The 56559-nt window shown below is 70.0% G+C and carries 55 protein-coding genes (1 of these 55 only partly in view); 26 read left to right on the top strand and 29 right to left on the bottom strand.

Features of this window, described 5'->3' with window-relative positions:
* The 4 genes from AS96_RS03850 to AS96_RS03835 all read left to right on the top strand — a co-directional run.
* A protein-coding gene (locus AS96_RS03850; RefSeq protein WP_036285846.1) for a TPM domain-containing protein crosses the window boundary here: on the top strand, nt 1-852 show its 3' end. 1179 nt of this gene lie to the left of the window's left edge; only the last 852 of its 2031 coding nucleotides appear in the window; the start codon falls outside the window, past its left edge; its stop codon occupies nt 850-852.
* Nucleotides 853-930: 78 nt separating this feature from the next.
* Entirely contained in the window at nt 931-1668 is a 738-nt protein-coding gene (locus tag AS96_RS03845) for a PspA/IM30 family protein (RefSeq protein ID WP_036285844.1), read from the top strand.
* Nucleotides 1669-1759: 91 nt separating this feature from the next.
* Complete coding sequence (locus AS96_RS03840; protein ID WP_036285842.1) at nt 1760-2572, top strand: arginase family protein; 813 nt, start codon at nt 1760-1762, stop codon at nt 2570-2572.
* Entirely contained in the window at nt 2569-3042 is a 474-nt protein-coding gene (locus tag AS96_RS03835; protein ID WP_036285839.1) for a hypothetical protein, read from the top strand. The genes AS96_RS03840 and AS96_RS03835 overlap by 4 nt, the downstream gene beginning before the upstream one ends.
* Here the strand turns inward: AS96_RS03835 and AS96_RS03830 are convergent.
* The 3 genes from AS96_RS03830 to AS96_RS03820 are packed head-to-tail and all read right to left on the bottom strand — an operon-like array spanning nt 3029 to nt 4760.
* Nucleotides 3029-3520, bottom strand: coding sequence for an SIP domain-containing protein (locus AS96_RS03830; RefSeq protein ID WP_036285837.1), 492 nt, complete (start codon nt 3518-3520; stop codon nt 3029-3031). The two genes, AS96_RS03835 and AS96_RS03830, sit on opposite strands and share 14 nt — an antisense overlap.
* A gap of 38 nt (nt 3521-3558) precedes the next feature.
* Nucleotides 3559-4269, bottom strand: a complete 711-nt coding sequence (locus AS96_RS03825; RefSeq protein WP_036285835.1) for a tyrosine-protein phosphatase — start codon at nt 4267-4269, stop codon at nt 3559-3561.
* The gene (locus AS96_RS03820; protein WP_036285833.1) at nt 4266-4760 is read right to left on the bottom strand and encodes a carboxymuconolactone decarboxylase family protein; all 495 of its coding nucleotides are present in this window, start codon (nt 4758-4760) and stop codon (nt 4266-4268) included. Before AS96_RS03820 ends, AS96_RS03825 begins: the two co-directional genes overlap by 4 nt.
* 63 nt (nt 4761-4823) lie before the next feature.
* Here AS96_RS03820 and AS96_RS03815 point away from each other — a divergent pair, with 63 nt between their 5' ends.
* The 8 genes from AS96_RS03815 to AS96_RS03780 all read left to right on the top strand — a co-directional run bounded on the left by AS96_RS03815 (nt 4824) and on the right by AS96_RS03780 (nt 12337).
* Nucleotides 4824-5765, top strand: a complete 942-nt coding sequence (locus AS96_RS03815) for an alpha/beta fold hydrolase (protein ID WP_036285831.1) — start codon at nt 4824-4826, stop codon at nt 5763-5765.
* 153 nt (nt 5766-5918) lie between these two features.
* Nucleotides 5919-7430 carry an ABC transporter substrate-binding protein gene (locus AS96_RS03810; RefSeq protein WP_036285829.1) on the top strand — a complete coding sequence of 504 codons (1512 nt, stop codon included), beginning with the start codon at nt 5919-5921 and terminating at the stop codon, nt 7428-7430.
* Nucleotides 7427-8377 (top strand): ABC transporter permease, encoded by a 951-nt coding sequence (locus AS96_RS03805; protein ID WP_036285827.1) that lies wholly within the window; start codon nt 7427-7429, stop codon nt 8375-8377. Before AS96_RS03810 ends, AS96_RS03805 begins: the two co-directional genes overlap by 4 nt.
* Nucleotides 8374-9252 carry an ABC transporter permease gene (locus tag AS96_RS03800; protein WP_036285825.1) on the top strand — a complete coding sequence of 293 codons (879 nt, stop codon included), beginning with the start codon at nt 8374-8376 and terminating at the stop codon, nt 9250-9252. The genes AS96_RS03805 and AS96_RS03800 overlap by 4 nt, the downstream gene beginning before the upstream one ends.
* Entirely contained in the window at nt 9249-10037 is a 789-nt protein-coding gene (locus AS96_RS03795; protein WP_036285823.1) for an ATP-binding cassette domain-containing protein, read from the top strand. Before AS96_RS03800 ends, AS96_RS03795 begins: the two co-directional genes overlap by 4 nt.
* Nucleotides 10034-10843, top strand: a complete 810-nt coding sequence (locus tag AS96_RS03790) for an ABC transporter ATP-binding protein (RefSeq protein WP_036285821.1) — start codon at nt 10034-10036, stop codon at nt 10841-10843. Before AS96_RS03795 ends, AS96_RS03790 begins: the two co-directional genes overlap by 4 nt.
* 62 nt (nt 10844-10905) lie before the next feature.
* A complete protein-coding gene (locus AS96_RS03785) occupies nt 10906-12006 on the top strand; it encodes a M4 family metallopeptidase (RefSeq protein WP_036285819.1) in 1101 nt (366 codons plus the stop codon).
* Nucleotides 12007-12034: 28 nt separating this feature from the next.
* Nucleotides 12035-12337 carry a protealysin inhibitor emfourin gene (locus AS96_RS03780; protein ID WP_231477090.1) on the top strand — a complete coding sequence of 101 codons (303 nt, stop codon included), beginning with the start codon at nt 12035-12037 and terminating at the stop codon, nt 12335-12337.
* On the opposite strand, the gene AS96_RS03775 is transcribed toward AS96_RS03780, so the two are convergent.
* The 3 genes from AS96_RS03775 to AS96_RS03765 are packed head-to-tail and all read right to left on the bottom strand — an operon-like array spanning nt 12326 to nt 14150.
* On the bottom strand, nt 12326-12955 hold the full coding sequence (locus AS96_RS03775; RefSeq protein ID WP_036285815.1) for a GNAT family N-acetyltransferase: 630 nt from the start codon (nt 12953-12955) through the stop codon (nt 12326-12328). The genes AS96_RS03780 and AS96_RS03775 overlap by 12 nt on opposite strands.
* Before the next feature lie 5 nt (nt 12956-12960).
* Nucleotides 12961-13650: a uracil-DNA glycosylase gene (locus AS96_RS03770; protein ID WP_036285813.1), complete on the bottom strand. Its 690-nt coding sequence runs from the start codon at nt 13648-13650 to the stop codon at nt 12961-12963.
* A complete protein-coding gene (locus AS96_RS03765) occupies nt 13650-14150 on the bottom strand; it encodes a phosphoribosyltransferase (protein ID WP_036285811.1) in 501 nt (166 codons plus the stop codon). The genes AS96_RS03770 and AS96_RS03765 overlap by 1 nt, the downstream gene beginning before the upstream one ends.
* A 60-nt stretch (nt 14151-14210) precedes the next feature.
* Here AS96_RS03765 and AS96_RS03760 point away from each other — a divergent pair, with 60 nt between their 5' ends.
* Nucleotides 14211-15713 carry an MFS transporter gene (locus AS96_RS03760; protein WP_197017256.1) on the top strand — a complete coding sequence of 501 codons (1503 nt, stop codon included), beginning with the start codon at nt 14211-14213 and terminating at the stop codon, nt 15711-15713.
* 23 nt (nt 15714-15736) lie between these two features.
* Here AS96_RS03760 and AS96_RS03755 read toward each other — a convergent pair whose 3' ends face one another.
* Nucleotides 15737-16540, bottom strand: a complete 804-nt coding sequence (locus tag AS96_RS03755; protein WP_051498736.1) for an SDR family oxidoreductase — start codon at nt 16538-16540, stop codon at nt 15737-15739.
* A 162-nt stretch (nt 16541-16702) separates the two neighbouring features.
* On the opposite strand from AS96_RS03755, the gene AS96_RS03750 reads away from it, so the two are divergent.
* Together AS96_RS03750 and metX are read left to right on the top strand one after the other, a co-directional pair.
* Nucleotides 16703-18025 carry a bifunctional o-acetylhomoserine/o-acetylserine sulfhydrylase gene (locus tag AS96_RS03750; protein ID WP_036285912.1) on the top strand — a complete coding sequence of 441 codons (1323 nt, stop codon included), beginning with the start codon at nt 16703-16705 and terminating at the stop codon, nt 18023-18025.
* Between the two features lie 173 nt (nt 18026-18198).
* A complete protein-coding gene (gene metX, locus AS96_RS03745) occupies nt 18199-19401 on the top strand; it encodes a homoserine O-acetyltransferase MetX (protein ID WP_036285807.1) in 1203 nt (400 codons plus the stop codon).
* Between the two features lie 8 nt (nt 19402-19409).
* On the opposite strand, the gene AS96_RS03740 is transcribed toward metX, so the two are convergent.
* The 4 genes from AS96_RS03740 to AS96_RS03725 form a co-directional block, all read right to left on the bottom strand.
* Nucleotides 19410-20603: an MFS transporter gene (locus AS96_RS03740; RefSeq protein WP_036285805.1), complete on the bottom strand. Its 1194-nt coding sequence runs from the start codon at nt 20601-20603 to the stop codon at nt 19410-19412.
* 73 nt (nt 20604-20676) lie between these two features.
* Nucleotides 20677-21009 (bottom strand): thiamine-binding protein, encoded by a 333-nt coding sequence (locus AS96_RS03735; RefSeq protein ID WP_036285803.1) that lies wholly within the window; start codon nt 21007-21009, stop codon nt 20677-20679.
* Between the two features lie 45 nt (nt 21010-21054).
* A complete protein-coding gene (locus AS96_RS03730) occupies nt 21055-22299 on the bottom strand; it encodes a glycosyltransferase 87 family protein (RefSeq protein ID WP_231477089.1) in 1245 nt (414 codons plus the stop codon).
* Between the two features lie 23 nt (nt 22300-22322).
* Nucleotides 22323-23153, bottom strand: coding sequence for an ADP-dependent NAD(P)H-hydrate dehydratase (locus tag AS96_RS03725; protein ID WP_036285801.1), 831 nt, complete (start codon nt 23151-23153; stop codon nt 22323-22325).
* Between the two features lie 96 nt (nt 23154-23249).
* Here AS96_RS03725 and AS96_RS03720 point away from each other — a divergent pair, with 96 nt between their 5' ends.
* Nucleotides 23250-24326, top strand: a complete 1077-nt coding sequence (locus tag AS96_RS03720; protein ID WP_036285799.1) for an NADH:flavin oxidoreductase/NADH oxidase — start codon at nt 23250-23252, stop codon at nt 24324-24326.
* A gap of 103 nt (nt 24327-24429) precedes the next feature.
* Here the strand turns inward: AS96_RS03720 and AS96_RS03715 are convergent, their stop codons facing one another.
* Both AS96_RS03715 and AS96_RS03710 read right to left on the bottom strand, forming a co-directional pair.
* Nucleotides 24430-25485, bottom strand: coding sequence for a hemolysin family protein (locus AS96_RS03715; protein WP_036285797.1), 1056 nt, complete (start codon nt 25483-25485; stop codon nt 24430-24432).
* Nucleotides 25482-26825 carry a hemolysin family protein gene (locus AS96_RS03710; protein WP_036285795.1) on the bottom strand — a complete coding sequence of 448 codons (1344 nt, stop codon included), beginning with the start codon at nt 26823-26825 and terminating at the stop codon, nt 25482-25484. Before AS96_RS03710 ends, AS96_RS03715 begins: the two co-directional genes overlap by 4 nt.
* Nucleotides 26826-27134: 309 nt before the next feature.
* Between AS96_RS03710 and AS96_RS15610 the strand changes: the two genes are divergently transcribed.
* Nucleotides 27135-28109 carry a hypothetical protein gene (locus AS96_RS15610; protein WP_231477088.1) on the top strand — a complete coding sequence of 325 codons (975 nt, stop codon included), beginning with the start codon at nt 27135-27137 and terminating at the stop codon, nt 28107-28109.
* A gap of 95 nt (nt 28110-28204) precedes the next feature.
* Here AS96_RS15610 and AS96_RS03700 read toward each other — a convergent pair whose 3' ends face one another.
* Nucleotides 28205-29662 (bottom strand): GuaB1 family IMP dehydrogenase-related protein, encoded by a 1458-nt coding sequence (locus tag AS96_RS03700; protein WP_036285793.1) that lies wholly within the window; start codon nt 29660-29662, stop codon nt 28205-28207.
* A gap of 122 nt (nt 29663-29784) precedes the next feature.
* Between AS96_RS03700 and AS96_RS03695 the strand changes: the two genes are divergently transcribed.
* Nucleotides 29785-33495 carry a multifunctional oxoglutarate decarboxylase/oxoglutarate dehydrogenase thiamine pyrophosphate-binding subunit/dihydrolipoyllysine-residue succinyltransferase subunit gene (locus AS96_RS03695; protein WP_036285906.1) on the top strand — a complete coding sequence of 1237 codons (3711 nt, stop codon included), beginning with the start codon at nt 29785-29787 and terminating at the stop codon, nt 33493-33495.
* A gap of 12 nt (nt 33496-33507) precedes the next feature.
* Here the strand turns inward: AS96_RS03695 and AS96_RS03690 are convergent, their stop codons facing one another.
* Nucleotides 33508-34017 (bottom strand): DUF3060 domain-containing protein, encoded by a 510-nt coding sequence (locus AS96_RS03690; protein WP_005048333.1) that lies wholly within the window; start codon nt 34015-34017, stop codon nt 33508-33510.
* Nucleotides 34018-34145: 128 nt separating this feature from the next.
* Between AS96_RS03690 and AS96_RS03685 the strand changes: the two genes are divergently transcribed.
* Nucleotides 34146-35099, top strand: coding sequence for a diacylglycerol kinase (locus AS96_RS03685; RefSeq protein WP_005048331.1), 954 nt, complete (start codon nt 34146-34148; stop codon nt 35097-35099).
* A gap of 14 nt (nt 35100-35113) precedes the next feature.
* Here AS96_RS03685 and AS96_RS03680 read toward each other — a convergent pair whose 3' ends face one another.
* Nucleotides 35114-35359 carry a zf-HC2 domain-containing protein gene (locus AS96_RS03680; RefSeq protein WP_005048329.1) on the bottom strand — a complete coding sequence of 82 codons (246 nt, stop codon included), beginning with the start codon at nt 35357-35359 and terminating at the stop codon, nt 35114-35116.
* Nucleotides 35356-36087: a sigma-70 family RNA polymerase sigma factor gene (locus tag AS96_RS03675; protein ID WP_036285791.1), complete on the bottom strand. Its 732-nt coding sequence runs from the start codon at nt 36085-36087 to the stop codon at nt 35356-35358. The genes AS96_RS03680 and AS96_RS03675 overlap by 4 nt, the downstream gene beginning before the upstream one ends.
* A 95-nt stretch (nt 36088-36182) precedes the next feature.
* Between AS96_RS03675 and aroA the strand changes: the two genes are divergently transcribed.
* From aroA to bcp, 3 genes are read left to right on the top strand one after another with little or no spacing between them, the layout of a single operon-like run.
* Complete coding sequence (gene aroA / locus AS96_RS03670; RefSeq protein WP_036285789.1) at nt 36183-37517, top strand: 3-phosphoshikimate 1-carboxyvinyltransferase; 1335 nt, start codon at nt 36183-36185, stop codon at nt 37515-37517.
* Between the two features lie 22 nt (nt 37518-37539).
* Entirely contained in the window at nt 37540-38577 is a 1038-nt protein-coding gene (gene rsgA / locus AS96_RS03665) for a ribosome small subunit-dependent GTPase A (RefSeq protein ID WP_005048324.1), read from the top strand.
* A gap of 15 nt (nt 38578-38592) precedes the next feature.
* Nucleotides 38593-39060, top strand: coding sequence for a thioredoxin-dependent thiol peroxidase (gene bcp / locus AS96_RS03660; RefSeq protein ID WP_005048321.1), 468 nt, complete (start codon nt 38593-38595; stop codon nt 39058-39060).
* Nucleotides 39061-39092: 32 nt separating this feature from the next.
* Here bcp and AS96_RS03655 read toward each other — a convergent pair whose 3' ends face one another.
* On the bottom strand, nt 39093-39485 hold the full coding sequence (locus tag AS96_RS03655; protein ID WP_036285787.1) for a hypothetical protein: 393 nt from the start codon (nt 39483-39485) through the stop codon (nt 39093-39095).
* Between the two features lie 213 nt (nt 39486-39698).
* On the opposite strand from AS96_RS03655, the gene AS96_RS03650 reads away from it, so the two are divergent.
* The gene (locus AS96_RS03650) at nt 39699-39947 is read left to right on the top strand and encodes a WhiB family transcriptional regulator (RefSeq protein WP_005048317.1); all 249 of its coding nucleotides are present in this window, start codon (nt 39699-39701) and stop codon (nt 39945-39947) included.
* Nucleotides 39948-40008: 61 nt separating this feature from the next.
* Here AS96_RS03650 and AS96_RS03645 read toward each other — a convergent pair whose 3' ends face one another.
* From AS96_RS03645 to AS96_RS03635, 3 genes are read right to left on the bottom strand one after another with little or no spacing between them, the layout of a single operon-like run.
* A complete protein-coding gene (locus AS96_RS03645) occupies nt 40009-41502 on the bottom strand; it encodes a sensor histidine kinase (protein ID WP_036285785.1) in 1494 nt (497 codons plus the stop codon).
* Nucleotides 41503-41550: 48 nt separating this feature from the next.
* Entirely contained in the window at nt 41551-42840 is a 1290-nt protein-coding gene (locus AS96_RS03640; protein WP_051498734.1) for an AAA family ATPase, read from the bottom strand.
* Nucleotides 42837-43466 (bottom strand): hypothetical protein, encoded by a 630-nt coding sequence (locus tag AS96_RS03635; RefSeq protein WP_036285783.1) that lies wholly within the window; start codon nt 43464-43466, stop codon nt 42837-42839. The genes AS96_RS03640 and AS96_RS03635 overlap by 4 nt, the downstream gene beginning before the upstream one ends.
* Before the next feature lie 98 nt (nt 43467-43564).
* On the opposite strand from AS96_RS03635, the gene AS96_RS03630 reads away from it, so the two are divergent.
* Nucleotides 43565-43846: a helix-turn-helix domain-containing protein gene (locus tag AS96_RS03630; protein ID WP_036285781.1), complete on the top strand. Its 282-nt coding sequence runs from the start codon at nt 43565-43567 to the stop codon at nt 43844-43846.
* 23 nt (nt 43847-43869) lie between these two features.
* On the opposite strand, the gene AS96_RS03625 is transcribed toward AS96_RS03630, so the two are convergent.
* Entirely contained in the window at nt 43870-44472 is a 603-nt protein-coding gene (locus AS96_RS03625) for a hypothetical protein (protein ID WP_036285779.1), read from the bottom strand.
* Nucleotides 44473-44623: 151 nt separating this feature from the next.
* Between AS96_RS03625 and AS96_RS03620 the strand changes: the two genes are divergently transcribed.
* The gene (locus AS96_RS03620) at nt 44624-45082 is read left to right on the top strand and encodes an Rv3235 family protein (protein ID WP_016463358.1); all 459 of its coding nucleotides are present in this window, start codon (nt 44624-44626) and stop codon (nt 45080-45082) included.
* 38 nt (nt 45083-45120) lie between these two features.
* On the opposite strand, the gene AS96_RS03615 is transcribed toward AS96_RS03620, so the two are convergent.
* Together AS96_RS03615 and secA are read right to left on the bottom strand one after the other, a co-directional pair.
* Complete coding sequence (locus tag AS96_RS03615; RefSeq protein WP_005048303.1) at nt 45121-46344, bottom strand: pyridoxal phosphate-dependent aminotransferase; 1224 nt, start codon at nt 46342-46344, stop codon at nt 45121-45123.
* Nucleotides 46345-46404: 60 nt separating this feature from the next.
* Nucleotides 46405-49197 carry a preprotein translocase subunit SecA gene (secA, locus tag AS96_RS03610; RefSeq protein ID WP_036285777.1) on the bottom strand — a complete coding sequence of 931 codons (2793 nt, stop codon included), beginning with the start codon at nt 49195-49197 and terminating at the stop codon, nt 46405-46407.
* Between the two features lie 143 nt (nt 49198-49340).
* Here secA and AS96_RS03605 point away from each other — a divergent pair, with 143 nt between their 5' ends.
* Nucleotides 49341-50672 (top strand): hypothetical protein, encoded by a 1332-nt coding sequence (locus AS96_RS03605; RefSeq protein WP_036285775.1) that lies wholly within the window; start codon nt 49341-49343, stop codon nt 50670-50672.
* Between the two features lie 134 nt (nt 50673-50806).
* Here AS96_RS03605 and hpf read toward each other — a convergent pair whose 3' ends face one another.
* From hpf to mtrA, 5 genes are all read right to left on the bottom strand, one after another.
* On the bottom strand, nt 50807-51469 hold the full coding sequence (gene hpf, locus AS96_RS03600) for a ribosome hibernation-promoting factor, HPF/YfiA family (protein WP_005048298.1): 663 nt from the start codon (nt 51467-51469) through the stop codon (nt 50807-50809).
* A gap of 150 nt (nt 51470-51619) precedes the next feature.
* Entirely contained in the window at nt 51620-52288 is a 669-nt protein-coding gene (locus AS96_RS03595; RefSeq protein WP_036285773.1) for a ComF family protein, read from the bottom strand.
* Between the two features lie 96 nt (nt 52289-52384).
* Nucleotides 52385-54079 carry an LpqB family beta-propeller domain-containing protein gene (locus tag AS96_RS03590; protein ID WP_036285771.1) on the bottom strand — a complete coding sequence of 565 codons (1695 nt, stop codon included), beginning with the start codon at nt 54077-54079 and terminating at the stop codon, nt 52385-52387.
* The gene (gene mtrB, locus AS96_RS03585; RefSeq protein WP_016463363.1) at nt 54076-55746 is read right to left on the bottom strand and encodes an MtrAB system histidine kinase MtrB; all 1671 of its coding nucleotides are present in this window, start codon (nt 55744-55746) and stop codon (nt 54076-54078) included. The genes AS96_RS03590 and mtrB overlap by 4 nt, the downstream gene beginning before the upstream one ends.
* A gap of 10 nt (nt 55747-55756) precedes the next feature.
* On the bottom strand, nt 55757-56437 hold the full coding sequence (mtrA, locus tag AS96_RS03580) for an MtrAB system response regulator MtrA (RefSeq protein WP_005048291.1): 681 nt from the start codon (nt 56435-56437) through the stop codon (nt 55757-55759).
* Between the last annotated feature and the right edge of the window lie 122 nt (nt 56438-56559).

Raw genomic sequence — 56559 nt, 5'->3', positions numbered from 1 at the left:
ATCGCCGCCGGCAACACGTCGGCCGCGGCGGTCAGCATCCGCGCCGCGGAGGACGCCGTGACACAGGCCGAGGTGCTGCAGAACGCCATCGCCCGCACGCGCGCCGACCTCGCACAGGCGGAGACGGATGCGGCGGCCCTCATCGCCGACCTTGAGACCGACATCGCCGCGGCGACGGCCCTGCCGGATCGGGACGGCCGCCTGGCTCCCATGATCGCGGCCACGCGCGCCCAGGTGGAGGCGGCACGGCCGCTGGTCTCCGGCCCCGCCAAGCGTCCCCTCTTCGCCCGCGAGGGCCTGGACCGCGCCAATGCACAGATCGACGCAGTCCTGGCCGGCGTCCGCGACGAGCAGGAGCGCGCGGCGCGCGCGTCGGCGCAGCTCGGCGGACTCATCGCACAGGCGCAGGGCGAGATCTCCGCGGCGGAGGACTTCATCTCCTCGCGCCGAGGTGCGGTCGGCGCTGAGGCCCGCACCCGCCTCGCCGAAGCCGGCGCATCGCTCGTGCAGGCCCGCCAGCTGCAGCCGAACGATCCCGCACAGGCTCTTGCCGCCGCGCAGCGCGCGCACGAGCTGGCGACGCAGGCGATGCAGGCGGCGCAGAGCGACGTCGGCGTCTTCCAGGGCGGCATGTTCGGCGGCTCCGGCGGATCGCAGCGCACGGGCACGGGCGGCGACATGATGGGAGCCATCCTGGGCGGCATCGTCATCAACTCGCTGCTGAACGGCGGCGGGGGCGGCCACTCGCGCTCCGGTGGAGGTTTCGGCGGCCACGGCGGGGGCGGCAGCATCTCCCCCGGTGGTTTCGGCGGCGCCGGCAGCCGCTCGCGACGCGGCGGAGGTCGCTTCTGAGCTCGGCATCCGCTCGCCCCCTCCGACCGCACGATCCCCTCGCACGCTGGGAACTCTCCCGTTAGGAAAGGAAAAACGATGGCAAAGCAGTCCATCTTCGGTCGCATCTCGACGCTCGTGAAGGCGAACGTCAACGCGATGCTCGACGCCGCCGAAGACCCGCAGAAGATGCTCGACCAGTTGGTGCGCGACTACACCAACTCCATTGCCGACGCCGAGTCGGCGATCGCCGAGACCATCGGCAACCTCCGTCTGCTCGAGCGCGACCACGAGGAAGACGTGCGCGCCGCGGCCGAATGGGGCAACAAGGCCCTCGCCGCAAGCCGCAAGGCCGATGAGCTGCGCGCGAGCGGCAACACGGCGGATGCCGACAAGTTCGACAACCTCGCCAAGATCGCCCTGCAGCGCCAGATCAGCGAGGAGAACGAGGCCAAGGCCGTGGCTCCCACGATCGCGTCTCAGACGGAGGTCGTCGACAAGCTCAAGGACGGCCTCAACGGCATGAAGCAGAAGCTCGAGCAGCTGAAGGCCAAGCGCAGCGAGCTGCTGGCGCGCGCGAAGACGGCCGAGGCGCAGAACAAGGTGCACGACGCGGTCACGTCGATCGACGTGCTCGATCCCACGAGCGAGCTCGGTCGCTTCGAAGACAAGGTGCGCCGCCAGGAGGCTCTCGCCGCCGGCAAGGCGGAGCTCGCGGCATCCAGTCTGGACGCCCAGTTCAACGAGCTCGAGGATGTCGGCGAGCTCACCGAGGTCGAGGCGCGCCTGGCCGCCCTGAAGAGCGGCGGCACCGGCACGGCAGCGCTCGAGCAGTAGACAGGACGGTCGGCGTCCCGGGGTCCGCCACACGGTGGACGCCGGGACGCGGACGTCGCGGTGCGCGTGGCGCGCAGGGAGGGACGGCAAGATGACCCGCTTCGTGGTGGTTCCGCAGTGGCAGGGCTCCCCCGCCGCGCGCGCGATGCTGCTCGTGGACGGCGCCGAGGCGATCGCCGGCGACCTGCCCCGCGCGGCGACCGCGCGCGTCGAGGTGCCGGCAGAAGCCGGTGAAGCGCTGGAGACCGGCATCCGGCGTTTCAGCGCGCTGCATCGCGTCGCCGACGCCCTCACCGCGGAACTCGCGGTCAGCGACGAGGCGGCACTCATCGTCGGCGGCGACTGCGGCGTCGCCGTCCCCGCGATCGCCCATTATGCCGCCCGACACCCGGAGCTCGCGGTGGTCTGGTTCGACGCGCACGGCGACCTCAACACGCCCGCGACCTCGCCGTCGGGCGCGTTCGGCGGCATGGCCCTGCGCGCCGTGCACGAGAGCGGGCCGGTGCCCGGAAGCGGCGCCGTGACGGCCGATCGCCTCGTGCTGGTGGGCGCCCGCGATCTCGACCCGGGCGAGGCTGCGCACCTCGCCGAGAGCGATGTCCGCAGCGTCGCGGCCGACGCGATCGGCGACGGCGCGGCGATCGCCGCCGCCGTGGCAGCCACGGGAGCGGAGGCCGTCTACATCCACGTCGACCTCGACGTGCTCGACCCCGCCGAGCTCACCGGTGTGACCCGGCCGACGCCGTTCGGCCTGACGCTGCGGGAGCTGACCGCGACGATCGCCGCCGTGCGCCGCACCCTCCCCCTGGTGGGTGCGTCGATCGCCGGATTCGCTCCGGCGTCTCCGGCCGCGGCCGTCGACGACCTCGGCACGATCCTGCGGGTCGTCGGGGCGCTCGCGTGATCGCGTCGCCGCCGCCCGGCTGGCAGCAGCGTGCGGCCCGCGCCGTGGCGCGCGGACGCCGTCTGGATGCACTGATCCCCGGCATCCTGCTCGACTCCCCCGTCAGCCTCGTGGGTTTCTGGTGGGGAACGGCCGTCGGCTGGATCTGGGGGTCGCTGTGGTCGACGGGTCGCATCGAGCGTCGCGGGGGCCTCTGGGTGTTCACGGGGATGCCGTCGTGGACGTTCGGCCGCGGAGGTGTCTGCGTCGGCGGCTGCTTCCTGACCGACTCACCCCGCATCAGCGAGGCCGTGCTGCGGCATGAAGCGGTGCACGCGCGCCAGTGGCGCCGTTACGGCTTTCTCATGCCGCTGCTGTACGCCCTGGCGGGACGCAACCCGCTGACGAACAGGTTCGAGATTCTCGCCGGGCTCGAAGAGGGCAACTACGTGCCCCACGGAGCGTCGGCGGGCGCGGTCAGCGAAAGCTGAGCAGCCCGAAGCGCGCCGGTGTATGCACTGCCGCCGGTGAGATGCCGAGGCGCTCGGTGAGGTGGTCGAAGATGTCGGCGGTGCCGAGGAATCCGCCGAGAAGGTGGATGCGCGTGCCGTCCTGACATGCCGGCTCGTCGCCGTCGGCGCAGAGCATCTCGTCCGCCCACGCGGTCACCGCTCGACTCACGGCCTGGCCGGGGGCACAGGGACGACCGGTTCCGGGCTGGCCGCTGCGGCGTGAGCGATCGAGCCAGGTGACGACCATCCGCGCCGGGACCGCGATCGGAGTGATCCACGAGGCGTCGGGAACCTCGATGAAGACACGACCCGTCGAGCAGATCGGCAGCGTCGCGATGAGCGCCTCCAGCTCGGCCAGCGCGTGCTCGTCCGCCGTGATGAGCTGCTGCACCCGCGCGTGACGAGACGCCTTGCAGGCGGACTCGTCGTGCACAGCACGCAGCGCGGAGGAGGTCATGATCCCCCCATCATACGCCCGTTAAGGCGAGCCTTACCTCAGCGTTCGATGAGGATCTCCGCGAGCGCGTCCACCTCGTCGACGCGCAGACCGTGCGCGACGAGGTAGTCCGCCGCCGAGCCGAAGCGCTCGCGCACATCCTCCAACAGCGCCTGCATCACCGGTGCCGGCGAGCGCGTGGCGAGGTCTTCGAGATGGCGGGCGTCCGGGTGCACGCTGCGCAGATAGGCCAGCACGCGAGCGTTGCGCCGGGCCGGAAGCATGGCTTCGGTGCGCGCGTAATCGGCCACGATCGCGTCATGCTCGACGCCGACGGCGTCCAGCAGCAGCGCGACGGCGACGCCCGTGCGGTCCTTTCCGACGGTGCAGTGCACGAGCGCGGGTGCACCCGCGATCACGGCGCGGGCGACCGCGACCATGCGGTCGGCCGACTCGTCGACGAGACCGCGGTAGACGTCGGCGAGTGAGCGATCCTCGACGAAGAAGGAAGCGACGGAGCCGAGGAAGAGGGGGATCCGGATCGTCTCGAGGTCCAGACCGCAGACGCGGCTGGGTTCGACGGCGACCTCATCGTCGGCGCGGAGGTCGACGATGCGACGGATGCCGAGACCGACGAGCGCGTCGCGCCCGGCATCGTCCAGCCCGGCGAGATTGCCGGAACGGAACAGCACTCCGGCTCGCGTCACGGTCCCGCTCGCCGGGAGGCCGCCGACGTCGCGGAAGTTCAGGGCGCCGGAGACGATGCTCACGCCGGATCGTCTCCCGCGTCGCTCTGGACCGCGCGCGGGGGGACGGGGTACTTGCCGGCGATCGTGATGCGGTTGAAGGCGTTGATCGACACGAGCAGCCAGCTGATCGCGACATACTCCTGCTCGGAGAGGATGCCGCCGACGCGATCGTAGACCTCGTCGGGTACGCCGCCCTCGTGGATGAACACGTAGCACTCCGCCAGTTCGAGTGCCGCCCGCTCGCGGGCCGAGAACACGCCCGACTCCCGCCAGGTGGCCAGCTGAGCGATCTCGTCGACCCCGAGCCCCGCGGCAGCGGCACGGTCGACGTGCACGCGCACGCAGTAGGCGCAGCCGTTGAGCTGCGAGGCGTGGATGAGCACAAGCTCACGCAACCGCGCATCGATGCCCGCCTCGGCGGCGATCGTGCCGACCGTCTGGGAGAACGCCTCGAGGGCGTCATACGCGGGACGGGCCGACCGGGACAGGTGGACGCGACGCTCGGTGCTCATGCGATCAGCCTAGGACGGGTAGACGACGACCGCTGCGAGCGCGGATCGCGGCACAATGTCCGAATGGATGAGTTCTCCTTCCTGGCCGATCAGTCCGCCGAGCTCGGCATCGATGCCGTGCCGCCCGTCCGCCGCCTCACCCACCGCCTCGACGACGGTCGTGTCGTCAGCGCGTTGCAGTACGGGGATCCCGTCACGGCCGCCTTCACTCCCCCGCAGGTGACGCTCCTGCACGGCGCCGGCCTCAACGCGCACACGTGGGACACGACGGTGCTCGCCCTCGGCATCCCCGCCCTCGCCGTCGACCTGCCGGGTCACGGCGACTCGTCATGGCGGGCGGATGCCGCGTACACCGGAGGCGTCCTCGCGGCCGACATCGCGCCCGCTGTCGCCGCGTGGACCGCGGCCACGCCGCAGGTGCTCGTCGGCCAATCGCTCGGGGGCCTGACAGCAGCCGCGCTTGCCGCTGCGCACCCGGAGCTGGTGCGCGAGCTGATCGTCGTCGACATCACCCCCGGCATCGACCCGGACGGCGATGCCGCACAGATCGCCGCTTTCTTCGCCGGCCCCACCGACTGGGCCGGCCGCGACGAGCTCGTCGAACGGGCGCTCTCGTTCGGCCTCGGCGGATCCCGTGGGGCTGCGACGCGCGGCGTCACCCTCAACTCGCGCGTGCGCGCGGACGGCCGCGTCGAGTGGAAGCACCACTTCGCGCACCTCGCCAACGCGATGGCCGGCGACGCGGATGCCGCGGCGAGCGCGCAGGCACAACGACACGCGATCCGCGGTGCCCTCACTACCGAGGGATGGGACCATCTCGCCGCCACCACCGCTCCGATCACGCTCGTGCGCGGATGTCGCGGGTTCGTGACGCCCGCGGATGCCGACGACTTCCAGCACCGCCTGCCGACGGCATCCGTCGTCGAGGTCGACTCGGGTCACAACGTGCAGGAGGAGCAGCCGGTGGGACTGGCCCGCCTCATCGCACAAGTCGCGCGCGGCTGAGTCGACCGGTCGCATGACGCTCGGTGTCACCCCAGCGAAGACCGATGACCGCACCGACCGCCGCAAAGCCTAGGCTGTAACGCGCACCCGAGTCCGCGGGCCGCTGCGCACAGCACCCGCGCACGCCCGCGCTGCCGAAAGGACACCTCTCACATGCTTCGCCGCACCACCGTCGCCGCCGCCGCGCTTCTCGCCGCCGGGGCCCTGCTACTGAGCGCCTGCTCCGGCGGATCCGCACCCGACGCCTCCCCCACCGCGGTCACGCCCGACCCCGACGCCGTCGTGAACGTACGTCTCGTCTCCGAGCCGAGCAACCTCGACATCCGTGAGACCGCCGGCGCCGCCCTGGACCAGATCCTGATCGACAACGTCTACCAGGGCCTCGTCTCACGTACTCCCGATCAGAAGATCGAGCCGGAGCTGGCCAGCGACTACAAGGTCTCGCCCGACGGCCTCACCTACACGTTCACGCTCCGCGACGGCGTCACCTTCCACGACGGGTCGCCGCTCACCGTCGGAGACGTCGTCTGGTCGCTGGAGCAGGTCAAGTCCACCGCGTCGTACAGCGACTCCGACCGCCTCGCACGCGTACAGAGCATCGTCGCGAACGGCAAGGACGTCGTGCTGACGCTCAGCCAGCCCGATTCCAGCCTGCTGTGGAACCTCACCGGCCGGGCAGGTCTCGTCCTCAAGAAGGACGACACCACCGATCGCAAGACGAAGGCGAACGGCACCGGGCCGTACAAGCTGACCAGCTGGAAGCAGGGCGACTCGATCACCTTCGACCGCAACGACGCGTACTGGGGCGACAAGGCCAAGGTCAAAGAGGTGGTCTTCAGCTACATCCCCGACAACCAGGCGGCACTCAACGGCGCCCTCGCTCACGAGCTCGACGTCGTCACGGGGTTCGACGCCAACCTCAAGGATCAGATCGAGGCGAACGGTGACTTCACACTCGTGCTCGGCAAGTCCACCGACAAGGGCACGCTCGCGATGAACTCGACGACGGCGCCCCTGTCCGACAAGCGGGTGCGCCAGGCGATCCGTCAGGCCATCGACCACAACGCGATCGTCAAGGCTCTCGGGGCAGGTCAGACGCTGTACGGTCCGATTCCCGAGCTCGACCCCGGTTACGAGGACCTGTCGTCCACCGCCCCGTTCGACCCGGCGGCCGCGAAGAAGCTCCTGGCCGACGCCGGGGTGTCGGACCTCACGCTGACGCTCACGATCCCGTCGTTCTACGGCACGACCGTGTCGCAGATCCTCGTGTCGAACCTCAACGACGTGGGCATCACCCTGAAGGTGAAGGCCGTCGAATTCCCGACGTGGCTCAACGACGTCTACATCAACAAGAACTACGACCTCAGTTTCGTGCTGCACACCGAGGCCCGTGACTTCGAGAACTGGGCGAACCCCAACTACTACTTCACCTACAACAACCCGGAGGTGCAGAAGCTCTACCAGCAGTCACTCAGCGCGACCGACGAGCAGACCTCCGCCGACCTGCTGAAGCAGGCCGCGAAGATCGTCGCGGACGATCAGGCCGCCGACTGGCTGTACAACGGTGCGTCCATCGTCGCGGTGGGCACGAACGTGAGCGGCTTCCCTTCCGTCAACGTCAACGAGCGCATCAACCTCGCCGAGCTGGCCAAGAGCAAGGGGTGATCCGTTACGCGCTGACGCGACTGGCCCTGCTGCTGCTCGGCCTGTTCGTCGCCAGTGCGCTGATCTTCCTGACGCTCCGGGTCCTTCCCGGCGACGTCGCTCAGCTCATCGCCGGGATCGATGCGGGCCCGGCGCAGGTCGCCGCGATCCGTGAGCGCCTCGGGCTCGGAGAGCCCCTTGCGGTGCAGTACCTGTCGTGGATCGGCGGTGTCTTCCGCGGAGATCTCGGCCAGTCGCTGCTGACGGGCGCCCCCGTGGCGGGGCAGCTCGCCGAGAAGGCGCAGGTGACGATTCCGCTCGGACTGATGGCGATGACCGTCGCCCTGCTGATCGCACTGCCGTTCGGAGTGCTCTCCGCCGTTCGCCGCGGCCGTCCCGACGGCACCGCCCTCTCCGTCGGCGCCCAGGCCGTGGCCGCCGTCCCGGTGGTGTGGGCTGGCATGATGCTGGTGCTCGTGTTCGCTGTCTGGCTCGGGTGGCTGCCCGCCCAGGGCTTTCCCCGCGCGGGGTGGAGCGACCCGGCATCCGCGATCCGTGCTCTGCTGCTGCCGGCGATCACGATCGGCGTCGTCGAGGGCGCGATGCTCATGCGGTTCGTCCGTTCGGCGACCCTCCAGGCGACGGGAGAGGACTTCGTCCGCACCGCGGCGGCGAAGGGCCTCACCCGCACGCAGGCCCTCATCCGGCACGGACTGCCCACGGTGGGTCTGTCGATCATCACGGTTCTGGGACTGCAGGTGGCAGGCATCATCGTCGGCGCTGTCGTCATCGAGCAGCTGTTCAGTCTGCCCGGCATCGGACGCATGCTCGTCGAGGACGTCGGCAAGCGCGACCTGCTCAAGGTGCAGGGCGAGCTGCTCGTGCTCACCGGCTTCGTGCTCGTCGTCGGCTTCGTCGTCGACCTCATCCACCACCTCATCGACCCTCGACAGCGGGAGGCAGAATGAGCAGGTTCGCCTGGCTGCGTCGACTGTGGGCGCTGTCGACCGGACGCTTCGGCCTCGTCGTCTCGCTGGCGATCGGCGCCGTCGCGCTGGTCGCCCGATTCTGGCTGCCGTTCGATCCTCAGACGGTCGACGTCGACGGACGCTGGGCTGCGCCGGGGTGGCCGCACCTGCTCGGCACGGACGGCGCGGGCCGCGACATCCTGAGCCTGCTCATGGCCGGAGCGCGCACGACGGTGTGGGTGGCTCTGGGAGCCGGACTCGTGGCGACCGTCATCGGCGTCGCCCTCGCGACCCTCGGCGCCCTCACCGCGCGGTGGGTGCGGGAGAGCGTCGCGGTGCTCGTCGACATCCTGATCGCGTTCCCCGTGCTCCTGATCGCCATGATGATCTCGTCGGTCTGGGGCGGCTCGCTGTGGGTCGTGATCGTCTCGGTCGGCATCGGCTTCGGCGTCAACATCGCGCGGGTGACGCGCCCCGAGCTGCGCCGCGTGCTGCACAGCGACTTCGTGCTCGCCGGTCGCGCCGGCGGCCTCACCCCGTTCCAGAACCTGTACCGCCACCTACTGCCGAACGTCGCCCCGGTCTTCATCGTGCAGCTGTCGTGGGGCATGGCCGTCGCCGTGCTCGCCGAGGCCGGGCTCAGCTACCTCGGCTTCGGCGCCCCGCTCACCGAGCCCAGCTGGGGGCTGCTGCTGAAGGATCTGCAGCAGTACATCTCGGTGCACCCGTTGAGCGTCGTCTGGCCGGGACTGGCGATCACGATCACGGTGCTGGGGCTCAACCTCCTCGGGGACGCACTGCGCGAGGCGACCGACCCCACCCTCACGCGTCGGCGCACGGCGGCGCAGACCCACACGACGGCGGTGATCTCGTGAGCCTCGTGGTGCGCAATCTGTCGATCGAGATCGACGGTCGCCGCGTCGTGGACGACATCTCCTTCGACGTCCCCGACGGCGCGCGCGTGGGCCTGATCGGAGAGTCGGGGTCGGGCAAGTCCCTCACCGCCCTCGCGATCCTCGGCCTGCTGCCGGATGCCGCCACGGCCACGGGCAGCATCCGATGGAACGAGCGCGAGCTGATCGGTCTGCCGGACCGCGAGCTCGCCCGACTGCGCGGCGATGAGATCGGCATCGTCTTCCAGGAGCCGCGCACCGCCCTCAATCCGATCCGCACCGTCGGCCGCCAGATCGCCGAGTCCGTGCGCATCCACGAGGGGCTCGGACGCCGGGATGCCGCGGCGCGCGCCATCGCCGAGGCCGAGCGCGTGCGTCTGCCCGAGCCGGCCCAGATCGTCCGCCGCTACCCGCACCAGCTCTCCGGCGGCCAGCGCCAGCGCGTGGCCATCGCCATGGCCCTCGCCTGCCGTCCGCGCCTCCTGATCGCCGACGAGCCGACGACGGCCTTGGACGTCACGATCCAGGCGGAGGTGCTCGAACTGCTCGCCGGCCTCGTCGCGAGGGACGGCATGTCGCTGGTGTTCATCACGCACGACCTGGCGGTGCTCTCCCAGATCGCCACGCACGCCGTCGTGCTCGAAGACGGGCGCGTGGTCGAGCACGGGCCGCTCTCACGACTGCTCACGGCACCGGCATCCCCGGTGACGCAAGGCCTGCTGCGCGACGCCACCGCGACGCTGTGGCGACCGGGAGGTGCCCGATGAGGGCGGTGGACCCGGCGTTGCTGAGCGCACGCGCGCTCACCCGTCGCTTCCGCCAACGCGGAACCGGACTGTTCGAGCGGACACGATGGACCACGGCGCTCGAGGACGCCGACATCGACGTCTTCGAGGGCTCCGCCGTCGGCATCATCGGCGAGTCGGGCTCCGGTAAGTCGACGCTCGTCAGGCTGCTGTTGGGGTTGGACGCCCCCACGACAGGCACCGTCACGATGGCGGGCCGCTCGGTCGATGCGCGCGCCTCGGCGCGGTCGCTGCACTGGCTGCGACGCGAGACCGGCATCGTGTTCCAGGATCCGTACGCGTCGCTGGATCCCCGGATGAGCGTCGGAAGGATCATCGGCGAGCCGCTCTGGGCGCTGGAGATCCCGGGCGATCGTCGTGCGCGCGTGCGCGAGGTGCTCAAGGCGGTCGGCCTCGAGGCCGCGATGGCCGACCGCTACCCGCACGAGTTCTCGGGCGGGCAGCGCCAGCGCATCGCCCTGGCGCGCGCGATCGTGCACCGCCCGCGCATCCTCGTCGGCGACGAGCCGCTCTCGGCGCTCGATGTCACCGTACGCGCGCAGATCCTGGAACTGCTGCGCGAGCTGCGCCAGCGCGAACAGCTCACCCTCGTGATGGTGTCGCACGACATCGGCGTCGTGCAGAACCTCTGCGACGAAGTGATCGTCATGACGGACGGCCGCATCGTCGAGGAGGGTCCGACCGAGAAGGTCCTGCTCGCGCCGCAGGTCGCCTACACGCGTCGGCTGCTCGCCTCCATCCCGGTGATCGACCCACCGCGGGACTGATCGCTGCGTGGGCGAGGCATCGGACAGGCGCGCACGTCGGATGCCGGGCGTAGGGTGACGCCATGTTCGCGATCGTCCCGCCGTATCTGCTGTCTCGCCTGGCCGCCACCGATGCCCCACACCTCGCGAACGCCGCAGAGGCCGCCCGCGCGACCCTGGCGATCGCACGGCCCTCCCACCCGGCGCCCGCGCGCGGTCGGGCGCGGCTCGATCTGTCGGTCGACGGCGACGCCCTCCTCCTGCAGGGAGAGCCGGCGCCCGACCGCGTCATCTCCGACGCGCAGCACCGCGAAACGCTTCCCGGCGTGCGCGTGCGCGGCGAAGACGACCCGGCCGTCGCCGACGTCGCCGTGAACGAGGCCTTCGAGGGGCTGGGCGCGAGCTTCGAGCTGTTCTGGGATGCGTTCGCACGCCGTTCGATCGACGGCGCGGGCGGAACCCTCGCGGCGAGCGTGCACTACGGCGACCGCTATGACAACGCGTTCTGGAACGGCGAGCGGATGGTCTTCGGCGACGGCGACGGCGAGGTGTTCCGGGGCTTCACCTCTTCGATCAGCGTCATCGGGCACGAGCTCGGCCACGGCGTGATCGAACACGGCGGCGGTCTCGAGTACCAGGGACAGTCGGGAGCGCTCAACGAGTCCGTAGCCGACGTCTTCGGCGCGCTGACAGAGCAGCATCGCGCCGGCGAGAGCGCCGCGGAGGCGTCGTGGCTGATCGGGGCCGGCATCTTCACCGACGCCGTTCAGGGCGTGGCGCTGCGCTCGATGAAGGCACCCGGAACGGCCTACCACGACGACGTTCTCGGCAAAGACCCTCAGCCCGCCCACATGCGCGACTACGTCCGCACGAGCGAGGACAACGGCGGCGTGCACATCAACTCCGGCATCCCGAACAAGGCTTTCCACCTCGTCGCCACCGCGCTCGGCGGTCACGCGTGGGAACGAGCGGGCCGCATCTGGTACCTCACCGTGACGCAGGGCGCCGTGCCGCCGACGGCGGATTTCTCGGCGTTCGCGGCGGCGACCACGGCGGTCGCGCAGCGGGAGTACGGTGAGAGATCGGAGGAAGCCGACGCCGTCCGCACCGCGTGGAACGCCGTCGGTGTGACCGCCCGTGACGAACCATCCCGATCCGCGCGATCTGCCGGAGACCGCGAATGACGCCGATGCGCACGCCCTGACCGTGAGCATGGTCCGCTCCGGCGGCGTCGCGGGATTCACGCGCCGCTGGCACCTCTCAGCACCTCCCCACGAGAGTGCGCGCTGGAAGCAGCTCGTGGAACGTTGCCCCTGGGATGCCGAGGACAGGGGCGAGCATCGCCCGAGCTCGGCCACTGCCCCCACCGCGCAGGGCGCCGACCGATTCACCTGGACCATCGAAGCTCACGTCGACGGTCGTTCCCACCGTGCGATCGTCAGCGAGGCGGACGCCGAGGGCGCCTGGCGCACCTTGATCGACGCGGTCCGCGACGCCGCGCCCTCACCCCTCTGAGCGCTCCGAGCGCGAGAACAGCGAACGCTTCTTCTTCACCGGCGACAGCTGCTTCTGCAGGTAGATCGTGCCGAGCCAGCGGCCGAACTTGAAGCCGACGCGTCCCATCCGTCCGACCTCGACGAAGCCGAGCTTCTCGTGCAGGGCGATGGAGGACTCGGCCCCCTTGTCGCTGATCACCGCGACCATCTGATGGATGCCGGCCGCCTCACTGGCCGCGATCAGCGCCTCCAGGAGCGCACGGCCGAGTCCCTTGCCCGTCGCCGCCTGCCCCAGGTAGATCGAGTTCTCCACGCTGTAGCGGTACGCCGACTTGGCCGACATCGGCTGCACGAGTGCATAGCCGAGGATCTGCCCGCTGGGCGACTGCGCCACGAGGAACGGCATGCCGAGCTTGGCCAGGTGCTCGAGCTTCTCGCGCCACTGGGCGAGCGACCACTTCTTCTCGTCGAAGGTCACCACCGAGTTGGTGACGTAGTAGTTGTAGATCTCGCGGATGTCCGGAATATCGCCGTCCCGCACGGGCCGGATCTCGTAGGAGAAGGGGCGCTCCTGCTCGCTGCGGCGCAGGTGCACGGGCAGCCGCCGCCGACTCTTGTCGTACTCCTCCTCCAGCATGTGGCTCAGCCTAAACGCCAGTCGACCGGCGTCGCACCCTGCTGGACGAGCAGCTCATTGACACGCGAGAAGGGACGCGAGCCGAAGAAGCCCCGACTGGCCGACAGCGGCGAAGGGTGGGCGGACTCCACGGTCGGGGTCCCCGCGAGAAGGGGCCGCAGGTTCGCGGCATCCCGCCCCCACAGCACCGCGACCAGCGGCCGATCCCGGGCGACGAGGGTGCGGATGGCGTGCTCGGTGATCGTCTCCCATCCCCACCCGCGGTGCGACGCGGGAGCGCCGGGAGCCACCGTCAGCACGCGGTTGAGCAGCATGACGCCCTGGTCGCTCCACGCGGAGAGGTCGCCGTGCGGTGCCCGTGCGATGCCGAGGTCGGCTTCCAGCTCCTGGTAAATGTTGGCGAGGCTTCGCGGCAGGGGCCTCACGTGCGCATCGACGGCGAACGAGAGCCCGATCGGGTGGCCCGGGGTCGGGTAGGGATCCTGCCCGACGATGAGCACCTTGACCTCGGCGAGCGGCCTCGCGAAGGCGCGGAGCACCTTGTCGCCCGCGGGGAGATACGGCCGCCCTGCCGCGGTCTCGGCGCGCAGTCGTTCGCCGAGCGCCGCGATGTCGGGCGCCACCGGAGCGAGCGCGTGCGCCCAATCCGCGTCGATGAGTCCGGCATCGGCCAGCTCATCGAGGGCCATCGCCATCAGGCGCTCGCCTCCGCGCCGGCGTCCTCCTCGATCACCGAACCGGCGGCCGACCACGGGAAGTCGATCCAGCGGTCGGTCTCGCGCCACGAGAAGTCGGGCTGGGCGACACTGCCGGGCTTCGTGTAGATGCAGACCGATCGCACGTCGGCATCGGCGTCGCGCAGCATCTTGACGGCGAGGGCGAGCGTGCGCCCACTGTCGGCGACGTCATCGACGAGCAGGACGCGCTTGCCGGGCAGGTAACCGAGGTCGAGGTCGGGCGGCAGCAGCGCCGGCGCCTCCAGCACGGTGCCGATGCCGGTGTAGAACTCCACGTTCAAAGCGCCACAGCTCTTCACCCCCAGGCCGTAGGCGATGGCGCCGGCGGGCAGCAGGCCCCCGCGGGCGATCGCCACCACGACGTCGGGAACGAACCCGTCCGCCACGATCGATCGGGACAACGCCCGGGTCGCCTCACCGAAACCGTTCCACGTCAGTACTTCGCGCTCGCTCGTCACGGCATTCAGCCTAGGCGCCGCCGCGGTGCGCGACACACACGCGTGGATAGAGTGAACGCCGTGACCTCCTCCTCCGCAGGCTCCTCGACGGCGAAGAGCCCCCGCACCCGCTCGGCCCGCCTTCCCCGGGGCCTCGGCATCACCGCCGGCCTCATCGGATGGTTCATCCTGGTCGAGATCGTCAGCGGCATCCTGCAGGGCTATTACGTGCCGCTGTTCAGCGACATCGTCGTCTCCCTCGGCATCCACGACTCCGACGTCAACTGGTTCGAGGCGGCGCAGCTGCTGCTGTCGGCGCTCGTCGTGCCGGTGCTCGCGAAACTCGGCGACATGTACGGGCACAAGCGCATCCTGCTGATCGCCGCGATCCTCACGGCCGGGGCGACCTGGTGGCTGGTGTTCGCGACCTCGTTCTGGAGCTTTCTGATCGCCTGGGCGTTGCAGGGCTTCTACGTCGTCTGGCTGCCGTTGGAGATCGCCCTCATCTTCGAGCGCGGGCGGGTGCAGCAGCGCGGAGTGTCGACGACCCGCCGCGCGGCGGGTCTGCTGGTCGTCGGGCTGGAGGCAGGCGCGATCATCGGCGCTCTCGCCGCCGGACGGATCTTCGCCGCAAGCGGCCAGAACCTCACCGCGACGCTCGTCGTGCCGGCGATCGCCGTCACGCTGGTCGCACTCGTCATCTGGATCGGCGTTCCCGAATCCGCACCCGAGGGCGGACGACGCCTCGACACGAGGGGCTTTGTACTGCTCGCGTGGGCACTGCTGCTCGTGACGGGCGGTCTGGCCTGGATGCGGATGATCGGCGAGCTGGCGCTCGGCACCGCCGCCTGGACCTGGGTCGTCGCCCTGCTGCTGGCCGGGGTCGCGGTGTTCGTATGGTTCGTGCGCTTCGAACTGCGCCAGGACGACCCGGCGGTGGACATCCGGGTGCTGCGCCGACCCGAGATGTGGCCGGTGCAGGCGACGGCCTTCCTCATCGGGATCAGCCTGCTCGGCGCGCAGGGACCGTTGTCGACGTACGCCGGCACCGATCCCTCCCTCGGCTACGGGCTCGGGCTGGATGCCACGGAGCGCTCGAACATCATCGGGGTCTACCTCGTGTCACTCATCGTGGGCGCCGTGCTGTTCGCCGTGACCTCGCGGCGGGCGAGCCCACGGGTCGTACTGATCGCGGCATCCCTGCTCGTGGGTATCGGCTATCTGCTCTTCCTGCCGTTCCACCGGGAGCTGTGGCAGGTGCTGCTCAACCTCTCGATCGCCGGGCTCGGCTGCGGCGCGCTGGTCGGTGCGCTTCCCGCCGCCGCGGCCGCCGCCGCCCCGCGCGGGCAGACCGGCATCGCGACGGCACTGACCAACACGACCAAGACGATCGGCGGATCGTTCTCCTCAGCCGTGTTCGGCGTGGTGCTCGCGGCCGGCGCCGGCGCCGTGGCCAGCCAGACCGCGGCCTCCCTCGGTGGCTACCTGACGGTGTGGGCGATCTGCGCCGGCGGCGGATTCCTCGCCGCCCTGCTGCTCGTGTTCGTTCCGAAGGTCGCGTTCGCCGACGCCCCCGCGTCCTGACGCCGCTGGCCTCTTTCGCGGGGTCAGGCGCGCGGGCGGAGGCGGCCGCGCGCCAGCAGGTGCTGCGCGGACTGGGCGACCGGGCGCATCGTCACGAGGTCCAGGTTGACGTGGCCGGGCGCGTTGAGGGCGTACGCGATGACATCCGCGACATCGTCCGCGGTGAGCGGGTGCTCGACGCCCTCGTAGACCTTCTCGGCCGTGGCGCGGTCGCCGCCCAGTCGGTTGAGGGTGAACTCCTCGGTGTAGACCATGCCCGGCGCGACCTCGGTCACGCGGATCGGCTCGCCGTTCAGCTCCAGGCGCAGGGCGTGCACGAGCATCGCCTCGCCCGCCTTCGCCGCGTTGTAACCGGCTCCTCTGGGATACGCCGTCTGTGCCGCGGTCGAGGTGACATACAGCGTGTCGGCGTGGCCGCCGTCGTCGATCCCTGCCCGCAGCAACGGCAGCAGGGCCGCCGTGACCAGCTGCGCCGACAGCACGTTCGCCTCGAACATCCAGCGCCAGTCCGCCGGGTCGCCGTCTTCGACCCGGTCGGTGCCCCGCGCGCCGCCGGCGACGTGCACGAGGGCGTGCACCGCCCCGGTGCGTGCCAGGTGCTCGGCCAGCGCCGCCACGTCGGTCTCGTTCGACAGGTCGGCGGCGAACGATGCCGACCCGGTTTCGCGATCCAGCGCGACCAGCCGCTCCGCGCGGCGAGCCACACCCACCACGTCCCAGCCCGACGCCCGCAGGGCGCGGACGGTCGCCGCACCGATGCCGGAGCTCGCTCCCGTCACCACGGCGCGACGACGGTGGTCCTGAGAACTCTCCTGCGGCGAAGTCATGCCCCCACGCTACGTCACGGCATCGGATGCCGAGGCGAGTGCGTTCATTACGTCACATTTCCCGACCGTTGTTGACAACGGGCGCGAACTCTACTGTCAGTGATGGCCGCGGCATCCGACCCCGGCTCCCCACCACTTCCGATTCACCCGATGGAGCCCGACATGTCCGCATCCGAGAACTGGCGCTTCGAGACCACGCAGATCCACGCGGGCGCGCAGCCCGACCCCGTGACCAAGGCGCGAGCCACGCCGATCTACCAGACCACCTCCTACGTGTTCGACAACGCCGACCACGCCGCGAACCTGTTCGCTCTGGCGGAGTTCGGCAACATCTACACCCGCATCCAGAACCCCACGCAGGACGTCGTCGAACAGCGCATCGCGGCCCTCGAGGGGGGCACCGGCGCCCTCCTCGTCGCGTCGGGCCAGGCAGCGGAGACATTCGCGATCCTCAACATCGCGGAGGCCGGTGACCACTTCGTGTCGTCGAGCTCGATCTACGGCGGCACCTACAATCTCTTCAAGTACACGCTGGGCAAGCTCGGCATCGAGGTCACGTTCGTCGAGAACCAGGACGACCCGGAGGAATGGCGCCGCGCGGTCCGCCCCAACACGAAGCTGTTCTTCGCCGAGACGATCGGCAACCCACAGATCAACGTGCTCGACATCCGCACCGTCGCCGACGTCGCCCACGAGGCCGGTGTGCCGCTCATCGTCGACAACACGATCGCAACGCCCTACCTCATCCGCCCGTTCGAGCACGGCGCCGACATCGTCGTGCACTCGGCCACCAAGTTCCTCGGCGGCCACGGCACCGTCATCGGCGGCGCCATCGTCGACGGCGGCACGTTCCCGTGGTCCGAGCACGCCGACCGCTTCCCGGGCCTGACCACCCCCGACCCCTCCTACCACGGCGCGGTCTACACGCAGGCTGTCGGCGACGGCCTGGCGTACGTCATCAAGGCACGCGTGCAGCTGCTGCGCGACCTCGGCGCCGCCATCTCGCCGCAGAGCGCCTGGCTGCTCATCCAGGGCATCGAGACCCTGTCGCTGCGCATCGAGCGTCACGTGCAGAACGCGCAGGAGATCGCCGAGTGGCTGGAGAACCACGACGACATCGCCTCGGTCAACTACTCCGGCCTGCCGACCTCGCCCTGGTACGCGGCCGCGAACCGCTACGCCCCGAAGGGCGTGGGCGCGGTGCTGTCGTTCGAGCTCAAGGGCGGCGTCCAGGCCGGTCGCGAGTTCGTGAACGCGCTCGAGCTCTTCAGCCACCTCGCCAACATCGGCGATGTCCGCTCGCTCGTCATCCACCCGGCATCCACGACGCACTCGCAGCTGACGCCGGAGCAGCAGCTCACGGCCGGTGTGACCCCGGGCCTGGTCCGCCTGTCGGTGGGTCTGGAGAACGTCGAGGATCTCAAGGCCGACCTCGAGCAGGCCCTCGCCGCCGCGCGCAAGGTCTCCGAGGCCGCCCGCGCCTGAGCCCTGCCCCGCCGCGGAGCAGCATACCCGTCCCCGACGGGTGCACGAACTCCGCAGGATGCCGCGAACTCCGCAGCCGGAAACGCTTCCCGCTGCGGAGTTCGTGCGTTTCTGCGGAGGTGGTGGTCGTAACAGTCCGTTTGCGATATCCGAGACCCGGGAGAATGGACGTCATGGACTGGCAGACCTCCGAAGACACGGTGCCGAGTGCACCGATCACGGAGGCCGACGCGCGCCTGCTGCGCGGCCGCCCCCCGGCGACGGGCGCCTGGCGCGACGGCGATCCCGCCGGCGACCGCCGCTTCGCCGCGTTCGGCGCCTTCACGACCGAGGGCGGTCGGGAGCTTCCCGGCATCCGCCTGGCCTACGAGACCTGGGGCGAGCTGTCGCCCGCCCGTGACAACGCGGTGCTCGTGCTGCATGCCCTCACCGGCGACAGTCACGTGCGCGGCGCCGCGGGACCCGGTCATCCCACCGCGGGCTGGTGGGACGACATCGTGGGCCCGGGCGCCCCCATCGACACCGACCGCTGGTTCGTCGTCGCCCCGAACATGCTCGGTGGATGCCAGGGCTCGACGGGGCCGTCATCGATCGCCCCCGACGGGTACGAATGGGCGGGACGCTTTCCGTACCTGACCGTCCGCGACCAGGTCGCCGCCCAGGTGCGCCTTGCGGATGCGCTCGGCATCGATGTGTGGGCCGCGGTCGTCGGCGGCTCGATGGGCGGCATGCACGCGCTCGAGTGGGGTGTGGGCCAGCCCGAGCGCGTCGCGCGGCTCGCCGTACTCTCCTCTCCGCCGACGACGACGGCCGACCAGATCGCGCTCAACGGCGTGCAGCTGGAAGCCATCCAGATCGATCCGCGCTTCGCCGACGGTGAGTACTACGACGCTCCCGACGGCGAGGGACCGCACCGCGGCCTCGCGCTCGCCCGCCGCATGGCCCTGCTGAACTACCGGAGCCCCACCGAACTCAACCAGCGCTTCCAGCGATCGTGGCAGTCGGGAAAGAGCCCGCTCGGTCACGGGGGCCGCTTCGCCGTGGAAAGCTATCTCGACTTCCACGGCAACAAGTTCACGCGCCGCTTCGACGCGAACACCTACATCACGCTGGTCGAGGCCATGAACTCCCACGACGTGGGACGCGACCGTGGCGGGGTCGAGGATGCCCTCGCGCGTGTCACCGCGACGACGCTCGTGCTCGGCACCGATAGCGACCGCCTGTTCCCGATCGATGGACAGCACCGCATCGCGCGCGGCATCCGCTCGACGATCGACGACGGCGCCATCGTGCTGTCGAGCGACTTCGGTCACGACGGCTTCCTCATCGAGACGACCGCCGTCGGAGCGCACCTGCGGCGGTTGCTGCAGGCCTGATCCCGGCGTCAGGCCACCGCGGCGGCGGTTCGTGCGGAGCGCGCCTCGATCCCGAAGCTCACGAGGGCGAGCACGAGGCCGGATGCCGCGAGCAGCGCTCCCACCCAGACCGGTGCGACGAAGCCGAAGCCGGCCGCGATCACGACGCCGCCGAGAAACGCCCCGGTGGCGTTGCCGATGTTCAGCGCGGAGTGGTTCAGCGCCGCGGCGATCGACTGGTTGTCGCCGGCGACGTCCATGAGCCGCGTCTGGATCGACGGGCTCAGCACCGAGGACACGAAGCCGACCAAGAAGATGAACAGGCCGAGCGCGATCAGCGCGCCCGCCGTGAGGGCGAGGAGCACCTGCACCACGATGAGAGCGCCGAGGCCCGCCAGCATCGTGCGTTTCAGGTCGCGATCAGCAAGGTGGCCGCCGACGAGATTCCCGATCGTCATGCCGATGCCCATGACGATGAGGATCACCGGCACCACGGCCGCGGGAGCTCCCGCGACCTCGGTGACGATCGACGCGACGTAGCTGTAGGCCGCGAAGAACCCGCCGAACCCGATCGCACCGACCCCCAGGGTCAGCCACACCTGGCCGATCCGCAGCGCGCGCAGCTCCGCGCGGAGCGTCCGTCCGGGATCGCCCGCATGGGCCGGCACGGTCAGCGCGATCATCACTGCGGCGAGGGCGAAGATGAGGGCGACGACGAGGAATGCGATCCGCCACCCGAAGCGCTGCCCGAGGAAGGTGCCGAACGGCACACCGACGACGTTGGCCACCGTGAGGCCCGTGAGCACGAAGGCGACGCCCTTGGCGCGGTTTCCCGGCCCCATGACGTCGGCGGCGACAAGAGCGCCGATACCGAAGTATGCGCCGTGCGGCAGCCCGGCCAGCACGCGGGATGCCGCGACCAGCTCGAAGGTCGGAGCCAGCAACGTCAGCGTGTTGCCGAGCGTCAGGGCCGCCGCCAGCGCCAGCATCACACGGTGGCGTGGATACTTCGCGACGACACCCGCGATCGTCGGAGCGCCGATGACGACGCCGAGCGCGTACAGGGTGATGAGCCACCCCGCCTGCGCGACGGCGTCCTCGGGCGCGGAGGCCCACGTCGCCGGCAGCAGGTCAGCGGAGATGTTCGGGAGCAAGCCCATGACGACGAACTCGGTCATGCCGATGCCGAACGAGCCGATGGCGAGGGAGAGAAGCGCCCACATCGCCGCACCCCTCGACGGGGTCGAGGAGATCACCCGGCCATGCTACCGGTCGCCGGCGGCGTCCCGGGGCCGCCTACCCGTCGACCTCCAACGCCGCGATCGCCGTCTCCAACCGTTCGATCTTTCCATCGAGCTCGCCGGTGCGGCCCGGGCGGATGTCGGCCTTGAGCACCAGCGAGACGCGTGATCCGAACGGCATGACGGCATCCGTCGCGGCCTTCACGACCGCGAACACCTCGTCCCACTCCCCCTCGACCTCGGTGAACATCGAGGTCGTGCGGTGCGGCAGACCCGAGTCGCGGACGACCTTCACGGCGGCGGCGACCGCGTCGTGCACCGACCCGTCTGCGGCGGTCGGCGTGTGAGGGGCGGTGCCGCTGGGGGCGACGGAGAAGGCGACGAGCATGAGAGCTCCTTCGGATCGGTGACGACGGGATCGGTGACGACGGGGTCAGGGCACGAGCGGGGCGGCGGACTCGCGGGGCGCGCGTGCGGATGCGGCCGATGCGGGCGCACGACGGGCGATGGCCACGAGGCGCACGATCATCCACGCGAACATCGCACAGAGCACGAGGTTGCGAAGGGTCAGCAGACTCACCGGCACGAGCTGCGGGGAGAGCACGCCGTTGTAGGTGAGCGGGTAGACGAGCTGCGTGAGCAGCGCGGCGAACAGCGCTACCGACGCCGGGGCCATCCAGCGGCGACGATTGATGACGAGCCCGAGCACCACCGACGGCACCAGCCAGCACAGGTACTGCGGCGAGCCCACCTTGTTGAAGACGATGAACCCGAGAACGAAGGCGAGTGAGAGCGTCGGGAACAGCGTCGCGTAACGGACACCGCGCACCACGGCCCACACGCCGAGGGCGGCGACCACCATCATCGCCACGACGAGAGCGGGAGTCATGGCGGCGATCACCGGATCGATCTGGGTGCCGGTGACCTGGAACGTCAGCAGATGCTGGTCGTAGTACACCCAGAACCCGCGGATGCCGAGCAGAGCGCCCCAGAGGTACGGCATGCTGACCGGCGCCTCCACCTGGAGACCGCGCGTCGTCTGATCGCCGATGAAGCCGAAGGCGCGCGCCCCACCGCCGAGAGCGCCGACCGCGAGCAGTGTCGCCGCGCTCACGAGCACCGCACCGCCCACCAGCGCACCGCGGCGACGCAGCGCCACGATCGCGGCGGCCAGGATCGCGGCGGGCCACACCTTCATCCACGTCGCGACCGACAGCAGCGCCGACGCCGCCCACGGACGCCCGATGAGCCAGAGACACCCGAGCACGGCCAGCGCCACGGTGAACCCGTCGAGCCGGTACAGCCCGACCGGACCGAGCACCGCCACGTAGGCGAGCCAGAACCATGCGGCCGTCACGCGTCCCGCCGAGCGGGCGCGCCCGACCAGGACGGCGAACGCGACGGCATCCGCGGCGATCACGACGATCGCCCAGCCGACGGTGTAACCGGCGATCCACGCGAACGCGTGCGCCAGCAGCATGGGCAGCAGCGCGAGCTGGGGATACACCCACGACTGGTCGATGCCGACGATGCCGTGCCCCTGCAGTGCGCTCGTCGACCACGGTTCGTAGACGCGGTAGACGTCTCCCATCGGTTCGTTGGGCAGGACGAAGCCGAGCCAGGCGACACCGACGTGAACGATCGCGAAGGCGGTCCACAGCACGCTCCGCCTCATCATCCCCCCATCCTAGGGAGGCGACCTCAGCGTTCCGAGACGAGCTCGCCCACGACCCTCGACACCGCGCGTGCCACGTCGAGAGCGACCAGCGGACCCCCGCCGTGGCGGGCGGACGCGGCAGCTCCCGCCCGCCCGTGCACCCAGGCCGCGCAGGCGGCGGCATCCGCAAGACGATCCGGAGCTCCGGCCACCAGCGCCCCCAGGATGCCGGCGAGGACATCTCCTGTGCCGGCCGTCGCCAGCCACGCGACGCCCGCCGTCACCGAACGCAGCGTCCCCGGGGGCGTCGCGATCAGCGTCGTCGACCCCTTCAGCAGCAGGACAGCGCCGGTGACGGCGGCCGTCTCGAGGGCAGCCTGCTCCCGGTCGACGGCCGGGGCCAGACCCAGTCGATCGCGCAGTGCGGCGTGCTCGCGATCGTGGGGCGTCAGCACCAGCGGAGCGCGATCCCCGGTGAGGGCGGATGCCGCGACGACGAGATCCAGCGCGCCGGCATCGACGACGACCGGCACCTGACCGGCGAGGATCGTCCGCACCGCCGCGGTCTCGGCAGCGGTGCGGGTGGCGGGAGACGTGCCCGAGCCGACCACCCACGCCTGCACCCGCCCGTCGGCCGTCACCGTCTCGGGGCGACGCTGGAGCACGAGATCGGCGGCCCGGCGCGGACCGAGGTAGCGCACCATCCCCGTCCCTGTCCGCCACGCGGCCTCGACGCCCAGAACAGCCGCTCCGGGAAACTCCTCCGACCCGGTGCGCATGCCCACCACGCCACGGGAATACTTGTCGTCGCTCGCCGTTGGCACCCTGAGGAAGGTGGCCGTCTCCGGTGCCGTCCACGGCGAGGGTGCGCTCATGCGCGCCACCCTACCCGTCCCCGTCCCCGGTCGTTGAGCGAGGCGCAAAGCGCCGAGTCGAAACGCCCACCCGCATCGAGCCCGCGGAGAGCCATCATGAGCCTGCTGTTCACCCCGTACGAACTGGCCGGACGCACCGTCCGCAATCGCCTCTGGGTCGCGCCGATGTGTCAGTATTCGGCGACCGACGGCGTACCCAACGACTGGCATCACGTTCACCTCGCCCAGTTCGCGTCCGGCGGCGCCGGTGTCGTCATCGCCGAGGCGACCGCGGTGACCCCGGAGGGACGCATCTCCCCCGAGGACGTGGGCCTCTGGAACGACGAACAGCGCGACGCGTGGGCGCCCATCGTTGCCGCGATCCGCGCCCGCGGAGCTCTTCCCGGCGTGCAGCTGGCCCACGCCGGACGCAAGGCCTCGACCTTCTCACCGTTCTCCGGGCGCCGCGGCAGCGTCCCCGCCGCCGAGGGTGGATGGACCACTCTCGCCCCCTCCGCCATCGCCTACGACGGATTCGAGGCGCCGGAGGCCTTGGATGCCGCGGGCATCCGCCGCATCGTCGAGGCGTTCGCCGCCGCCGCGGTGCGGGCGGTCGCCGCCGGCTTCGAGATGCTGGAAGTCCACGCCGCGCACGGCTATCTGCTCCACCAGTTCCTCTCGCCGCTGTCGAACGCGCGCGAGGACGAGTACGGCGGCAGCCTGGAGAACCGCGCCCGGCTGCTGCTGGAGGTCGTCGACGCCGTCCGCAGCGCCGCCCCGGATGCCGCGACTCTCGTGCGCTTCTCGGCATCCGACTGGGCCGACGGCGGCTGGGATGCCGCGCAGACGGCGACCGTCGCCGGATGGGCGGCCGCGCGCGGCGTCGATTTCTTCGACATCTCCAGCGGCGGTCTCGTCGCCCACCAGCGCATCACGACCGGCCCCGGCTACCAGGTGCCGCTCGCCGCCGAGGTACACCGACGGTCCGGCGTCGCCGTCGGCGCCGTCGGAGAGATCACCTCGGGCGTTCAGGCGGAGCAGATCCTGGCCTCCGGCGACGCCGATGTGATCCTGGCCGGTCGCGAGTGGCTGCGCGATCCGCACTTCGCTCTGCGCGCCCAGGTGGAGTTGGGCGAGCCGGACACCGGCCTCTGGCCGCCGCAGTACGAGCGCGCCCGCCCCGCGACCCGCTGAGGACGCAACGGCGTTTCGGCTCGCTTCGCCCACTCAACGACGGAGGGGACGACCCCGGTCGTTGAGCGAGGCCCGCAGGGCCGAGTCGAAACGCCGCTTCGGCTCAGTAGCCCCGGCGCGTCGCGTCGTGCACTTCGCCGACGAGCTCCTCGATGATGTCCTCGAGGAAGAGCACCGCCGTCGTCTCGCCCCGGGCGTTGCGCACCTGCGCGAGGTGACGGCCGGTGCGGCGCATGAGGGCCAGCGCATCCTCGAGGTCGGTCGTCTCGGCGACCGGAACCATGTGGTGGATGCGCTTCGGCTTGATCGGCACGGCGACCTTCTCATCGGCGCCGGCGCCCTCAGCCGCGCGGAGCACATCCTTGAGATGGACGTAGCCGAGAGGGATGCCCTCGGCATCCACGATCACGTAGCGCGAGAAGCCGTGCTTGGCGACGGCGCGCTCGATCTCGTCGGGCGTCGTCGTCTCGGGAAGCGTCACGAGCTCCGACAGGGGTACGGCGACGTCCCGCGCCTTCTTGTCGGTGAACTCCAACGCGGCCGTCACGGCGCCGGAAGCGTCGTCGAGCACGCCCTCGATCCGTGACTGGTTCACGATCGTGGCCACCTCGTCGAGGGTGAACGTCGACGCCGCCTCGTTCTTCGGCTCGACCCGGAACAGGCGCACGATGTGGTTGGCCAGCCAGTTGAGGGCGACGATGATCGGGTAGAAGAGCTTCGAGGTCCACACCAGCGGTGTCGCCAGCATGAGCACGGCCCGGTCGGGGAGCGAGAACGCGAGGTTCTTCGGCACCATCTCGCCGAACACGACATGCAGGTACGACACGAGGACCAGGGCGATCGCGAACGCGACGCCGCCGATGACCGCCTCGTTCCAGCCCGTCAACCCCAGGGGCACTTCGAGCAGGTGATGGATCGCCGGCTCCGACACGTTCAGGATCAGCAGCGAGCAGATGGTGATGCCGAGCTGACTCGTCGCGAGCATCAGCGTGGCGTGCTCCATCGCGTACAGCGCGGTCACCGCGGTCTTGGAGTCCTTCTCGGCCAGGGGCTCGATCTGCGATCGACGCGCGGAGATCACCGCGAACTCGGCGCCGACGAAGAACGCGTTGAACGCGAGCAGCACCACCAGCCACGCGATTCCGGCCCAGTCGCTCATCGGCCCTCACCTGCCTCGCGCGCCGTGTCGGACGCCTCGGCGCCCTCCGGCAACGGGTGGGGTGTGAACTTGACGCGGTCGACGCGTCGGCCGTCCATGCGCTGCACCTCCAGCGTGCCGTCCTCCAGCTCGATGCGGTCGCCGACGACGGGGATGCGCTCGAGCGTCGACATGAAGAAACCGCCGACGGTGTCGTACACGTCTGCCTCAGGCACGCGGATGCCGGTGCGATCGAGCACTTCGTCGGGACGCAGCTCCGCCGGGAACGTCACCGCCCCAGCCACGCGCACGACGCCCGCGCGGGAGCGATCGTGCTCGTCGAGCACCTCGCCGACGATCTCCTCGACGAGGTCCTCCAGCGTCACCACGCCGGCGGTGCCGCCGTACTCGTCGACGACGACGGCCATCTGATAGCCGCGCGAGCGCAGCTCCGACATGACGGCATCCAGGTGGACGGCTTCGGGCACGCGCAGCGGCTCTTCCGCGATGGCGGCCGCGGGAACGTCGCCACGACGCTCGCGCGGCACGCTGACGGCCTGTTTGAGGTGCACGATCCCGGTGATGTCGTCCATCGACTCGTCGAACACCGGGAAGCGACTGTGACCCGTGCGGCGGGCCAGTTGGATGACGTCCTCGACACTGTCGCCGGCGGCGACCGCATGGATGCTGGGACGCGGCGTCATGACATCCGCGGTCGTCAGTCGTGCGAAGGTGAGCGTGCGATCCAGCAGCGAGGCGGTGTCCTCCTCCAGCACACCGGCACTGGCCGAGCGTCGCACCAGGCTGGAGAGCTCTTCTGCCGTGCGTGCTCCGGAAAGCTCCTCCTTGGGTTCGATCCCCATCCCCCGCAGGATGCCGTTGGCCGAGCCGTTCAGGACGGTGATCGCAGGACGGAACACCGTGGTGAACGCGACCTGGAACGGCATGACGAGTTTCGCGGTCTGACGCGGGATGGCCAGCGCGAAGTTCTTCGGCACGAGCTCACCCAGGATCATGGAGAACGTCGTGGCGACGGCGATGGCGACGGTCGTGGCGACGACGCGAACCACCGCGTCGGGAACGCCCCACGCGGTCAGCACGGGGCTGAGCAGGGTGGTGAGGGCCGGTTCCATCGTGTAGCCGGTGAGCAGGGTGGTCAGTGTGATGCCGAGCTGCGCGCTGGACAGGTGCGTCGAGGTGATCCGCAACGCGCTGATGGTCAGCGACAACCGCGATTCCCCGGCCGCCTGGCGGGCCTCGAGGTCGGCGCGGTCGAGGTTGACGAGCGCGAACTCGCTCGCGACGAAAAGGCCGGTTCCGATGGTGAGCAGGAGCCCCACGCCCAGCATGACGAGTTCCATCACACGTCACCCCCGATCATGCTCGGGGAGGGTCGGTGGGGCGATCGTCTGCAACTGGGAGGGTCGTCCATGGTGCGAAGAAGTTTACGGCACCCGGCCCGTGTCGGGGGTGGATGCCGCCACTCGGCATCCACCGGGCAGCCGCTGCCGAAATCGGCATCGGCGCCCGAAATCGACGCCACGCGAGCCGATTTCGACCGCGCGAGAGGGAGCACACAGCCTCCTCCCCCGGCAGGGCTGCGGGCGCGGGTGTCCACGGGGTCCGGTCGGCGTGGATGCCGGGGCGTCGGCGCCTGCGAGGGTCGACACATGACGGCTTCTGTGGGCATCGCGGTTCTGCGCCGACGTGAACTGCACAAACCGCTGGACGATCGGCGCGCACGGCGGATGCTGGCGGACGGCACCTGGGTGCGCGTCGCGCCGGGGGCTTTCGTCATGGGCGCCGACTGGCGGCAGCTGGCCCCCGTGGCGCAGCACTGCCTTCGGGTCCAGGAGGTGATGGCGCGGGTACGCGCTCCCGCGCTCGTCTCGCATTTCGCGGCGGCGGCCGTGTGGGGCATCGATGTGCTCGGCGCCTGGCCGACGCGAGTCGAGGTGACGGTCGACCGCGCCACGGGCGGTCGCTCTGGAGGAGCGATCACTCGGCGAGCGCTCGGGCGCGATGGACGGATGTCGGTGCCGTTCGGGCGCCACCGGATCACCACTGCCGCCCAGACCGCGCTGGATATCGCCCGTCTGCTGCCGTTCCTGCGCGCAGTGACGGCGATCGATCAGGCGTTGTGGACCGGACGCGCCGGAGGAGCGCTCACGACGGCGGCCGAGATCGAAGCGCTCCTCGACGACGAGAGGCCCGTGCGGGGCGATGCTCGTGCGCGCCGTGCGCTCGCATCGTCGGCGCCGCTGTCGGCAAACGTCCGCGAGACCCACGTGCGGCTGCTGGTGGCGGCGCTCGGGTTTCCGCCGACGCGGTTGCAGGAGCGGCGCGTGCTGCGCAGCGGCCGGCTGGTGTACGGCGATCTGTACTTCCCGGATGCCGATCACTGGCTCGAGATCGACGGGCGCGGGAAGTATCTCAGTCCCGAATACACGGCGGGGCGGACGCCTGCGGCCATCGTCATCGACGAGAAGAACCGTGAGAACGAGATCCGCCGCGAGGTGCGCGGGTTCTCGCGCCTCGAAGCCACCGACGCCGACCGCCCGCAACGCGTCTACGACATCCTCACCGCCGATGGCCTGCGCAGCATCAAACCGCGGCCCCACTCCCGCGATCCGGTGTTGCGCTGACCGCGCTCGCGCTGCCGATATCGGCATCCGCTCCTCAAATCAACGCAGCGCGAGCCGATTTCGGCCGCGCGAGCGGGAGTGGATGCCGCGGGCTGTCACCAGCTGACAGGCAGGGCCTTGCCCTCTTCGTAGCCGGCTGCGGATTGCAGTCCCACCGTGGCACGCTCATGGAATTCGGGGACGGTCGACGCCCCCGCGTAGGTGAACGACGAGCGCACGCCCGAGGTGATCATGTCGACGAGGTCCTCGACCGACGGCCGCAGCGGATCGAGGTAGATCTTCGACGACGAGATCCCCTCGGCGAACAGCTCCTTGCGCGCACGCTCGTAGGCGTCCAGCCGACCGAACCGCCCCTGGACCGCCTTCGTGGACGCCATGCCCCACGATTCCTTGTAGACGCGGCCCCCCTCATCGACCTGCAGCTGCCCGGGCGCTTCGATGGTGCCGGCGAACCACGAGCCGATCATGACCGATGCCGCCCCCGCCGCCAGGGCGAGCGCGACATCGCGCGGATAGCGGACGCCGCCGTCGGCCCAGACGTGAGCCCCGAGCTCGGCGGCGGCCTGCGCGGTCTCCAGCACCGCGGAGAACTGGGGGCGGCCGACGGCCGTCATCATGCGGGTGGTGCACATCGCGCCGGGCCCCACCCCGACCTTCAGGATCGACGCGCCGGCTCCGACGAGGTCGTGCACGCCTTCCGCCGTCACGATGTTGCCGGCCGCGATGGGGATGCCGAGGCCGAGCCCCGACACGGTCTGCAGGGCGCGCAGCATGCCCTCCTGGTGGCCGTGCGCGGTGTCGACGACGAGCACGTCAACCCCGGCGGCGGCGAGGGCCTTCGCCTTCGCGGCGACGTCGCCGTTGATGCCGACGGCGGCCGCGACGATCAGACGGCCGTTCGCGTCGACCGCGGGCCGGTAGAGCGTCGAGCGCAGCGCGGTGCGCTGCGAGAGGGTGCCGACGAGGTAGCCGTGGTGCAGGACGCACACGGTCTCGGCATCCGCGGCGACGAGCAGATCGAACGCGTGGCGGGCGTCGGTGACGTCGTCGGCGTCGATCGAGACGCCGCGACCGCGAGTGAGGTCACCCAGCCGCGCATCCGGCAGAGCCGTGCCCAGCCTCGTCGCCGGGACGACCCCCAGGATGTCGTCGACGTGCACGCGGGCGGGGTCGCCGGCCACGACGACGATGCCGTGCCCCTCGGTCGCGGGCAGCAGCGCCGCCGCCTGGGAGACGGTGGCGTCGGCGCCGAGCACGAGCGGGGTGTCCCACCGCACGGGCTGGTCCTTGACCCAGCGGATCGCCGCGTCGATCTCCTGCAGCGGCATGTCCTGCGGCAGCACACCGAGCCCTCCGCGTCGGGCGAGGGCGGCGGCCAGACGCGGTCCGGTGACGGAGTTCATGTTGGAGGCGACGAGCGGGATCGTCGCCGAGGTCCCGTCGCGGGGCGACAGATCGACGTCCAGGCGGCTGGTCACACCGGATCGTCGCGGCACGAGGAAGACGTCCGAGTACGTGAGGTCGACGGTGGGCTGCGCGCCGGAGAACTGCATGACTCCCACGGTACCGACAGAAAACCTGGGATACCCTTGATGAACGTGTGCGTGTGGGCCGCGCCATACACGGCAGCGGGCCTCGCACGATCTGAAGTTCATCGATGAAAGCAGGCGCAACCGTGTCCAGTCAGGTGACCGGCGTGGGAACTTCGAGCGACGGCGAATTCGGGGCCAACGAATGGCTCGTCGCCGAGATGTACGACCAGTTCGCGAAGGATCGCGACTCGGTCGACCGGGCGTGGTGGCCTGTGCTTGAGGCGTACGAGAAGACTCAGAAGGATGCTGCGCCCGCTCCCACCGCTCCGGCCGCCGCGCCCGCTCCCGCCGCGTCGCCGGCGGCGGCCGCTGAGCCGCGCCCGATGACGGCACCGATCCCGGTCGTCGGCGCCCAGCCGGTCGCCCGCACGACGGCCCGCCCCGCCTCCCCGCAGCCCGTGCCCGCGCAGGCGCCGAGCGCAGACCCCACGCCGACCCCCGCGGCCCGCGAGGACGTCGTCACGCCGCTGCGCGGCATGCCGAAGACCCTCGCCGCGAACATGGACGAGTCGCTGACCGTGCCCACCGCGACGAGCGTGCGCACCGTGCCGGCGAAGCTCATGATCGACAACCGCATCGTGATCAACAACCACATGTCGCGCACCCGCGGCGGCAAGGTGAGCTTCACGCACCTCATCGGCTGGGCCCTGATCCAAGCCCTCAAGGCCTTCCCCAGCCAGAACGTGTCCTACGCCGAGATCGACGGCAAGCCCTCCGTCGTCGCGCCGGCGCACATCAACCTCGGCATCGCGATCGATCTGCCCAAGCCCGACGGCTCGCGCGCGCTGATGGTCCCCTCGATCAAGCAGGCCGAATCGCTCACCTTCGGCGAGTACCTCGCTGCCTACGAGGATCTCGTCAAGCGCGCCCGCGGCAACAAGCTGACGGCGGCCGACTTCCAGGGCACCACGATCTCGCTGACCAATCCCGGCGGAATCGGGACGGTCCACTCCGTGCCGCGCCTCATGAAGGGACAGGGCTGCATCGTCGGCGCGGGCGCCCTCGAGTACCCGGCCGAGTTCCAGGGCTCGAGCGAGAAGACCCTCGTCGAGCTCGGCATCGGCAAGACGATCACCCTGACCAGCACGTACGACCACCGGGTCATCCAGGGTGCGGGCTCGGGCGAGTTCCTGAAGATCGTGCACGAGCTGCTCACCGGTCAGCGCGGTTTCTACGAGGGCATCTTCGCGGCCTTGCGCATCCCCTACGCGCCGATCCACTGGGCCGGCGACATCAACGTCGACATCGCAGAGCGCGTCGACAAGACCGCCCGCGTACAGGAGCTCATCAACTCCTACCGCGTCCGCGGCCACCTCATGGCCGACACCGACCCGCTCGAGTACGTGCAGCGCACGCACCCCGACCTCGAGATCGAGAACCACGGCCTCACCTTCTGGGACCTCGACCGCGAGTTCGTCACGGGGGGCTTCGGCGGACGACGCCTGATGAAGCTCCGCGACATCCTCGGCGTGCTCCGCGACTCGTACTGCCGCACGATCGGCGTCGAGTACATGCACATCCAGGACCCGGGCCAGCGCAAGTGGTTCCAGGACAACGTCGAGGTCAAGTACCAGAAGCCCAGCCATGACGAGCAGCTGCGCATCCTCGACAAGCTCAACCAGGCCGAGGCCTTCGAGACGTTCCTGCAGACGAAGTACGTCGGCCAGAAGCGCTTCAGCCTCGAGGGCGGCGAGTCGCTCATCCCGCTGCTGGATCAGATCCTGCAGGGGGCAGCGGGCGCGGGTCTCGACGGCGCCGCCATCGGCATGGCGCACCGTGGGCGCCTGAACGTCCTGACCAACATCGCCGGAAAGACCTACAGCCAGATCTTCCGCGAGTTCGAGGGCTCCGTCGCGATCGGCTCGAAGAGCGGCTCCGGTGACGTCAAGTACCACCTCGGTACGCAGGGCACGTTCGTGTCGGATGCCGGGGAGGAGCTGCCGGTGTACCTGGCCGCCAACCCGTCGCACCTCGAAACGGTCGACGGCGTGCTGGAGGGCGTCGTCCGCGCCAAGCAGGACCGCATGCCGATCGGCACGTTCTCGTGGCTTCCGATCCTCGTGCACGGGGACGCGGCCTTCGCGGGCCAGGGCGTCGTCGTCGAGACGCTGCAGATGTCGCAGCTGCGCGGGTACCGCACCGGCGGCACGGTGCACGTCGTCGTGAACAACCAGGTCGGCTTCACGACGCTCCCGCAGGACGGCCGCACTTCGGTCTACGCCACCGACGTCGCCAAGACGATCCAGGCGCCGATCTTCCACGTCAACGGCGACGACCCCGAAGCCGTCGTGCGCGTCGCCGAGCTCGCCGTCGCGTACCGCCAGGAGTTCAACCGCGATGTCGTCATCGACCTCGTCTGCTACCGCCGCCGCGGCCACAACGAGGGCGACGACCCGTCGATGACGCAGCCGCTGATGACAAACCTCATCGAGGCGAAGCGCTCGGTGCGCCGGCTCTACACCGAGTCGCTCGTCGGTCGTGGCGACATCACCGAGGAGGAGTACGACAAGGCGAAGCAGGACTTCCAGAACCGCCTCGAGATCGCGTTCGCCGAGACCCACGCCGCCGAGACCGGTGCGACCGGCATCGTCTCCCCCGCCGTCACGGGCGGCGTGGAGCAGGCCGTCGGTGAGCCCGAGACGACCGGCGTCTCGACCGAGGTCGTGCACCAGATCGGCGACGCGTTCGTCAACAAGCCCGACGGCTTCACGGTGCACAACAAGCTGCAGCAGCTGCTCGAGAAGCGCCTCGACATGAGCCGCAACGGGCAGATCGACTGGGGCTTCGGCGAACTGCTGGCCTTCGGGTCGGTGCTGATGGAAGGCACGAACGTGCGCCTGGCAGGCCAGGACGCCCGCCGCGGAACGTTCGTCCAGCGCCACGCCGTGCTCCACGACCGGGCGAACGGACAAGAGTGGCTGCCGCTGGCGAACCTGTCCGAGAGCCAGGGCCGGTTCTACGTCTACGACTCCCTTCTCAGCGAGTATGCGGCGATGGCGTTCGAGTACGGGTACTCCGTCGAGCGTCCCGACACCCTCACCCTGTGGGAGGCGCAGTTCGGCGATTTCGCGAACGGCGCCCAGTCGGTCATCGACGAGTACATCTCCGCGGCCGACCAGAAATGGGGCCAGCAGTCGAGCGTCGTGCTGCTGCTCCCCCACGGCTACGAGGGTCAGGGTCCCGACCACTCCTCCGCCCGCATCGAGCGCTACCTGCAGATGTGCGCGCAGGAGAACATGACCGTTGCGCGGCCCTCGACCCCGGCGTCGTACTTCCACCTGCTGCGCCGCCAGGCGTACGCCCGTCCCCGTCGTCCCCTGATCGTGTTCACCCCCAAGGCGATGCTGCGCCTTCGCGGAGCGACGAGTCCCGTCGAGGCCTTCACCACCGGACGGTTCGAGCCCGTGCTGGACGACGATCGCAACCTCGACCCGTCGGCGGTCACCAAGGTGCTGCTGCACTCAGGCAAGATCCACTGGGACCTCAAGGCCGAGCTCGACAAGAAGCCGAACCCGCAGGTCGCTCTCGTCCGTCTCGAGCAGCTGTACCCGGCTCCGATCGATCAGCTGAACGCCGTGATCGACCGCTACCCGAACGCCCAGCTGGTCTGGGTGCAGGACGAGCCCGAGAACCAGGGCGCCTGGCCGTTCATCGCGCTCGAGGTCGTCAAGCACCTGCACGGACGCACGATCCGCCGCGTGTCCCGCGCCGCCGCCGCCTCCACCGCGACCGGCTCACCGAAGGTGCACGCGCGCGAGCAGGCCGCGATCTTCGAGAAGGCTCTGACCGTCTGAATCGGTACGAGTTCAGGAGATCGGCGTCGTGCCGTTGAGCGTGCCGGCGTCCTTGACGACAGCGGTCCCGCTCTCCCAGCCGACGAGGTTCGCGTCCGCACCCGCGTCGAGGACGACCTCACGCGCAGCGGCCATGATCACGATGTTCCCGTCGCCCTGGACGCTGAGCTCGTCCACGGCCGGCAGCAGGACGGTCGCTGCGGAGGCCAAGATCGTCACCTCCCGGCACGCGCCCGTCACCTCCACGACCATCGCGTCGGCGTTGCGGTCGACGGTGTAGGCGCCGTCCACGCACACCACGTGCTGGGTGACCGTGTCGCTCCAGCGGCTGCGCTGCAGCTTCGCCATGCGCTCATCGTCGACGACGCCCCGAACGTTCGCCGTGTCGGTCGGTGACGGCGCCGACGCGGTCGGGGTCGCGACGCCGGCATCGGAGACGCGAACGCCACAGCCTGCGAGGGTGGCGCAGCTCGCGACCATGAGCGCAAGGGAGAAGGCGAGCGGGCGACGTACCGTGTTCATGCAGACAACGTTACGAAACGGATGCCGCAGCCGCGTCGCGGCCGCGTCGCGATCCCGCGACAGGCATGATGAGGCGAACACCCGCACGTCGCCGAGCCCCACGGCGGCCCAGTCTTCGACAGGACGACATGGACGTCGCACTCCTCGTCAATCCGACGGCCCGCGCCGCCGCGCGCACGCACACCGCCGACGCGGTCGCGACGCGGCTGCGCGCCCACGGCATCCGCACGACGACGATCGCCGGCGGCAGCGCGGCCGAGTCCACCGACCTGCTGCGCATGGCGCTGGACATGGGGGTCGATGCCGTCGTCGTGTCCGGTGGGGATGGCACGGTGAATCTGGCGGTGCAGGAGCTGGCCGGCACCGAGATTCCTCTCGGCATCGTCCCGACCGGCACCGGCAACGACTTTGCGACGGCGCTGGGACTGCGAGAGCGAGATGCCATCGGGGCTGCGGATGCCGTGATCGTCGGCGCCACGCGGACGGTGGACCTCGCCCGGGTTCGTCGGGCGGACGACTCGTCGCGTCTGTACGCGACGGTGCTGGCGAGCGGCTTCGACTCCCGCGTGAACGACCGCGCCAATCGCATGCGGTGGCCACGGGGGCCTCGACGCTACGACGTCGCGATCCTTCGCGAGTTCGTCGCTCTGACGACAGCGCGCTTCTCGATCGAGCTCGAAGGTGCCGACGGCACGGTGGAGTTCATCGACGAGGAACTGCTGATGGCCGCGGTGGCAAACGCGCCGACCTACGGCGGCGGCATCCCGATCTGCCCGGATGCCGACCTTTCGGACGGCCTGTTGGATCTGACCCTCGTGCGTCCCCTCGGGCGCGCCCGCCTGCTGCGTCTGCTGCCGCGGGTGTACCGCGGGACCCACACGACTCTTCCCGAGGTGCGAACGGCACGAGCACGCCGGGTCCGGCTCCAGGCGGGCGGCACCACCGCCTACGCGGACGGCGACCCGACGGGCACGCTCCCCCTGGAGATCGAGGCCGTTCCGAGCGCGCTGCGGGTATTCCCACCCGAGGTGTCACGGGCGACGTCGCCAGACGGAACCCGCCGGCTCGACCGCCGCGGCTGACGCGTCGCGGCGGCTCAGTGGTGGGTGGCCTGCTCGGCGCGCAACCGCGCCAGCACCTGGTCCCGCAGCTCTTCGGGAGCCGTCTCCTTACAGGCACGAGCGACGACGGCGGTCAGCGTCGTGGCCACCAGCGCCTCGTCACGGCAGGACGGGCAGTTCTCCAGGTGCGCACGGATATCGGCGTGCTCGGTCTTGCAGACCTCGTTGCGGAGGTACTCTTCCAGGTCCTTGCGCGCTTTGTCGCAGCCGCAGTCACTCATTTCTTGCTCCCTGATGAAGAAGTCGCGGGCACCGGCACGTCCATGCCGCGCTCGCGCGCATAGTCGGCGAGAAGGTCGCGCAGCATGCGCCTGCCACGATGCAGGCGGCTCATGACCGTGCCGATGGGGGTCTTCATGATGTCCGCGATCTCCTGATACGCGAAGCCCTCGACGTCGGCGAGGTAGACGGCGAGCCGGAAATCCTCCGGAATCGACTGCAGCGCATCTTTCACAGCGGATGCCGGCATGTGATCGATCGCTTCGGCCTCGGCCGACCGGCTGCTGGTGGCGGTCGTGGACTCCGCACCGCCGAGCTGCCAGTCCTCGAGATCGTCGATCGTGCCCTGATAGGGCTCGCGCTGCTTCTTGCGGTACGTGTTGATGTACGTGTTCGTCAAGATGCGGTACAGCCACGCCTTGAGGTTCGTGCCCTGGGTGAACGAGGACCATGACGCGAACGCCTTGACGAACGTCTCCTGAACCAGATCGGCGGCATCCGCCGGGTTGCGCGTCATCCGCATGCCCGCGGCGTACAGCTGATCCATGAACGGCAGCGCCTGCTGCTCGAACTGCGCACGGGCGTCCGCGGCGCTGTCGACCTCGTCCGCCGGGACGAGGTCTGTGGCCGGGGTTTCGGGGGTCGGCGACTCGAGGGCCGCGTGCTCTTCCATCAGGGCCCAGTCTACGTCGGCGATGTCCGGCACCAGGGGTGCGAGTGTCGCGGTCACGGGGCTCCTCTCTTCGTCGGCGTCCACCGTTCGGCAGGCTGCACCCGTCGCGCCGAAGGCGGCACTGTCGGACGGGTTCGTTAGGGTAGAACCCGATGACAGTCACCGGGTATTCCCCTCTTCCGCCGGCAGGTTCTCCCTGGCCGGCGCCGCGTGCGGACGAGGCCGTGCATGCGACGGTCTCGGTGCCCGGCTCGAAGTCGCTCACCAACCGCAAGCTCGTCCTCGCCGCACTGGCCGACGGCCCCAGCACGCTCACCTCACCCCTGCACTCCGAGGACTCGGAACGCATGATCGCGGCGCTGCGCGCACTGGGCGTGGAGGTCTCCGAGGTGCCCGGCTCCGGTCGGTTCGGACCCGACCTGCTGGTGACCCCTCCGGCATCCTTCCGCGGTGACGTCGAGATCGATTGCGGTCAGGCCGGCACCGTCATGCGCTTCATCGCCCCCCTCGCCGGACTGGCCCACGGCGACGTCACCCTCACGGCACACCCGAGCGCCCTGCACCGCCCGATGGGCGAGATGATCAAGGCTCTACGCGAGATCGGTGCCGACATCGACGACGGTGGCACCTGGTCGCTGCCCTTCACGGTCCGCGGGCGTGGCCACATCCGCGGCGGCGAGGTCACGATCGACGCGAGCGGCTCGAGCCAGTTCGTCTCGGGACTTCTTCTGGCCGCACCCCGCTTCGACGTGGGCCTGCACCTCATCCATTCCGGTGAGCGCCTGCCCTCCATCCCCCATATCGACATGACCATCGAGACGCTGGCGCGTCGCGGCATCCAGGTCGAGCACCCCACGCCCCACGAGTGGGTCGTTCCCGCCGGCACGCTCCGTGGACGCGACGCCTCCATCGAGCCGGACCTGTCCAACGCGGCGCCCTTCCTCGCGGCGGCGATGCTGACGGAGGGGTGCGTGACCGTTCCCGGGTGGCCGGCGAGCTCGACACAGCCCGGTGCGCTTCTTCCCGAGATCCTCTCCCTGCTGGGCGGGCGCGCGACCCGCCGCGGCGGCGCCCTGACCGTGACCGGCGGACCCCACATCGCTGGCGTCGATCTCGACCTGAGCGCGGCGAGCGAGTTGACACCGACCTTGTTCGCGCTGGCTGCCTTCGCAGACGCCCCGACGACGTTCCACGGCATCGGACACATCCGCGGCCACGAGACGAACCGCATCGACGCGCTCATCGGCAACCTGGAAGCACTCGGCGGAAGCGCCCAGGAGCTTCCCGACGGCATCCGCATCGTGCCTGCTCCCCTGCACGGCGGCCTGTGGCGCGCGCACCACGACCACCGCATCGCCACAGCGGGCGCCCTCATCGGATTGCGCGTGCCCGGCGTCGAGATCGACCACATCGAGACCACGGCCAAGACCATGCCGGAATTTCCCGCCCTGTGGACCGGGATGCTCTCCGGGTCGGCGGACGGCTGAGCCGCCCGATGCGAAGCGTGCGATGAGCTGGCTCGATCTCGGAGACGACGACGACCTCGAGTTCGATGAGGCCGACATCCGCGTCCGCCCCAATCCGAAAGCGAATCGCCCGCGCACCAAGCGCCGCCCCGCCCACGCCGATGCGGTGATCGGACGGGTGCTCGGCGTCGACCGTGGCCGCTACACCGTGTTGATCGACGAAGACGGCCCCGACGAGCACACCGCGCTCGCCACACGCGCGCGCGAACTGCGCAAGCAGCCGATCGTCACCGGCGACCGTGCGCGCGTCGTCGGCGACACCAGCGGCGATGAGGGCACTCTGACGCGCATCGTCGGGATCGAGGAGCGCACGTCGCTGCTGCGGCGCAGCGCCGACGATACCGACCAGGTCGAGCGGGTCGTGGTCGCCAACGCCGACCAGATGCTCGTCGTCGTCGCCGCCGCTGACCCCGAACCGCGACCCCGGCTGGTCGATCGCTACCTCATCGCGGCGCTGGACGCCGGCATCCATCCCCTGCTCGTCGTCACCAAGACCGACCTGGCCGATCCCACGCCCTTCCTCGCGCACTTCGAGGGAGTGGACGATCTGGAGATCTTCACAAGTGGCCGCGTCCAGATGCCTCTCGCGGAGATCGGGCACCGCCTCATCGGCCATTCGACCGTGTTCGTCGGCCACTCCGGTGTCGGGAAGTCGACGCTGGTCAATGCCCTCGTTCCCACGGCGGATCGCGCAACAGGGCACGTGAACGAGGTGACGGGCCGCGGCCGGCACACCTCGAGTTCGACCGTGTCGCTGCGCTACGTGACGGCAGAGGGCCGCGGGTGGGTGATCGACACCCCCGGCGTGCGATCGTTCGGGCTCGGACACGTCGACCCCGCGAACATCCTGCGGGCATTCACGGATCTCGCCGTCGTCGCCGAGGAGTGTCCTCGCGGCTGCACGCACCTTCCGGACGCGCCCGACTGCGCACTGATCGAGGCGGTGGCTGAGGGACGCCTGGGAGAGCGCGGAGCGGCGCGACTGGATTCGCTGCAGCGTCTGCTCTCCACGTTCGCTTGATCGTAGGCTGGAGCCATGCCACGCCTCGAACCCGGTACCCCCGCTCCCGACTTCACGCTCGTCGATCAGGACGACGCACCGGTCAGCCTCCACGACCTGCGCGGCACGCCGACCGTGCTGTTCTTCTATCCCGCCGCCATGACTCCCGGCTGCACGACGGAAGCCTGCGATTTCCGCGACAGCCTGGCACCGCTGGAGGCGGCGGGCTACGCGGTGATGGGGATCTCGCGCGATGACCCCGCCACCCTGCGCCGGTTCCGCGAGCGCGATGGGCTCACCTACCCGCTGCTCAGCGACCCCGACCACGCCGTGCACGACGCCTATGGCGCCTGGGGCGAGAAGATGAACTACGGCAAGACGGTGGAGGGCGTCATCCGCTCGACGATCGTCGTGGATGCCGAGGGTATCGTCACGCACGCTCTGTACAACGTGAAGGCCACCGGGCACGTCGCCCGGGTGCGCTCCCTGCTCGGCGTCGGCTGACCCGTCGCGTCCACAGCGGCGCTCGGGGTCGCTCAGCGGCGCTCGTCGCCGCGCCGCGCGGCGGCTGTCCGGGCCGCGAGAAAGAGGGCGACCAATCCGATGACGGCGGGAATCGCTGTGAGCAGCGCCGTGGAGACGGACGGAGTCGGGCCCGTGATGGCGCCGAGCGCCACCGCGATGACCAGGAGCTGACTGACGATCCCCCCGGACCGCCCCCAGGAATGACCCCGCCAGACGGCGAGCGCGAAGGCGGCGAGGGCCACCGCCCCGATCGCCGTGAGGACGATGAGCGCGATCGAGCTGACCGCGTCGTCGGTGTCGCCGGTGACCAGGGCAACGATCTCCCAGCCGGTCACGAGGAGGACGGCGAGCGCCTCCAGCGCCAGAATGGCCGAACCGGTCCGCTCTGCTGGCGTCGTCATCATGCGGGCAGGCCCTCCGATACAGGCAGTACACAGCACACGCCGGGGGAAATGCCGAGTTCACCCTTGATTCATCTGAATGACCATGGGAGCATTGATCTATCCGTGTGCTCCCACAGTGGCGTGGGGCGAGCGTCTGCTCGCACACCATCAGGGTAATCGACGCCCGACGTCACACCCACCCGACTTCTCATCCCGCATCAAGGAGCACCCCCTATGGATTGGCGCGACAAAGCCGCCTGCCTGACCGTCGACCCCGAGCTGTTCTTCCCCGTAGGGAACACCGGGCCTGCTGTCGATCAGATCGAGAAAGCCAAGTCCGTGTGCGCGCGCTGCACCGTCACGGAGGTCTGCCTGCAGTACGCCCTCGAGACCGGTCAGGACTCGGGCGTGTGGGGCGGGCTGTCCGAGGACGAGCGCCGGGCTCTGAAGCGCCGCGCTGCCCGCGCCCGCCGCGCAAGCTGAGGCGGCGCCCGCCCGCTCCCGCTCGCACCGTCGACGATGATCTCGCCGGTGTTGCTGGAGCTCAGCTCTGGGTGCGCCCCAGGTAGCGCATCGGGATCTCGATGGTCACCTCGGTGCCCGAGCCGACGAGCGTGTGCCAGTCGATCGTGCCGCTGAGTTCGCCCTGAATGAGAGTGCGGACGATCTGCGTGCCCAGTCCCCGACCGACTTGCCCTTCCGGCAGGCCGACGCCGGTGTCACGCACCTTCACGCCGAGTCGATCCTCGGTGCGCTCCGCGATGATCTCGACCTCGCCCTCCTGGTCGACCAGACCGTGCTCGACGGCGTTGGTGACGAGCTCTGTGAGAGCAAGAGCGAGAGGCGTGGCGTACTCGCTGGGCAGCGTGCCGAACGTGCCGGTCTTCCGCGTACGCGCGCGGGTGTTGGGCGACGCGGCGACTTCCGCGACGAGCTTGAGCACCCGATCGAAGACGTCGTCGAAGTCGACGTTCTGAGCGAGCCCCTCCGACAGCGTGTCGTGGACCACGGCGATCGCCGCGACCCGGCGCATGGCATGCGTCAAGGCGTCGCGCGCCTCATCCGAGTGCGTGCGCCGCGACTGGATGCGCAGCAGCGACGCGACCGTCTGCAGGTTGTTCTTGACGCGATGGTGGATCTCCCGGATCGTCGCATCCTTGGTGATCAGTTCCTGCTCCTGGTGGCGGATCTCCGTGACGTCCCGGCACAGCACGATGGCGCCGATCCGGGTGCCGTGGTCCTTGAGCGGGATGGTGCGAAGTGACACCGTGACCCCGCGCGCCTCCAGGTCGGCCCGCCACGGTGCACGACCGGCCATGACGATCGGCAACGACTCATCGAAGTCGCGCCCTTTCGGCAGGATGCCGGTGGCCACTTCGAGCAGGGACTCCCCTTCGAGCTCGTCGTCGAAGCCGAGGCGGTTGAACGCGGAGAGGGCGTTGGGGCTGGCGAAGGTGGTGGTGCCGTCGACATCGATGCGGATCAGACCGTCGGAGGCGCGCGGGGCACCCCGTCGTGGAGAAGTCGGTGCGGCGAGGTCGGGGAAGTCGGCGCTCGCGATCATGCCGAAGAGGTCGTCGGCGCAGTCGTTGAAGGTGATCTGCTGGCGTGACGGGGTGCGCGCCTCGCCGAGGTTGGTGTGCCGCGTGAGCACGCCCACCACCACGGGCGACTGCTCACCGGCGCCGGCCGCGCGCACGATCGGCACCGCGCGCACACGCGTGGGGGTCTCTTCGAACCAGTCCGGGGATGCCGAATCGACGATCTCGACCCGCGTGAACGCGTCACGAACCTGCGTGCGCCACTGCGGGCGCACCATGTCGCCCACGATGTCCCGGTAGAACAGGGTCGCCGCACCGCTCGGCCGGGTGTGGGCGACGGCGATGAACGAGTCGTCCACCGTCGGTACCCAGATCACGATGTCGGCGAAGGCCAGGTCGGCGAGGAGCTGGCCGTCGCCGGCGAGGCGGTGCAGCCACTCGATGTCCGCCCCCGTGGATCGGCCCTGGGCATAGACGAGATCGCTGAGCGTCGACACGCACCCAGCCTAGGCGAGATCGTTCATCGGTGACGCGGCCGAGCCGCCTCAGGCCACGCCGCGAAGAGTGCGTCGCGTCCGGAGGTGAGCGTCCCTGCGCCGGCCCTCGGTATCGGCGCCGGGTGCCACACGCGATCGACGCACCGCTGCGCGCGCCGGAGGCGGCTCGATCGCCTCGCCGACGAAACGACGAACGGCCCCAGACAGCGAGGAGCGTGGCGCCACACGACCCACCGGCTGCGCCTGCAGGACCGCGGCGTCGGCAGCCTTCGGATCCCACGGGACGAACCAGCACGCGGCGACGCCGACGTAGCGATCGAGCGTGCGGCGCACCTGCGATCGCGCGTCGATCCCGAGCGTCGAGGTCCGCGTCTTGTTGACCAGGACGTGGATGGGCGCGGCGCCGGCCGCGGCGCGCAGATCGGCATGCGCACGGACGAAGCGTGCAACGCCGACGGGGTCTGCGGAGACGACCGCGACGACGATGTCGGCCGCGGCCAGGACCGCGAGCGTGGCGGCGTTGCGACGCGGGCCCTCCACATCGCTCACGATCTCCTCGTCGCGCTCCAGCGGCGCCGCGACGTCGACGATGAGATCCTCGACCCACGTGCGACACTGCTCGAGTGCACCGCCGACCCGCGCCGAGGACAGCTCCGGCCAGCGCCCCGGCCGGTTGATCCCCGCCAGAACCGCGACATCACCGAGGGGCAGGGCGATCCGTTCGAGCTCGGCGGCGCTCAACGTCCCGCGCTCCGCCGCTCGACACGCCGCAGCGAAGCCCGGCCCCTCGTCGGCGAGCCCGGTCAGCATCGCGACCGATGGGGCATGCGTGTCCGCGTCGACGAGGCCGACACGGCGCCCATCCCGGGCGAGCTCCGCGGCCATCTCGATGGCCATGGTGGTGCGTCCCGGAGCGCCCGCGGGGCCCCAGACCGCGATGATGCGACCGCGCGGGGGCGCCGTCGGCGGCGCGGTCACCGCGTGCAGCACCGCCGTGCGGACATCGTCCGGCGCGCACGTGGCGATGCCGAACATCTCGGCGAGTCGGCGATCTGCCGCGCCGTCGCACACCGCGACGATGCGCACTCCGAAGCGGTCGCACACCGCCACCAGCTGAGGAGTCAGCGCGTCTCGGCCGGCGTCGATGGCAAGCACGTCGGCAGCGGCGAGCGCACCGAGCAGTTCAGCCGCGGCGCGGCCCGTGACGGCGTCGGCGGCGGCATCCGCCGGAGCATCCGCCGCCACCACGAGGAGAACCTCGGCACCGTCGTCGCGGAGAGCGTCGACGACGACGGGGGTATCCAGCCGATCGGACGCCAGCACCACACGCACGCTCATGAGCCCGCTCCGCCGCTCGGGACGATCGACAGACTGGACCCGTCGGCGATCGCGGCGAGAGTGGCGGCGACGTCGTCGCGGTCGATCACGATCTCGACCACGACGGCGGTCGCGCCCATCATCGACCGGTCGCGATCTACCGACGCGACCGTCGCGGAGCCGACCAGGATGCGCGGCGTGTCGAACGCACCGCGCTCCCGCGGGGCCGCAGCCCAGACATCGACGGATGATCCCGTGCCGACGGTGGCGGGCACCTCGCTCGCGCTCGTGATGACGACCGTGGTGCTGCGCACTCCGGCCGCGTCACCGAGCGCATCGTTCGGCACGAGCTCGCCGGCGCGCACGACGCGGGTCGCGACGGCTCCCGGCCGCAGCGTCGTCGGCGTCGCGTAGGAGTCGTGCACGGGGCCGAGCGCGACATCGACCACGCGCAGGTCGGCGGATTCGACGGCCTCGCCCGGGAGCAGCGTCGTGGCTGCGGCGAACACGGGCGCCGTCTGGCGCGCTGCGGCGACCACGAACCAGACGCCGGCCACCGAGACGACGATCAGTGCGATCCCGAGGAGGAATCGCAGGTCTGCCCAGAAAGCGCGAGGGCGAGGTCGGGCCGTGACGGAGTCGCTCATGTCGATATGGTGACGCAGCGTCCCGCCGGCGCGGGCTGGTTATCCACAGCGCGGCGTGGACCCGTGAGGCGTCGCCTGGCGGGCCGCATAATGGCCTCATGCCCGAATCACCCGAAGCCGGCGCGCGCCTGCTGACACCTGCCCAAGTGGCGGAGATGCTGCAGATCGCCGTCGACGAGGTGGTCGCTCTCGTGATCGACGGCCGTCTTCGCGGCATGAAGGCGGGCTCGCCGGCGCGCTGGCGCATCGATGCCGGCAGCGTCGCTGTCTACCTCGACAATCAAGCGGAGGACGCGCGTCGGATGGCGCTGTGGCGTGAGTCGAATGCGGCGAGCTTTCCGGAGTTGTGGGGTCGAGGCGCGGTGCGCAACCCGGACTGATCGCCGCGCGCCCTCCGACTGCGTCAGACGAGGTCGACGAGCGCATCCATCCGCATCGCGGACACCGCCACGAACGGGACGATCCGGAAGCCGCGCACCTGATCGGCGCGGCGCACCCCACCGATCTCGTGCAGTGCGAGGTCGAGATGATCGGCGCCGGCGCGGTCGATCGTTCCCGACAGTGCGCGCCCCGTCACGAGATGCACCGTCACCGGGATGCGCCGGCGAACGAGATCGCGCACGACGAAACCCAGGGACATGCGCTGCGCGAGTGCGCCGCCGGGATGAGCGGCGCGCACACTGCCGAGAAGCTGCTGCGTTGCGAGCGCCATGGTCGCCACGGCGGCCAGGGGCACGATCCAGACCGTGCCCGTCGATCCGCCCTCCACGGTGACGGCGACCCAGTCCGATCCGACGCGCGTGACGGTCCCCGACAGCGTCGTGCCGTCCGTGAGCTCGAGGCCGACGGCGACATCGGCGGTCTCCGCGAGCACCACGAGCCGATCGCGGACGGGGATGCGCGCCAGACGCAGGCGCTCCGCTTCGGTGTCCAGGGCGGCGCGCTCAGCCTCCCACTCGGAGTCGAGTTGGTCTTCCAGATCCTCGAAGAAGCGGTCCCAGCGCACGCGGTGACCCTAGAGGAGGGATGCTGCCGACCGCCGATTCTGTCCACAGGAGCCTCTCCACAGGTTGGAGGATTCTCATCCACCCTGTGCGTGGGCTGTGTTGTACTCGTCAGACGCCCGACCAGGCGACGACGAGAGAGGAGGACGGAGCATGGCCACCGCATCCCCCGACGCTGCCGGCACGACCCGGCGGAGCGTTTCGACACCGCGGCGCGGCTCCGCCCTGGAGGTCGCGGAGTACTTCGCCCCCCAGCGCACCGGCACGGATGCGCTGCCCGCTCCGGAGCCGCTGCTGAAGAACCTGACCATCGGCGTCCTCGAAGCGCTCGCCGGCGTGCGCGAAGTCGATCAACTCGCACGCTGGTTCGGCGAGGACGCGTTCCGCGCTCTGATCACACGAGCCAATCTGTCGGCTCGCGCACGCAGCGCCCGAGGCGTCGCACCGGCCCGACCCGTGCACCACATCCTCTCGACTCGTCACTCCTCCCCCGCCGACGGCGTCATCGAAGGAGTGGTCATCGTGGCAGGACCGGCGCGCACCCGCGCCGTCGCCCTCCGCTTGGAGGGCTGGGACGGGCGCTGGCGCGCCACGTCCCTCGCGCTTCTCTGACCACCCGCCGAAAGCGGGGTCGGCGCGGTCGCCGATCCCTACTGGCGGTACGAGGAGAGGAAGTTGCCGAGCCGTTCGATCGCCTCGGTGAGCACGCGCGCCTCCGGCAGCGTCACGATCCGGAAGTGATCCGGCGTCGGCCAGTTGAAGCCGGTTCCCTGCACCAGCAGCACGTGCTCTGCGACGAGGAAGTCGTAGACGAACTTGGCATCGTCGTGGATCTCATAGATCTCAGGATCGAGCCGGGGGAACGCGTAGAGAGCGCCGCGCGGCTTGTGGCACTGCACCCCCGGAATCGCGGTGAGCGCCTCGAATGCGGCATCCCGCTGCTCATGGAGCCGTCCGGTGGGAGCGATCAGCGCGTCGATCGACTGCACGCCGGACAGCGCAGCCTGCACCGCATGCTGAGCGGGCACATTGGGACACAGCCGCGTCGAGGCGAGCAGCTGAATCCCCTCGAGGAACCCGACGGCGTGCTTCTTCGGGCCGGTGATGACCATCCAGCCCGAGCGATACCCGGCCACGCGATACGTCTTGGACAGGCCGTTGAAGGTCAGGCAGAGCAGATCCGGCGCGAGCGTGGCGAGCGGGATGTGCACGGCATCGTCGAACAGAATGCGGTCGTAGATCTCGTCGCTGAGCAGCAGCAGCGAGTGCTCCCGAGCGATCTCCACGATTCCCTCGAGCACCTCACGGGAGTACACCGCCCCGGTCGGGTTGTTCGGGTTGATGACGACGATCGCCTTGGTGGCCGGCGTCACCTTCGACCGAATGTCTTCGAGGTCGGGCTGCCAGCCGTTCTCGTTGTCGCAGCGGTAGTGCACCGGGGTGCCCCCGGCCAAGCTCGTCATGGCCGTCCACAGCGGATAGTCCGGAGCGGGGATGAGAACCTCGTCGCCGCTGTCCAGCAGCGCCTGCATGGTCATGGTGATCAACTCGGAGACGCCGTTACCCAGGTAGACATCGTCCGGATCGAACGCGGGGAACCCGGGAACCTGCTCGTACCGCGACACGACAGCGCGCCGCGCCGACATGATGCCGCGGCTGTCGCTGTAGCCGTGTGCGTGCGGGACCGCCTCGATCATGTCGCGCACGATCTGGTACGGCGCCTCGAAGCCGAAGACGGCGGGATTGCCGGTGTTGAGCTTGAGGATGCGGTGTCCGTCGGCCTCGAGCCGGTCAGCCTCGACGAGGGCGGCTCCACGGATCTCGTAGAGGACGTCCTTGAGTTTGGATGACTGATCGAGGATGCGGGGACTCATCGGATCAGGATATCGCCGCCCCGACGAGGCCAATCGCCGCCCGGTGGCCCGGGCGTCCGCCTACTTCTTCTTGCCGGCGGCGCGACGCTCGGCGCGATTGTTCGCCGCAGGCGCGGATGCCGCGGCATCCGTGCGCTGCCCGAATGCCCCGCGCGGAGCCTCGGCGGCGGGTGCGGCCGGCGCGGCGGGCGCGCCCTGCTGGCGGAGCTTGCTCGTCGCCGCCTGCTGGACCTGCCCGCGATCGTTGCGGACCTCGACCTCGCCGGCGTCGTTGGCAGCCGTGTACTGGAGCTTCTGGTTCTCGACCGAGGGTGCGACCTGCAGGCCCTTGGCCTCGACCTCCTCGCCGCTCTGGCGCACCTCGACTTCGAGGTTGTAGAGGAAGCCGACCGACTCCTCCTTGATCTGGCCCATCATGGTCTGGAACATCTCGTAGCCCTCGCGCTGATACTCGATCAGCGGGTCGCGCTGCGCCATGGCACGCAGGCCGATGCCGTCCTTGAGGTAGTCCATCTCGTAGAGGTGATCACGCCAGCGCCGATCGAGCACCTGGAGCACGACGCGACGCTCGAGCTCGCGCATGGCGGGCTCGCCGAGCTTCTCCTCACGCGCCGCGTACGCGATCTTCGCGTCCGAGAGGATCTCGCGCTTGAGCACCTCCGGCGTGACGCGCCCCTGGTTGCCGCTCTCGGCGACGACCTCGTCGATCGTCACCGACACCGGGTACAGCGTCTTCAGCTCGGTCCACAGCGCGTCGAAGTCCCAGCTCTCATTGTGGCCGGTACCGGTGTGGTCATCGATGATCGCGCCGATGGCGTCCTCGATGAAGTGCTGCACGCGGTCGGACAGGTCGTCACCTTCGAGCATCTGGCGGCGATCGGCGTAGATCGCCTCGCGCTGGCGGTTGAGGACGTCGTCGTACTTGAGCACGTTCTTGCGGATCTCCGCGTTGCGGGCCTCGACCTGGGACTGCGCGCTCTTGATCGCGCGCGAGACCATGGTCGATTCGATCGCGACGTCGTCCGGGAAGTTCGTGCGGGCGAGAATCGCCTCGGCGGCGCCGGACTGGAACAGTCGCATGAGGTCGTCGGTCAGCGACAGATAGAAGCGGCTCTCGCCCGGGTCGCCCTGACGGCCCGAGCGGCCGCGCAGCTGATTGTCGATGCGACGGGACTCGTGGCGTTCGGTTCCGAGGACGTACAGTCCGCCGGCCTCGACGACCTTCGTCGCCTCCTCGGCCACCGTGTCGCGCATCGCGGCGTAGGTCTCGGTCCAGGCGGCATCGTACTCATCGGGCGTCTCGACCGGGTCGAGCCCCTTCGCCTTGAGCTCCTGCACCGCCAGGAACTCGGCGTTTCCGCCGAGCATGATGTCGGTGCCACGACCGGCCATGTTGGTGGCCACGGTGACGGCGCCGAGCCGGCCGGCACGAGCGACGATCTCAGCCTCACGCGCGTGGTTCTTGGCGTTGAGCACCTCGTGCTTGATGCCCTTCTTGGCGAGCAGTCGCGAGAGGTACTCGCTCTTCTCGACGCTGACGGTGCCGACGAGGACCGGCTGCCCGGTCTCATGACGGCGTGCGATGTCCTCGACCACCTGCGCGAACTTCGCCTGCTCGTTCTTGTAGACGAGGTCGGGCTGGTCCTTGCGGATCATCGGCTTGTTCGTCGGGATCGGAACGACGCCGAGCTTGTAGGTGGACATGAACTCGGCCGCTTCGGTCTCAGCGGTACCGGTCATGCCGGCGAGCTTGTCGTAGAGGCGGAAGTAGTTCTGCAGCGTGACCGTGGCGAGTGTCTGGTTCTCCGCCTTGACCGGCACGCCCTCCTTGGCCTCGATGGCCTGGTGGATGCCCTCGTTGTAGCGACGCCCGACCAGGATGCGGCCGGTGTGCTCGTCGACGATCATGACTTCGTCGTTCATCACCACGTAGTCGGTGTCGCGCTTGAACAGCGCCAGGGCCTTGATCGAGTTGTTCAAGAAGGAGATCAGCGGGGTGTTCGCCGACTCGTACAGGTTGTCGATACCGAGGTAGTCCTCGACCTTCTCGATGCCGGGCTCGAGCACACCGATGGTGCGCTTCTTCTCATCGACCTCGTAGTCCACCCCGGCCTCGAGCGTCTTCGCGATCTTCGCGAACTCGACGAACCAGCGGTTGGCCTCGCCCGAGGACGGGCCCGAGATGATGAGCGGCGTGCGCGCCTCATCGATGAGGATCGAGTCGACCTCGTCGACGATCGCGAAGAAGTGACCGCGCTGGACGAGGTCCTGCTTCTGCCAGGCCATGTTGTCGCGCAGGTAGTCGAAGCCGAACTCGTTGTTCGTGCCGTAGGTGATGTCGGCGTTGTACTGCTCGCGGCGCACCTCGGGGGTCTGTCCGGCGACGATGGTGCCGGTGGTCATGCCGAGGGCACGGTAGACGCGACCCATGAGCTCGGCCTGATACGACGCGAGGAAGTCGTTCACGGTGATGACGTGCACGCCCTGGCCGGCGATCGCGTTGAGGTAGACGGCGAAGGTCGCGGTGAGCGTCTTTCCCTCACCGGTCTTCATCTCCGCGATGTTGCCGAGATGCAGCGCCGCACCACCCATGATCTGGACGTCGTAGGGACGCTGGCCGAGGGTGCGCTTGGCGGCTTCGCGCACGGCTGCGAAGGCCTCCGGCATCAGCTTGTCGAGGCTCTCCCCCGCCTCGTGGCGGGCGCGCAGCTCGGCGGTCTCGCCGCGCAGCTCCTCGTCGGTCAGCTGCGCATAGTCCTCCTCCAGGGCGCCGACCGCCTTCACGACCTGCTGAAGCCGCCGCAGGATGCGTCCTTCGCCGGCGCGGAGCAGTTTCTCGAGAGGGTTGGCCACGGAGCATCTCCATCTATCGGGTGCGGGCGACGTGCGACGTCGCCTCGACCGCGCACGAGGGCACGGCATACGGGGCCATGTTACCTGGCTGTGACTTTGCTTATCTGCGCGAGACCTCGAAAACACGCGCATAGGATCGTGACATGGCCGGATTCTGGGGCGCACGCAAGCAGGAACGCGAGCAGCGGGCGGCCGAGGACGCCGAGCTCGGCCGCCGGGCGGACGCGGCGCTCGTCGAGATCGACGAGCGCCTGCGCACCACGGAGGACGAACTCGTCTTCGCCGAGATCGAGTTGGGCACCGAGCCCACCCAGAGCCTCCGCGAGGCGCTGAACGCGGTGCGCAGCCACATGGGCGAGGCGTTCCAGCTGAACCAGCTCAACCACGACCACATCCCGGACACCCCCGAGGAGCTGCGCACGCGCAACGCGCGCATCATCCAGCTGTGCGACTGGGCACAGGAGCTCCTCGACGATCGCCTCCAAGCTCTCGCCGAGCCCGTCGAGCGCGCCCGCCGCGCTCCGGAGATCATCGCCGGCATCCGCGCCGACGTCGAACGGGGCACACAGCGACTCGAACGCGCCGAGGCGACTCTCGCGCGCGTGCACGCCCGGTACGCGCCTGCCGCTGTGCGACGCATCGAGAAGAACGCCACCGAAGCTGCCCAGCTCTTCGCCTTCGCCACGCACGGCGCCGATGTCTCCACGGCACGACGCGAGAGTGGTCAGCGGGAGCAGGCGAACCTCGCGCTGGAGACGGCGATGGAGGCGGTGCGCCGCGCGACCACCCTGTTGGATGCCGTGGACGCCTTCGAAGTGGAGGCGTTGCGTGCCGAATCCACGCTTGACGCCATCGTGGAGGATTCGCGCGGCGACCTCGTGGCCGCTCGTGAGCTGCAGAGCATCCCCGCCGTGAGCGCTGCCATGGCTGCGCTCGAGAACGAGCTTTCCGCACTCACCCCGGCGGGCGAGCTTCCCGACCCGTTCGGTGAGCTCACCCGACTGCGTGAGGCCAACGCCGCACTGGATGCCGCGGTCGCCAAGGCCCGTGCACGTCTGGCCCATCCCGCACCGCCTGAGAGCCACGTCCGCCACGCGATCGACGACGCGGACCGCCAGCTCGGCGTCGCGCGCAGCGTCATCTCCGGTCACCGGGGATGGATCGGAGCCGATGCGCGTACCCGTCTGGCCGAAGCGGAACGGATCCGTCTGGACCTGGCGGCGCTGAGCGCACAGCCCATCGGCGAGGACGATCGCGAGCAGGCCCTCGCCGACGCCCGTCGATGCGGGCAGCTGGCGGCGGAGGCTCTGCAGCTGGCCCAGCGCGACATCGACTCCTCCCGCCCGAACGACGGCGGCTGGGGAAATGGTGGCGGCTGGGGAGGCGGTCGCCGCGGAGGAAGCGGCGGCGACATGGTCGGCGGCATCCTCGGCGGCCTCGTGATCGGCAGCATCCTGGACGGCATCTTCGACTGAGTTCGCCCTGTCCGGCGCACGTGCCGACCCGGATCGGAGAAACAGAATCGGATCGCAGAAACAGAATCGGATGCCGCGCGCGGCGGCATCCGACTCTGTTCACTCGCCCCGATTCCGGGGGCCGGCCTGGTCGATCAGGACGCGAGCTCCGCGGCCGGCGGAGCGCTGGCCGTCAGCGAGATCACGCCGTAGTCCCAGCCCTTGCGGCGGTAGACGACACTCGGGTGGTCGGTGCGGGCGTCGATGAAGAGGAAGAAGTCGTGCCCGACCAGTTCCATCCGGTCGACGGCTTCTTCGACCGTCATCCACTCGGCGTCGAAGTTCTTGGTGCGGATCACGACCGGGGTGTAGTCGTCCTCGCCCTCGTCGCCGACAGCGATCGGGATCTCGCCGGTCGCGACAGCACGCAGCGTCTCCACGGATGCCGGCTGCACATCGATGCCCGACAGCGCACCGCTGCCCTTGTCGAGCTTGGCGCCGCGCGGGTGGTTTCGGGCGTCCACGCGCTTGTCCTTGGCACGACGCAGCTGCTCGGCGAGCTTGTCGACCGCCATGTCGAGCGCCGTGAACTTGTCGCTGTCGGTGGCCTCCGCACGCACCAGCGGGCCCTTGCCGGTGACGGTCAGCTCGACCGTCTCTTCTTCGCGGCTTCCGTTGTGATACGCCCGGTGGGTGACCTTGACGTCGAGACGCTGCGCACGGGGGGACAGCGTTCCGATGCGGACGGACTTCTCTTCGGTGACGGTGCGAAAACGATCCGAGATGCTCACACCCACGCCGACGATGCTGGTTTCCATCCTGACCTCCTTGTTCCGGGTCCGGCCGGTCAAGGGCGGACCCTGAGTTCGCCTTGGTCTCTCCCACGCTATCGGGGTGCGGCGGCGCTGTCACGCGCCAATCCCGGGAGTAACGGACCGATCCCTTGAGGATCCGCAATGGATCCGCGCTCACGGGGCGTGTCGCGCGGTCGCGGCGACGGTCGCTGCCCCGATCACGTGCGCACCGCCGGCCGTCAGGGCTCGCGCGGCTTCGCGCAGCGTCGCGCCGGTGGTCAGCACGTCGTCGACGACGATGACGGACAGCCCCGCGACGCCGCGCGCCCGGAGGGTTCCCGCGACGTTCTGCGCGCGCGCCTCGCGGCCGAGACCACGCTGGTCGGCGACTGCGCCGCGCGAGCTCAACGCCCGCAGCGGCTGCAGACCGCCCCGCCGTGCCAGCAGGGCGCCGGTCTCGTATCCGCGCCGGCGAAGCGCACGTCGCGACGAGGGCACGGGCACGATCGCCACGTCGGCGCCGCCGCCTTCGACGCGCGCCACGGCCGCGGCCAGGGCGCCGCCGAGCGGTCGGGCCAGCCCCGTGCGCCCGTCCTCTTTGAACGCGCGCAGAACGCGCGCCGGCACGCCGGAGAAGTCCAGTGCGGAGCAGACCGCGAGGCCCGGCAGCAGCGAACGTACGCGCACCCGTGGCAGAAGGAGTTCACGGCAGCGCATGCAGAGACCGACGTCTGGCTCATCGCAGCCCGCGCACCACACGGGCAGTACCAGCGAGAGCGCCCCGGCCGCAGCGTCGCCCACGCGGCGCCAGACGGGTGCGCGGAGCCAAGCCGGATCGAGCATGATGCCACCGTGTCGAATGCACGTCACGTGCGGGGACCCCGATGCGCATCTGTGGAGGAGCGCTCTCGCAGCGCGACGCGGGGAGGAGGATCCGCCTCAGCGCGGCATCCCCTGCTGCACCGCCAGTACCCGGACGCCCCCCATCAGCTGCTGCCAGTTGGCACCCCGCTGCGCATAGAGCTCGCCGTCGGTGTCACTCACGCTCGCGTTCGACGTCTGCCCCGAGAGCGTCGTGGTGTCCCCGGGCGTACGGATCGGCGCGTCCGGGAAGCCGCCCACGTGCACCGCCTCGACGTACTGGTCCTGCCCGGTGCCGGCGAGCACGCCGAGGGTGCTCGCATCGAGCCAGGTGAGATCCGTTGCGGCATCCGACAGCGTCGCGAGCTTCTTCACGGGAGACGCGAGCGCGGTGGGCGCCCCGGTGCGGTCCCGCTGGATCCCCGCCCCCCATACGGCGTAGCGGTCACCGTCGCGCACCACGGCGACGAGCCTCGTCCCGTCGCGCGAGACGCGCTGCGCGATGACCGCGGAGGCGCCCGCCCATCCCCCGGACATCGGAACGGCGGTGCCGCCCGGTGCGTACGCGATCACCGATCCGGGCGCGTCCGACGGCACCGACCACACGTATCCCGCGGGATCGATGGAGGGAGCGACGAGATCCGGACGCGTGTCGAGGCGGCGGATGGGGCCGTCGGCGGGGACCTCGAGAACCGCTCCCGACACGTCGCGGACAGCGGCGGCGGTGCGATCGGCATTGACTTCGATGTCAGTCGCCGAGATCTGCATCAGCGCGTCGGAGAGCCCCGCGATCGGCGAGATGGTGGTGCCCGACACGAAACCGAAGGCGTCATCGGTGCGAACCAAGGGGTTGGCCGCCACCGCGGTGGAACGCACGTCCACACGCTGGGCCGTCAGCCGCTGCCCCCCCGGAAGCAGCATGTCCACGCTCGTGATCCCCGGAACGTCCAGGCTCGCCTCGAGCTGGGTCTGCATGCGGTTCAGCGCGGTCTGGTCGAGCGAGCGGGCGCCGTCCTGCAGGGTCACCTGCGCGACGTTGGACTGGCGCGGGACGGAGGTCAGCTCCAGTCGCGCACCGTCGGTGAACGCGCTCACGACCGCGCCGCGCAGCCAGGGCGCGGGCGCACCGTCGACGAGGCCCTGAGCGATGTTGGTGGCGGCGTAATACCGCGGGAACCACCGCCCGTCGGGCACCAGGTAGGTCCACGTCGGATCGAAGTACATCAGCGAGTAGTTCCCGAACACGGCCAGGAACTGGGCTTTGTCGAGCACGATCCCGTCGGGCGCCTGGGTGATCCGCCACTGCCCGTCGTCCTGCTGAGCGAGCTTGAAGGTCAGGGGAATGGGGCCGTTGTCGGATGCCGGGCTCATCTCCCCCGTGGCATCCACCGTCGCCACCGGCGAGACCGTCAGCACGATGTCGCCGGATGCGCTCTGCTGCAGGGTGCGCTGCCCGGACGCGTAGATCGTGACGCCGGCCTGCGGCTTCCAGGTGCCTTTGTAGCTGGGGGCGAGGAACTGCTGCGCCGTCTCCCAGTTGTTGGTGGGGCCGGTACCGGCCGCGATGAAGCCCTCGACGATCTGCTGGGGCGTGGCGTCCTTCACCGGCCCCTTCGGGATGAATGCGATGTCACCGGAGGTCCCGTCGTCCACGATCCGCACGCCCGGGTTGACCGGTCCGGAGGTCGGCAGCCCCGCGCACGCGGCGAGGGCCACCATGAGCGCCCCCGCGAGCACCGTGATGCTCGCCCGGCGCAGACGCCGAAGACTCATGAGCGTCCCCCCTTGTCGAATACGGTGATCGGCTGCGTCAAGCCGAGGTCGTCGAGCGAGACGCCGTCCTCGCCCGGGTCGAGGGCAACGGGTGACGAGCCGTCGATGGGCTGACCCTGCCGCGGCAGCGTCAGCACGAAGTTCGTGCCGCGGCCGAGATCCGACCAGACAGCCAGAGTGCCCCCGTGCAGCTTCGCATCGCCGAGCGCGATCGACAGCCCCAATCCCGTGCCGCCGATCGTGCGCTTGCGCGACGGGTCGGCGCGCCAGAAGCGGTCGAACACGCGCTCGGCGTCGGCGGCGCTCATGCCGAGTCCATAGTCACGGACACCGATCGCAACCGCCCGCTGGTTGCTGTCCACGGTGACGACGATGGGACGGCCCTCGCCGTGCTCGATGGCGTTGCCGAGCAGGTTGCGCACGACCCTGCGGACGCGGCGGGGATCCATATCGACCGGAGAGTAGCCTCCCGGAGCGACCAGGCGCACATCCGTCCCGTGCTGATCGGCCAACTGCTGCATCGAGGCGATGACGTCCTCGGCGAGATGCGCGAGGCTGGTCGGCTCATACTCCAGCTGCACCGACCCCGCGTCGTAGCGGCTGATCTCCAGCAGGTCGGTCAGAAGCGTCTCGAAGCGCTGCACCTGTGCATGCAGCAGCTCCGCGGCGCGGGCGGTGGTCGGATCGAAGGAGTCGCGCTGATCGTTGAGCATGTCGCTGGCCAGGCGGATCGTCGTCAGCGGTGTGCGCAGCTCATGGGAGACGTCGGAGACGAAGCGCTGCTGCACGAGCGAGAGCTCGGCGAGCTCCTTGATCTGGGATTCGATGCTGTCGGCCATCGCGTTGAACGAGCGGCCGAGGATCGCGAACTCGTCCTCACCCCGTACCGGCAGACGCACGGCGAGATCGCCGGCGGCGAGGGTCGCACTCGTTTCGGCGGCCTCGGCGATCGGGACGGTCACCGAGCGCAGCACGAAGGAGGAGATCGCGGCGATCAGGAGCACCAGCCCGGCACCGACGAGCCACAGCGTGATCTGGACGAACTGCAGGGTCTGCTGCTCCGGGGCGAAGTCGTAGGCGAAGTAGAACTCGTAGGCACCGACCTCGGGAAACTCGAGCTGCTGCCCGACGATGATCCCGGGCACCGTACTGCCGTCGGCTGCCGGCAGACCGACGGACTGCCACCAGCGCTTCTGGCTGTCACCTTGAACGGCGCCGCGCAGCCCGGGCGTGATCAATCCTGCGTTCAGCCCGCCGCGCTGGAAGTCCTGCGGGGCGATCGTCGACGGCTCATCCGAAATGCGGAACGCGGCGATCATGTCGGTGCCGGCTTGGCGGGCGATCGAGTCGGTCGCATTGTTCCAGAGCGACTGCAAGGCGGCGCCGTCGCCATCGATCTGCGCGGCGTTGAGTGTCTGCTGGGTGGACTGCGTGGCGCGCTGCACGGCTTCCTGCACCTGCTGGACGCGGGACTCGAAGAGATCGTTCTGGATCGCAAGCGCCATCGCGACGAAGGCGATGAGGATGGCGAGAGCCGTCGCACCGATCGTGATGACGAGCGTGCGAAAACGCAGCGACCGGGTCCAGGCGTACGCCACCCGGCGAGGCCAGCTGCGCCAATCTCGCCAGCCGGTCAACGTCGGCACGGTCGCCGTCTGCGGCGTCATGAGCGGCCGATCACACCACCGCGCCGGCGCGATAGCCGACGCCGCGCACCGTCATGACGATCCGCGGGTTGTCGGGATCGATCTCGACCTTCGCGCGCAGCCGCTGCACGTGCACATTCACGAGACGGGTGTCGGCCTTGTAGTGGTAGCCCCAGACCTGCTCGAGCAGCATTTCGCGCGAGAACACCTGCTGCGGTTTCGAGGCGAGCGCCACGAGCAACTCGAACTCCAGCGGGGTGAGCGCGATGACCTCGCTCCCCCGGCGCACCTCATGGGCGGCGACGTCGACGATGACGTCGCCGATGCGCAGATCGCCGCCGGTCGCCTCGGCGGCGGGACGAAGCCGCGTGCGGATCCGCGCCACGAGCTCTTTCGGGTTGAACGGCTTGACGATGTAGTCGTCGGCGCCCGACTCGAGCCCGCGGACGACGTCGGCCGTATCGGTGCGCGCGGTGAGCATGATGATCGGAACGCCCGATTCGGAGCGGATGCGCGTGCAGATCTCGATGCCGTCCATGCCGGGCAGCATCAGGTCCAAGAGCACGAGGTCGGGCCGCTCCTCCCGCCACATCTCGACGGCGGCGGTGCCGTCGGCGCAGAACAGCGGTTCGAAGCCCTCGGTGCGCAGCACGATACCGATCATCTCGGCGAGCGCGATGTCGTCGTCGACAACGAGGATGCGGGAAGTCATATGGCCTGATTCGTCCTTCGGGTGGGCCGGATGCCGCGGCGCGGCAGGGCGCAACAACACAGTATCCGACGTGTCGGGGTTGAGACCGCGTGCCGCGCAGGACGACGGCGGGGGCCCCTCCC

Origin of the sequence: Microbacterium sp. MRS-1, from assembly GCF_000585455.1 — a bacterium.
Classification (GTDB): domain Bacteria; phylum Actinomycetota; class Actinomycetes; order Actinomycetales; family Microbacteriaceae; genus Microbacterium; species Microbacterium laevaniformans.
The sequence above is the reverse complement of the archived record's forward strand: the minus strand, read 5'-3'. Positions and strand labels throughout refer to the sequence as shown.

Coding starts and splice junctions, on each gene's coding strand:
- AS96_RS03790 (WP_036285821.1), top strand. CDS start 10,034: ATGAGGGCGGTGGACCCGGCGTTGCTGAGCGCACGCGCGCTCACCCGT.
- AS96_RS03750 (WP_036285912.1), top strand. CDS start 16,703: ATGTCCGCATCCGAGAACTGGCGCTTCGAGACCACGCAGATCCACGCG.
- AS96_RS03800 (WP_036285825.1), top strand. CDS start 8,374: ATGAGCAGGTTCGCCTGGCTGCGTCGACTGTGGGCGCTGTCGACCGGA.
- AS96_RS03740 (WP_036285805.1), bottom strand. CDS start 20,603: ATGTGGGCGCTTCTCTCCCTCGCCATCGGCTCGTTCGGCATCGGCATG.
- AS96_RS03615 (WP_005048303.1), bottom strand. CDS start 46,344: ATGAGTCCCCGCATCCTCGATCAGTCATCCAAACTCAAGGACGTCCTC.
- aroA (WP_036285789.1), top strand. CDS start 36,183: ATGACAGTCACCGGGTATTCCCCTCTTCCGCCGGCAGGTTCTCCCTGG.
- rsgA (WP_005048324.1), top strand. CDS start 37,540: ATGAGCTGGCTCGATCTCGGAGACGACGACGACCTCGAGTTCGATGAG.
- AS96_RS03775 (WP_036285815.1), bottom strand. CDS start 12,955: ATGCTGGAGGAGGAGTACGACAAGAGTCGGCGGCGGCTGCCCGTGCAC.
- AS96_RS03685 (WP_005048331.1), top strand. CDS start 34,146: ATGGACGTCGCACTCCTCGTCAATCCGACGGCCCGCGCCGCCGCGCGC.
- AS96_RS03690 (WP_005048333.1), bottom strand. CDS start 34,017: ATGAACACGGTACGTCGCCCGCTCGCCTTCTCCCTTGCGCTCATGGTC.
- bcp (WP_005048321.1), top strand. CDS start 38,593: ATGCCACGCCTCGAACCCGGTACCCCCGCTCCCGACTTCACGCTCGTC.
- mtrA (WP_005048291.1), bottom strand. CDS start 56,437: ATGACTTCCCGCATCCTCGTTGTCGACGACGACATCGCGCTCGCCGAG.
- AS96_RS03630 (WP_036285781.1), top strand. CDS start 43,565: ATGCCCGAATCACCCGAAGCCGGCGCGCGCCTGCTGACACCTGCCCAA.
- AS96_RS03815 (WP_036285831.1), top strand. CDS start 4,824: ATGGATGAGTTCTCCTTCCTGGCCGATCAGTCCGCCGAGCTCGGCATC.
- AS96_RS03680 (WP_005048329.1), bottom strand. CDS start 35,359: ATGAGTGACTGCGGCTGCGACAAAGCGCGCAAGGACCTGGAAGAGTAC.
- AS96_RS03605 (WP_036285775.1), top strand. CDS start 49,341: ATGGCCGGATTCTGGGGCGCACGCAAGCAGGAACGCGAGCAGCGGGCG.
- AS96_RS03845 (WP_036285844.1), top strand. CDS start 931: ATGGCAAAGCAGTCCATCTTCGGTCGCATCTCGACGCTCGTGAAGGCG.
- AS96_RS03830 (WP_036285837.1), bottom strand. CDS start 3,520: ATGACCTCCTCCGCGCTGCGTGCTGTGCACGACGAGTCCGCCTGCAAG.
- AS96_RS03650 (WP_005048317.1), top strand. CDS start 39,699: ATGGATTGGCGCGACAAAGCCGCCTGCCTGACCGTCGACCCCGAGCTG.
- AS96_RS03725 (WP_036285801.1), bottom strand. CDS start 23,153: ATGAGCGCACCCTCGCCGTGGACGGCACCGGAGACGGCCACCTTCCTC.
- AS96_RS03780 (WP_231477090.1), top strand. CDS start 12,035: ATGGTCCGCTCCGGCGGCGTCGCGGGATTCACGCGCCGCTGGCACCTC.
- AS96_RS03735 (WP_036285803.1), bottom strand. CDS start 21,009: ATGCTCGTCGCCTTCTCCGTCGCCCCCAGCGGCACCGCCCCTCACACG.
- AS96_RS03590 (WP_036285771.1), bottom strand. CDS start 54,079: ATGAGTCTTCGGCGTCTGCGCCGGGCGAGCATCACGGTGCTCGCGGGG.
- hpf (WP_005048298.1), bottom strand. CDS start 51,469: ATGGAAACCAGCATCGTCGGCGTGGGTGTGAGCATCTCGGATCGTTTT.
- metX (WP_036285807.1), top strand. CDS start 18,199: ATGGACTGGCAGACCTCCGAAGACACGGTGCCGAGTGCACCGATCACG.
- AS96_RS03720 (WP_036285799.1), top strand. CDS start 23,250: ATGAGCCTGCTGTTCACCCCGTACGAACTGGCCGGACGCACCGTCCGC.
- AS96_RS03715 (WP_036285797.1), bottom strand. CDS start 25,485: ATGAGCGACTGGGCCGGAATCGCGTGGCTGGTGGTGCTGCTCGCGTTC.
- AS96_RS03785 (WP_036285819.1), top strand. CDS start 10,906: ATGTTCGCGATCGTCCCGCCGTATCTGCTGTCTCGCCTGGCCGCCACC.
- AS96_RS03635 (WP_036285783.1), bottom strand. CDS start 43,466: ATGAGCGACTCCGTCACGGCCCGACCTCGCCCTCGCGCTTTCTGGGCA.
- AS96_RS03640 (WP_051498734.1), bottom strand. CDS start 42,840: ATGAGCGTGCGTGTGGTGCTGGCGTCCGATCGGCTGGATACCCCCGTC.
- AS96_RS03595 (WP_036285773.1), bottom strand. CDS start 52,288: ATGCTCGATCCGGCTTGGCTCCGCGCACCCGTCTGGCGCCGCGTGGGC.
- AS96_RS03770 (WP_036285813.1), bottom strand. CDS start 13,650: ATGGCGATGGCCCTCGATGAGCTGGCCGATGCCGGACTCATCGACGCG.
- AS96_RS03700 (WP_036285793.1), bottom strand. CDS start 29,662: ATGCAGTTCTCCGGCGCGCAGCCCACCGTCGACCTCACGTACTCGGAC.
- AS96_RS03820 (WP_036285833.1), bottom strand. CDS start 4,760: ATGAGCACCGAGCGTCGCGTCCACCTGTCCCGGTCGGCCCGTCCCGCG.
- AS96_RS03620 (WP_016463358.1), top strand. CDS start 44,624: ATGGCCACCGCATCCCCCGACGCTGCCGGCACGACCCGGCGGAGCGTT.
- mtrB (WP_016463363.1), bottom strand. CDS start 55,746: ATGACGCCGCAGACGGCGACCGTGCCGACGTTGACCGGCTGGCGAGAT.
- AS96_RS03730 (WP_231477089.1), bottom strand. CDS start 22,299: ATGATGAGGCGGAGCGTGCTGTGGACCGCCTTCGCGATCGTTCACGTC.
- AS96_RS15610 (WP_231477088.1), top strand. CDS start 27,135: ATGACGGCTTCTGTGGGCATCGCGGTTCTGCGCCGACGTGAACTGCAC.
- AS96_RS03840 (WP_036285842.1), top strand. CDS start 1,760: ATGACCCGCTTCGTGGTGGTTCCGCAGTGGCAGGGCTCCCCCGCCGCG.
- AS96_RS03655 (WP_036285787.1), bottom strand. CDS start 39,485: ATGATGACGACGCCAGCAGAGCGGACCGGTTCGGCCATTCTGGCGCTG.
- AS96_RS03710 (WP_036285795.1), bottom strand. CDS start 26,825: ATGGAACTCGTCATGCTGGGCGTGGGGCTCCTGCTCACCATCGGAACC.
- AS96_RS03810 (WP_036285829.1), top strand. CDS start 5,919: ATGCTTCGCCGCACCACCGTCGCCGCCGCCGCGCTTCTCGCCGCCGGG.
- AS96_RS03755 (WP_051498736.1), bottom strand. CDS start 16,540: ATGACTTCGCCGCAGGAGAGTTCTCAGGACCACCGTCGTCGCGCCGTG.